Origin of the sequence: Arcicella lustrica (genome assembly GCF_034930985.1) — a bacterium.
In the GTDB taxonomy this organism is placed as follows: Bacteria; Bacteroidota; Bacteroidia; order Cytophagales; family Spirosomataceae; genus Arcicella; species Arcicella lustrica.
Genome location: NZ_JAYGIM010000001.1, coordinates 461,371 through 519,041 on the forward strand (window position 1 = coordinate 461,371; position 57,671 = coordinate 519,041).

Annotated in this window: 50 protein-coding genes and 1 tRNA gene (2 of these 51 only partly in view); 30 read left to right on the forward strand and 21 right to left on the reverse strand. The window is 35.0% G+C overall.

Annotation, left to right across the window (positions count from 1 at the left end; genetic code table 11):
- On the forward strand, positions 1-615 hold the 3' portion of the coding sequence (locus tag VB798_RS01785) for a polyprenyl synthetase family protein (RefSeq protein WP_323255336.1). 360 nt of this gene lie to the left of the window's left edge; 615 of the gene's 975 nt are visible here — the last part of the coding sequence; its start codon lies off the left edge, out of view; it ends in the stop codon at positions 613-615.
- Between the two features lie 83 nt (positions 616-698).
- Here VB798_RS01785 and VB798_RS01790 read toward each other — a convergent pair whose 3' ends face one another.
- The 5 genes from VB798_RS01790 to VB798_RS01810 all read right to left on the reverse strand — a co-directional run bounded on the left by VB798_RS01790 (position 699) and on the right by VB798_RS01810 (position 7,536).
- The gene (locus tag VB798_RS01790; RefSeq protein WP_323255338.1) at positions 699-1,721 is read right to left on the reverse strand and encodes a PDDEXK nuclease domain-containing protein; all 1,023 of its coding nucleotides are present in this window, start codon (positions 1,719-1,721) and stop codon (positions 699-701) included.
- 519 nt (positions 1,722-2,240) lie between these two features.
- Positions 2,241-2,879 (reverse strand): NAD(P)-dependent oxidoreductase, encoded by a 639-nt coding sequence (locus VB798_RS01795; RefSeq protein ID WP_323255340.1) that lies wholly within the window; start codon positions 2,877-2,879, stop codon positions 2,241-2,243.
- A 255-nt stretch (positions 2,880-3,134) separates the two neighbouring features.
- Positions 3,135-5,537 (reverse strand): TonB-dependent receptor domain-containing protein, encoded by a 2,403-nt coding sequence (locus VB798_RS01800; protein WP_323255342.1) that lies wholly within the window; start codon positions 5,535-5,537, stop codon positions 3,135-3,137.
- Positions 5,538-5,596: 59 nt separating this feature from the next.
- A complete protein-coding gene (locus tag VB798_RS01805; RefSeq protein ID WP_323255344.1) occupies positions 5,597-6,865 on the reverse strand; it encodes a sensor histidine kinase in 1,269 nt (422 codons plus the stop codon).
- Positions 6,862-7,536: a response regulator transcription factor gene (locus VB798_RS01810; protein ID WP_323255346.1), complete on the reverse strand. Its 675-nt coding sequence runs from the start codon at positions 7,534-7,536 to the stop codon at positions 6,862-6,864. The genes VB798_RS01805 and VB798_RS01810 overlap by 4 nt, the downstream gene beginning before the upstream one ends.
- 160 nt (positions 7,537-7,696) lie before the next feature.
- On the opposite strand from VB798_RS01810, the gene VB798_RS01815 reads away from it, so the two are divergent.
- From VB798_RS01815 to miaA, 5 genes are all read left to right on the forward strand, one after another.
- A complete protein-coding gene (locus VB798_RS01815; protein ID WP_323255348.1) occupies positions 7,697-8,113 on the forward strand; it encodes an antitoxin Xre/MbcA/ParS toxin-binding domain-containing protein in 417 nt (138 codons plus the stop codon).
- The gene (locus tag VB798_RS01820; protein WP_323255350.1) at positions 8,113-8,559 is read left to right on the forward strand and encodes an RES family NAD+ phosphorylase; all 447 of its coding nucleotides are present in this window, start codon (positions 8,113-8,115) and stop codon (positions 8,557-8,559) included. The genes VB798_RS01815 and VB798_RS01820 overlap by 1 nt, the downstream gene beginning before the upstream one ends.
- Positions 8,560-8,712: 153 nt before the next feature.
- Complete coding sequence (locus VB798_RS01825) at positions 8,713-9,903, forward strand: trans-sulfuration enzyme family protein (RefSeq protein WP_323255351.1); 1,191 nt, start codon at positions 8,713-8,715, stop codon at positions 9,901-9,903.
- A 112-nt stretch (positions 9,904-10,015) separates the two neighbouring features.
- A complete protein-coding gene (locus VB798_RS01830) occupies positions 10,016-11,104 on the forward strand; it encodes a complex I subunit 1/NuoH family protein (protein ID WP_323255353.1) in 1,089 nt (362 codons plus the stop codon).
- A gap of 187 nt (positions 11,105-11,291) precedes the next feature.
- Positions 11,292-12,215, forward strand: a complete 924-nt coding sequence (gene miaA / locus VB798_RS01835) for a tRNA (adenosine(37)-N6)-dimethylallyltransferase MiaA (protein ID WP_323255355.1) — start codon at positions 11,292-11,294, stop codon at positions 12,213-12,215.
- 197 nt (positions 12,216-12,412) lie between these two features.
- On the opposite strand, the gene VB798_RS01840 is transcribed toward miaA, so the two are convergent.
- Entirely contained in the window at positions 12,413-13,012 is a 600-nt protein-coding gene (locus VB798_RS01840; RefSeq protein WP_323255357.1) for a beta/alpha barrel domain-containing protein, read from the reverse strand.
- Between the two features lie 417 nt (positions 13,013-13,429).
- Here VB798_RS01840 and mnmA point away from each other — a divergent pair, with 417 nt between their 5' ends.
- The 3 genes from mnmA to VB798_RS01855 all read left to right on the forward strand — a co-directional run bounded on the left by mnmA (position 13,430) and on the right by VB798_RS01855 (position 15,986).
- The gene (gene mnmA, locus VB798_RS01845; RefSeq protein ID WP_323255359.1) at positions 13,430-14,566 is read left to right on the forward strand and encodes a tRNA 2-thiouridine(34) synthase MnmA; all 1,137 of its coding nucleotides are present in this window, start codon (positions 13,430-13,432) and stop codon (positions 14,564-14,566) included.
- A gap of 5 nt (positions 14,567-14,571) precedes the next feature.
- Positions 14,572-14,847, forward strand: coding sequence for an ArsR/SmtB family transcription factor (locus VB798_RS01850; protein ID WP_323255361.1), 276 nt, complete (start codon positions 14,572-14,574; stop codon positions 14,845-14,847).
- A 62-nt stretch (positions 14,848-14,909) separates the two neighbouring features.
- Positions 14,910-15,986 (forward strand): alkene reductase, encoded by a 1,077-nt coding sequence (locus VB798_RS01855; RefSeq protein WP_323255363.1) that lies wholly within the window; start codon positions 14,910-14,912, stop codon positions 15,984-15,986.
- Positions 15,987-16,062: 76 nt separating this feature from the next.
- On the opposite strand, the gene VB798_RS01860 is transcribed toward VB798_RS01855, so the two are convergent.
- Entirely contained in the window at positions 16,063-16,548 is a 486-nt protein-coding gene (locus VB798_RS01860) for a peptide deformylase (RefSeq protein ID WP_323255365.1), read from the reverse strand.
- A 38-nt stretch (positions 16,549-16,586) separates the two neighbouring features.
- Between VB798_RS01860 and VB798_RS01865 the strand changes: the two genes are divergently transcribed.
- The 3 genes from VB798_RS01865 to VB798_RS01875 all read left to right on the forward strand — a co-directional run bounded on the left by VB798_RS01865 (position 16,587) and on the right by VB798_RS01875 (position 21,487).
- Positions 16,587-17,183, forward strand: coding sequence for an aminotransferase class IV (locus VB798_RS01865; RefSeq protein WP_323255367.1), 597 nt, complete (start codon positions 16,587-16,589; stop codon positions 17,181-17,183).
- 385 nt (positions 17,184-17,568) lie between these two features.
- On the forward strand, positions 17,569-18,372 hold the full coding sequence (locus VB798_RS01870; RefSeq protein WP_323255369.1) for a hypothetical protein: 804 nt from the start codon (positions 17,569-17,571) through the stop codon (positions 18,370-18,372).
- A 316-nt stretch (positions 18,373-18,688) separates the two neighbouring features.
- On the forward strand, positions 18,689-21,487 hold the full coding sequence (locus VB798_RS01875; protein ID WP_323255371.1) for a tetratricopeptide repeat protein: 2,799 nt from the start codon (positions 18,689-18,691) through the stop codon (positions 21,485-21,487).
- Between the two features lie 65 nt (positions 21,488-21,552).
- On the opposite strand, the gene VB798_RS01880 is transcribed toward VB798_RS01875, so the two are convergent.
- Together VB798_RS01880 and VB798_RS01885 are read right to left on the reverse strand one after the other, a co-directional pair.
- Positions 21,553-22,650, reverse strand: a complete 1,098-nt coding sequence (locus VB798_RS01880) for a DUF4172 domain-containing protein (protein ID WP_323255373.1) — start codon at positions 22,648-22,650, stop codon at positions 21,553-21,555.
- Positions 22,651-23,543: 893 nt separating this feature from the next.
- Complete coding sequence (locus VB798_RS01885; protein WP_323255375.1) at positions 23,544-24,863, reverse strand: hypothetical protein; 1,320 nt, start codon at positions 24,861-24,863, stop codon at positions 23,544-23,546.
- Positions 24,864-25,561: 698 nt separating this feature from the next.
- Between VB798_RS01885 and VB798_RS01890 the strand changes: the two genes are divergently transcribed.
- From VB798_RS01890 to VB798_RS01900, 3 genes are all read left to right on the forward strand, one after another.
- Positions 25,562-26,545: a pyruvate dehydrogenase complex E1 component subunit beta gene (locus VB798_RS01890; RefSeq protein WP_323255376.1), complete on the forward strand. Its 984-nt coding sequence runs from the start codon at positions 25,562-25,564 to the stop codon at positions 26,543-26,545.
- A gap of 100 nt (positions 26,546-26,645) precedes the next feature.
- Positions 26,646-27,434, forward strand: coding sequence for a hypothetical protein (locus tag VB798_RS01895; RefSeq protein WP_323255379.1), 789 nt, complete (start codon positions 26,646-26,648; stop codon positions 27,432-27,434).
- Between the two features lie 299 nt (positions 27,435-27,733).
- Complete coding sequence (locus VB798_RS01900; protein ID WP_323255382.1) at positions 27,734-28,342, forward strand: class I SAM-dependent methyltransferase; 609 nt, start codon at positions 27,734-27,736, stop codon at positions 28,340-28,342.
- A gap of 129 nt (positions 28,343-28,471) precedes the next feature.
- On the opposite strand, the gene VB798_RS01905 is transcribed toward VB798_RS01900, so the two are convergent.
- Together VB798_RS01905 and dinB are read right to left on the reverse strand one after the other, a co-directional pair.
- The gene (locus tag VB798_RS01905) at positions 28,472-28,732 is read right to left on the reverse strand and encodes a hypothetical protein (RefSeq protein WP_323255384.1); all 261 of its coding nucleotides are present in this window, start codon (positions 28,730-28,732) and stop codon (positions 28,472-28,474) included.
- A gap of 247 nt (positions 28,733-28,979) precedes the next feature.
- The gene (gene dinB, locus VB798_RS01910; RefSeq protein ID WP_323255386.1) at positions 28,980-30,059 is read right to left on the reverse strand and encodes a DNA polymerase IV; all 1,080 of its coding nucleotides are present in this window, start codon (positions 30,057-30,059) and stop codon (positions 28,980-28,982) included.
- A 232-nt stretch (positions 30,060-30,291) separates the two neighbouring features.
- Between dinB and arfB the strand changes: the two genes are divergently transcribed.
- From arfB to VB798_RS01930, 4 genes are all read left to right on the forward strand, one after another.
- Positions 30,292-30,708 carry an alternative ribosome rescue aminoacyl-tRNA hydrolase ArfB gene (arfB, locus tag VB798_RS01915; RefSeq protein ID WP_323255389.1) on the forward strand — a complete coding sequence of 139 codons (417 nt, stop codon included), beginning with the start codon at positions 30,292-30,294 and terminating at the stop codon, positions 30,706-30,708.
- A 200-nt stretch (positions 30,709-30,908) separates the two neighbouring features.
- Entirely contained in the window at positions 30,909-31,949 is a 1,041-nt protein-coding gene (locus VB798_RS01920; RefSeq protein WP_323255391.1) for an agmatine deiminase family protein, read from the forward strand.
- Between the two features lie 615 nt (positions 31,950-32,564).
- A complete protein-coding gene (locus tag VB798_RS01925) occupies positions 32,565-33,170 on the forward strand; it encodes a hypothetical protein (protein WP_323255392.1) in 606 nt (201 codons plus the stop codon).
- Positions 33,171-33,222: 52 nt separating this feature from the next.
- Positions 33,223-34,002 carry a sulfite exporter TauE/SafE family protein gene (locus VB798_RS01930; protein WP_323255394.1) on the forward strand — a complete coding sequence of 260 codons (780 nt, stop codon included), beginning with the start codon at positions 33,223-33,225 and terminating at the stop codon, positions 34,000-34,002.
- 43 nt (positions 34,003-34,045) lie between these two features.
- Here VB798_RS01930 and VB798_RS01935 read toward each other — a convergent pair whose 3' ends face one another.
- The 4 genes from VB798_RS01935 to VB798_RS01950 all read right to left on the reverse strand — a co-directional run bounded on the left by VB798_RS01935 (position 34,046) and on the right by VB798_RS01950 (position 38,693).
- Positions 34,046-35,293 carry a hypothetical protein gene (locus VB798_RS01935; RefSeq protein WP_323255396.1) on the reverse strand — a complete coding sequence of 416 codons (1,248 nt, stop codon included), beginning with the start codon at positions 35,291-35,293 and terminating at the stop codon, positions 34,046-34,048.
- A 264-nt stretch (positions 35,294-35,557) separates the two neighbouring features.
- Positions 35,558-35,631 (reverse strand) — tRNA-Arg (locus tag VB798_RS01940).
- 310 nt (positions 35,632-35,941) lie between these two features.
- The gene (locus tag VB798_RS01945) at positions 35,942-37,558 is read right to left on the reverse strand and encodes an ABC-F family ATP-binding cassette domain-containing protein (protein ID WP_323255398.1); all 1,617 of its coding nucleotides are present in this window, start codon (positions 37,556-37,558) and stop codon (positions 35,942-35,944) included.
- Between the two features lie 226 nt (positions 37,559-37,784).
- On the reverse strand, positions 37,785-38,693 hold the full coding sequence (locus VB798_RS01950; protein ID WP_323255400.1) for a LysR family transcriptional regulator: 909 nt from the start codon (positions 38,691-38,693) through the stop codon (positions 37,785-37,787).
- Positions 38,694-38,808: 115 nt separating this feature from the next.
- On the opposite strand from VB798_RS01950, the gene VB798_RS01955 reads away from it, so the two are divergent.
- From VB798_RS01955 to VB798_RS01995, 9 genes are all read left to right on the forward strand, one after another.
- The gene (locus VB798_RS01955; RefSeq protein ID WP_323255402.1) at positions 38,809-39,339 is read left to right on the forward strand and encodes a DUF3237 domain-containing protein; all 531 of its coding nucleotides are present in this window, start codon (positions 38,809-38,811) and stop codon (positions 39,337-39,339) included.
- A gap of 120 nt (positions 39,340-39,459) precedes the next feature.
- On the forward strand, positions 39,460-40,236 hold the full coding sequence (locus VB798_RS01960) for a crotonase/enoyl-CoA hydratase family protein (protein ID WP_323255404.1): 777 nt from the start codon (positions 39,460-39,462) through the stop codon (positions 40,234-40,236).
- Positions 40,237-40,395: 159 nt separating this feature from the next.
- A complete protein-coding gene (locus VB798_RS01965; RefSeq protein WP_323255406.1) occupies positions 40,396-42,183 on the forward strand; it encodes a feruloyl-CoA synthase in 1,788 nt (595 codons plus the stop codon).
- Positions 42,184-42,327: 144 nt separating this feature from the next.
- Positions 42,328-43,095: a 3-hydroxyacyl-CoA dehydrogenase gene (locus VB798_RS01970; RefSeq protein WP_323255407.1), complete on the forward strand. Its 768-nt coding sequence runs from the start codon at positions 42,328-42,330 to the stop codon at positions 43,093-43,095.
- Between the two features lie 215 nt (positions 43,096-43,310).
- Positions 43,311-44,426: an alpha/beta hydrolase family protein gene (locus VB798_RS01975; protein WP_323255410.1), complete on the forward strand. Its 1,116-nt coding sequence runs from the start codon at positions 43,311-43,313 to the stop codon at positions 44,424-44,426.
- A gap of 106 nt (positions 44,427-44,532) precedes the next feature.
- The gene (locus tag VB798_RS01980) at positions 44,533-45,594 is read left to right on the forward strand and encodes an aromatic ring-hydroxylating dioxygenase subunit alpha (protein WP_323255412.1); all 1,062 of its coding nucleotides are present in this window, start codon (positions 44,533-44,535) and stop codon (positions 45,592-45,594) included.
- A 5-nt stretch (positions 45,595-45,599) separates the two neighbouring features.
- Positions 45,600-46,583 carry a PDR/VanB family oxidoreductase gene (locus VB798_RS01985; protein WP_323255414.1) on the forward strand — a complete coding sequence of 328 codons (984 nt, stop codon included), beginning with the start codon at positions 45,600-45,602 and terminating at the stop codon, positions 46,581-46,583.
- Between the two features lie 41 nt (positions 46,584-46,624).
- Positions 46,625-47,491 carry an amidohydrolase family protein gene (locus VB798_RS01990; RefSeq protein WP_323255416.1) on the forward strand — a complete coding sequence of 289 codons (867 nt, stop codon included), beginning with the start codon at positions 46,625-46,627 and terminating at the stop codon, positions 47,489-47,491.
- A 254-nt stretch (positions 47,492-47,745) separates the two neighbouring features.
- Positions 47,746-49,005, forward strand: coding sequence for an MFS transporter (locus tag VB798_RS01995; protein ID WP_323255417.1), 1,260 nt, complete (start codon positions 47,746-47,748; stop codon positions 49,003-49,005).
- A 274-nt stretch (positions 49,006-49,279) separates the two neighbouring features.
- On the opposite strand, the gene VB798_RS02000 is transcribed toward VB798_RS01995, so the two are convergent.
- From VB798_RS02000 to VB798_RS02010, 3 genes are all read right to left on the reverse strand, one after another.
- Positions 49,280-50,032, reverse strand: a complete 753-nt coding sequence (locus VB798_RS02000; protein WP_323255419.1) for a hypothetical protein — start codon at positions 50,030-50,032, stop codon at positions 49,280-49,282.
- A 497-nt stretch (positions 50,033-50,529) separates the two neighbouring features.
- Positions 50,530-51,573 (reverse strand): UDP-glucose--hexose-1-phosphate uridylyltransferase, encoded by a 1,044-nt coding sequence (locus VB798_RS02005; RefSeq protein WP_323255421.1) that lies wholly within the window; start codon positions 51,571-51,573, stop codon positions 50,530-50,532.
- A gap of 74 nt (positions 51,574-51,647) precedes the next feature.
- Positions 51,648-52,799 carry a galactokinase gene (locus VB798_RS02010; RefSeq protein WP_323255423.1) on the reverse strand — a complete coding sequence of 384 codons (1,152 nt, stop codon included), beginning with the start codon at positions 52,797-52,799 and terminating at the stop codon, positions 51,648-51,650.
- A gap of 196 nt (positions 52,800-52,995) precedes the next feature.
- Between VB798_RS02010 and VB798_RS02015 the strand changes: the two genes are divergently transcribed.
- Positions 52,996-54,006 (forward strand): LacI family DNA-binding transcriptional regulator, encoded by a 1,011-nt coding sequence (locus VB798_RS02015; protein ID WP_323255425.1) that lies wholly within the window; start codon positions 52,996-52,998, stop codon positions 54,004-54,006.
- Between the two features lie 141 nt (positions 54,007-54,147).
- Here the strand turns inward: VB798_RS02015 and VB798_RS02020 are convergent, their stop codons facing one another.
- Positions 54,148-54,786 carry an AlbA family DNA-binding domain-containing protein gene (locus tag VB798_RS02020; protein WP_323255427.1) on the reverse strand — a complete coding sequence of 213 codons (639 nt, stop codon included), beginning with the start codon at positions 54,784-54,786 and terminating at the stop codon, positions 54,148-54,150.
- A gap of 139 nt (positions 54,787-54,925) precedes the next feature.
- On the opposite strand from VB798_RS02020, the gene VB798_RS02025 reads away from it, so the two are divergent.
- A complete protein-coding gene (locus VB798_RS02025) occupies positions 54,926-55,795 on the forward strand; it encodes a DMT family transporter (RefSeq protein ID WP_323255429.1) in 870 nt (289 codons plus the stop codon).
- Here the strand turns inward: VB798_RS02025 and VB798_RS02030 are convergent.
- Together VB798_RS02030 and VB798_RS02035 are read right to left on the reverse strand one after the other, a co-directional pair.
- Positions 55,771-56,157, reverse strand: a complete 387-nt coding sequence (locus tag VB798_RS02030) for a glyoxalase (protein ID WP_323255431.1) — start codon at positions 56,155-56,157, stop codon at positions 55,771-55,773. The two genes, VB798_RS02025 and VB798_RS02030, sit on opposite strands and share 25 nt — an antisense overlap.
- Before the next feature lie 20 nt (positions 56,158-56,177).
- Positions 56,178-57,671, reverse strand: the 3' portion of a protein-coding gene (locus VB798_RS02035) for a DUF5916 domain-containing protein (protein WP_323255433.1). The gene runs 765 nt beyond the window's last position; the window shows 1,494 of its 2,259 coding nt (coding positions 766-2,259); its start codon lies beyond the right edge, outside the window; the stop codon is at positions 56,178-56,180.

Consider the following 57,671-nt stretch of genomic DNA (forward strand, 5'->3'; position numbering starts at 1 on the left):
GGACTTTTACTCTCTGTTCAACACAATGATTTTGAAAACCTGAAAATCATTTCTACCGCTTTTCAAGAGATAACCGAAGGAGAATTATTACAGATAGAAAAGGCTCGTCGCTTAGACATTACTGAAGATGTTTACTTTGAAATTATCCGCCAAAAAACGGCTACCTTGATTGCCGCTTGCTGTGCGGCTGGTGCGAGTTCTGTGGGTGCAGATGAAGAAACGGTTGCCAAAGCACATTCTTTCGGTGAAAAAGTAGGCATTGCTTTTCAAATTAAAGACGATCTTTTTGATTATGGAGATGCCGAAATTGGAAAACCATTAGGTATTGATATTAAAGAAAAGAAAATGACACTTCCATTGATTTACGCCTTGAACCAAGCTAGTTGGAGTACCAAGCGTAACATCATCAATATCATCAAAAACGAATCGGATAATCCTAAAAAAGTAGCAGAAGTAATATCATTTGTAAAACAATCTGGCGGATTGGAGTATGCTACCAAAGTAATGAAAAACATCGTTGAAGAAGCACAAAACATTCTTTCAACTTTCCCAGATTCTATCTATAAAAAATCTTTAGCAGGACTTGTCCAATTTACAATTGAACGTACGAAGTAAACTTTATTAGGTTTGGCAAATTTTAAATTTGCCAAACCTAATAATTACAATCCCGAAGGGAGTACTACAAAACTATTTTAATTTTATAATCTCTCATCCCTTTCTTGAATCATTCGTTTTTCACGAACTATTTCAGCGATTAGTTCCTCTTCTGTAGGTAAATATGGCATATACTTGGTGGCAAATAGTTGCTTGTGTTCATTCAAAATACTATATTTTACTACTGTTTCATCTTTTTCAGTACAGAGTATTATACCAATGGTTGGGTTGTCGTTATCTTGTTTTTTAAGGTCATCAAACATACGGATATACATATCCATTTGTCCAGTATCTTGATGGCTTAGTTTGGTCGTTTTCAGGTCAAACAATACAAAACATTTTAGCAAGTAATTATAAAAAACTAGGTCAATAAAAAAATGACTTGTTTCAGTCGAGATTCTAAATTGTCGCCCTACAAATGAAAACCCTTTTCCCAATTCTAGTAGAAAAGCCTGTAAATTCTCAATCAAGGCACTTTCAATGTTTTTTTCTGATGAGGTAATTGGCTCTGGTATATTCAAAAACTCGAAAACGTAAGGGTCTTTAATAAAATCGTTTAGGTATGTTTTTTCGGTTGTTTGTTGAATTTGTTTTTGCTGTGAAGACCGTAAACGTTGGTAGTAAAATGTATTAATGTTTCGTTCTAAAGTACGAGTACTCCAATTTTGGTTGGAGCATTCTTGTAAATAATAGTTTCTTGCATCAGGGTTTTCTACACGCATGATTAAGCGATTATGGCTCCATGTTAATTTGCTACACACTGCGTAGCAAATCTCAGCATCAGGAAAAGTAAGATAAAATTGTCTGAAATTTCTAAGATTGGCATAAGAAAACCCCTTTCCTAATTCTGCTGTTAGTGCCACAGACAGATTTTTAAGTAAAGCCTCTCCATAAGTAGCCTTTTGTTCTCCTTTCTGTTCTTCTTCTACAATTCTTTTGCCCATTAACCAATAGGCTTGAACCATAGCCGTATTTACGGCTGTATATGCTTTTTGTCTGGCTGTTTGTAAAATAACCAATACATCAGTTAATAAAGGGGTACTTTGTGTGGCAGGTTTATGCTCCATTTTTGTATAAAGTATAGATTCTCTTGTGCTAATATATTTCAATTTCGTTAAAAATTACCAAAAATATAATTCCTCTTCCCAAGCTGTTTCACCCTTTCAGGGTTCTATAACAACATTTCAAACCTTGCTATAATCCTAACATCCATTCGGGATTTGGAAAAGCATCTCGAAGAGTTTTGATAACTTTTTGAAAGTTGTCAAAACTTGATTTTAGAATATTATTTGGCTTTAGATTCATTTTTGAATGAAAAGCCAAACGAATCCTATCTCGGGAGTGTTCATCTTTTTGATAGGTTGTCCTGTCTCTGAAATAGGTTTTTCTATCTTTTTGATAGGTTGTTCTATCTCTGAGATAGATTTTTCCATCTTTTTGATAGCTTGTTCTGTCTCCTAGATGGATGGTCTTATCTCTGAGATAGCTTTTTCTATCATTTTAATAAGTCGTCTTATCTTTGAGATAGATTTTATTAGGACAAATATATCTGTCCTAATAAAATCAAATAAGGGAAATATTGCTAGTTAAACCTCAAAAATAAAAGGGGCTTTTCGGATAAAAGTAATGTCTGATAATTGCTTGATGAGGAAATCTGCTAAATCTGTAGCACTGATTTTATCGCCAATACAATCTTCTAAACTGGTGTTTACTTGTCTTCTTTCCGTCGTTTGTTCAATTAAAGGAAGCCTAACCAAAGTCCAATCTATCTTACTTTTTACCAACATTTCATATTCTAGTTGTTTGTCTAAAGTAGTTTTAGGATAATTTTCTTTCATCCAATCCGTCCCAAATTTTGTCTTGGGACTTTTCTTGTCGAATGGGGTGTCAACATTTAAACCTGTTAAAAGGATATATCTGTTAATCCCTAACTGTTCCATAGCCTGCAAAACATTTCTACTGGCATCTCCAAAGATAGAACTTTCGCCTATTGGTTGTCCGATAGTACTGATAACCGCTTGGCAATCTTTTAAAAGATTAAAGACAGCTTCTGGGTTTCTGGCATCGCCTTGAACAATTTCAATTTGTGGACTTGTAATGTGAAAATTATCAGGATTCCGAAGAAGCATTTTGAATTGAAAACCTTGATTAAGTAACTGTTGAACAAGGTATTTACCTGATTTGCCTGTGCCACCAATAATGGCAAGCTTTATGATTTGATTCATGATATTCTTTATAAAATATGAAAATACAAAAACAGCTCAGTTTCTGAAGAAACTAAACAATTGGCTTTTTTGATAAAGCCAAGATTGATAAACAATATTTTATAAAGAGAGTCTAATGATTCAAAAGTAAGGAAAAGAAATGGAAAATAGGAGAGATTAGGCTAAAAGAAAATTTGCTGAAATTAAAACTCCTACTTCTCGAAATTGGAGACTTCAAGAAGTAGGAGTTTGTATCCTATTAGTGATAACACAATGCTAAAACTCTTTAGAAAACTTATTATCTAATAGTTTTTCTTTGAAAGCAGCTTTGAAAGTATAAGCTAAAGTAAGCATGACTGCCCTTGTATCAGCTTTTTGGCTACGTGAACTTGTAAATTCGTTGGTGAAATTTTTAGAACCACTTTTTAAGGTATTAAAAACATCAACTACCACTAAACCCAATCGGGTATTTCCTTTGCCGAGTTTTTGTTGAAAACCTAAATCTACATTATATAAGGCTATTAATCTACCTTGCGGAGTAGTCGCTGCTGAATTATAATTGGCTATTACTTGTAATTTTCCACCTTTACTAAGCGCAAAATTATTGATTAACTTTCCGTACCAGTTAAAAGAGCTTTGGATAGCATCACTTGATACATTACTTCCATTTAATTTTTGTTGAAATAATGAAATACTGGCGTTTAAATCATAAAAATCTGTTGGTTTAGCGGTAAAAATATTTTCTAAACCATAGCTGTCGGCAGTTCCGATGTTATTGGGTAAATTAAGTACTGAGCCATCATTTTGAGCGATGAAAAAGTTTCTAATCGTATTATTGGCATGTCTGTAAAACACATTTGATGAAAGTGAAACTTTATCCCATTCTTTATTATAACTGATTTCTACCGCATGAATAATTTCAGGCTTTAAATTCGGATTTCCACTATGCGGATTCAATGCGTCTGTTATATCCACAAAAGGATTTAACTGCCCCAAACCCGGACGGTTAATTCTTTTACCATAACTAAGCTTCCAAAATTCATCTGCATTGATAAAGTAACTGATATTAGCCGTTGGAAAAAGCTTCAAATAATTGTTTGTGAAATGCGTACTGTTATTTTGCGTTTCGCCATTGTTGTTTACTTGTTCTGCTCTGAGCCCAAATTCATACTTTACTTTAGGTTGTTCAGCCGTTCCGAAATATGAATGATAAAGCGCATAAACCGCATGAACTTGTTCGTTAAAGTTAAAAATATTGCTAGAAGCAGGATTGATAACGTAGCTATTTTCAAGTTTATCAGCCATTTCAAAATCAGTTTTAATGCTACGGAAAATCCCTTTGTAACCTGTTTCTAAGATTCCTTTTTCAGAAATAGGCAAAGTATAATCTAGTTTGGCATTTGAAATAACACCATTTTCATAATTGTGTGTTCTTTGCCAGAAAATCGCTCCGATATTATTCGCATTTTCGTCGATATTTTGTGTTGAAATATCAGTGTTTTCCTTCCCGTTTTCAATAGAAGAAGTAATACTTGCAGATAAAGATTTTTGTGGATTATCGTATTTATGATTGTAATTCAACGCAAATTCAGCCACTTTTGAACGCTTATATTCCCATGAATGGCGATTATTACCCGTATTAAAACTATTATTTTGTTTCTGAATGATACTGTTCAGTAATTCATCATTGTCTTGTCCTTCAAGGTTTCCGATGGCTTCAAAAGCGAAAGCGTTTTTTTCATTTGGTGCAAAATCTAAGTTTAATTTTAGGTTTTGCAAGCGCTCTACTCTTTCATCATTTCTATCTTGATTGATATAATATTTATCGGGTAAATTGAAATTTGTTCGATTACTGGTGATACGTTTCGTTCTACCAGCAAAGCGATTATCATAACCTAAACCAATATTCCATTTGTCAGTTTTATGGTTAATCAACAAAGCACTATTCGCTCTTTCTCTTGACCCAAATCCCCCGCCAATAGCGATGGCTCCATTCGTGCCATTTTGCGTATTTTTTTTGAGTTTGATATTGATTATCCCACTTTCAGCATTGGCATCATATTTTGCCGAAGCACTGTTAATGATTTCGATACTTTCAATACTACTTGCAGGAATTTGGTCGGTATTGGTAAGATTTGAATTTCTACCATTGATTAAAATCAAAGGTGTTTTTCCTCTTAAAGTAATAGCTCCTTCAGCATCAACCGATACGGTAGGTGTATTTTTTAAAAGGTCTGTCGCTGTTCCGCCCAATTGCGTAATATTAGCATTAGCATTGACGATAAAACCTTCGGTAGTTTTTTCAATGAGTTTTTTCTGAGAAGTTACCACTACTTCATTCAAGAGTTTATCATCTGTTGAAAGCCTAAAGTCTTTTAAAAAATAAGGACTATTTTGTTCTGATAAATTAATGTTCTGAATGGATGTTTTGTAGCCAATCAAACTTACTTTCATCAAATAGTTTCCTAGATTGATGTTTTCAAAAGAAAAATGCCCCAAAGAATCCGAACTTGTAAAGTAAACGATTTTGGTAGAATCTGGAAGTTTAGATAAAGTAATCGTCGCAAATTCTATAGGTTCTTGATTTGCGGTTAAATTCCCGACAATACTTCCTGATTTTTGAGCAAATGCAACGGAATTTAATATGCTAAAGCAAAATAATATAAGGATTTTCTTCATTGTTTTTAATATTAATTTGAAGCAAAGCTATAGTTCAAATTAGAAGAAATTTTGAGTTTTCAGAAAACTATAGAAAAAGTATGCAGATTATTTTGAAAGGTATAAGTAACATTCCACTGATTGAGTTCTGCAATGGTTTTAATAATGGCTAAACCTAAGCCATTGCCTTGAGAAGATGGATTTGCTTTTGAAAAACGAGTAAATAATTTGTCATTATTCAAAGGTTCAGGAATACCAGTATTCGCAAAAACTAAAGTATGATTACTGAGCGAAATGTGAATACTACCTTTATTGACATTGTGACGAATAGCATTTAAGAACAAATTACTCACTAAAATTTCTGTAAGGATAAGATTCGCCTTCACCATTACAGTATCATCCATCTCTAACTTGATTTTAATATTTTTGGCAATAGCTTGTTCCGTAAAGAAATCTAAAGGTTTTTTAATCAATTCTGCCAAATTAAAATGAATCGTTTCATTGTATTGAGGAGTATTGATTTTGGAAAGTAACAAAAGGTTTTTATTCAAACGATTTAACTTAGAAACGGTATCGTTCATCGAACTCAGTATCACAAATTGTTTCTGAGTAACATCCGAAAGCTGCAAAAGCGTATCAATTTTACCTTGAAAAACTGCCAAAGGCGTTTGTAATTCATGCGCAGCATTTTCAATAAATTCCTTTTGTGATTGATAAGATTGAATGTTTGCCGTGATGAGTTTCTTTAGGCTTTTATTCAATTGTTCAAATTCTTTGATATTAGATTGTTGAAAAGTAGGAGCATCATGTTTTTCGAGATTGAATCGCTCTATTTTTTGTAAAGTATCATAAAAACTTTTCCACAAATACTTAGAAGTAAATTTGGCAAACAATAAAATAACTGCCAGCAAAATGAATAAAATACATAAATAAAAACGCCCAAGCGTAGCGATTAAATCTTCTGACTCAACCAAATTAAGTTGAATCATTAGTACGGCCGCTTGATTTTGAATCTTAATTTTAGTGTATAAAATTCGATATGGTTCCCATTCCGAAACTAAAGCGTCATAATTTTTTTGCTCGATAATATGATTGAAATCTTTGCTCGCAACAGTATCAGGCAAGATTTTAATATCTCTATTAAAACGATTCCATTGTTGAATATCTTCAATTTTTAGACTTGGTAAATTGTAGGCAATAAATTCATCTTTTCTTTGAAAAATCGCTTCGTCAACATCTTCTTTATAAAGATTATCCATTGCCCAATAAACAAAAGGGTAGCTCGACAACAGAATAATTGTTGTGAAAATGCTATAAAAAAGTAAGGTTTTATGGAGTAATCCTTTCATGCTTCCCATTTATATCCTAAGCCATAAACAGATTTTATATAATCCTGACAGCCAGCTTCGTTTAATTTCTTCTTCAAATTTTTAATATGAGCATACACAAAATTGTGGTTGTCGAGCATATCAGCCATGTCGCCAGAAAGATGTTCTGCTAAAGCACTTTTAGAAAGTACTTTTTTATGATTACCGATTAAATAAAGTAATAAATCAATTTCTTTCTTGGTGAAATCAATCTTTATATCATTTACGGATACTGTTTTAGCAAAAAAATCAATTTCAATTTCGTTGAATTTAATGAGGTTATTGCCATTAAAGTTTTTTCGTCTGATCAAAGAATGTATCCTTACCAGCAATTCAGATAAATGAAAAGGTTTGGTCAGGAAATCATCTGCGCCTAAATTAAAACCTTCTAAACGAGTATCTAAAGATTCGATGGCAGAAATGATAATGATACCATCAGATTTATTTAATCTTTTCAATGTTTTCAAAACTTCAAAACCATTGCCATCGGGCAACATTAAATCAAGCAGGATACAGTCATATTCATAACTAGCAATTTTCTCTAAAGCATCTTGAACTTTGTGCGTTACTTCACAGATAATATCGTTCGATTTAAGATAGCTTTTAATGCTGTTAGAAATCTCTTTTTCGTCTTCAATGAGTAATATTTTCATGAGATAAAGGTCATATTTAATTTTGAAGAAATGTTGAATTTTATCGTTTCTGTTTTTTTACTTGTTAAATATGTTCGAATAGGAATAACAATTACAAGGATACTTCATTATATTTACTAGTGTTTATTTTAAAGTGTCAAATTATAATCCCCTTAATACTATGGAATTAGAGCAATTAGATAGTTTAGAGAATGGAGAAACTAAAGAAGCTAACTTAAATAAGGGCACTCCTAGGAATACAAGGCATAATGTAAAAAGAATAGGAAATATCTCTAATATAAATAGTTATTTATCTCCAAGATTTAAAACGAATAAAAGTAACATATCGGTTATTCCAGCTCACAAGTTGCGTGTTACTACGAACAATCGTTTATCACCAAGAAATACAATAGAACAATCGGCTTTATATGAACATGGATTGTCTGTTTTTGGTGATGCTAGGAAATTTGAAAATTGGTTGAGAAAACCTAATGGTGCTCTTGATGAAAAGATTCCCTTTAATTTATTAAACACGGTAGAGGGTATAAAAAAAGTGGATGACATTTTAGGTAGAATAGAACATGGAATTTTTTCATAATGAGAGTATTTAGGCTAACAAAATCAAAGTTCGCATCTGATTTATCTGGAGAAGGTTCAAAATTATATGGAGGTAGATGGAATCATAAAGGCATACCTTGTCTATATCTTGGTTCTTCAAGAGCAATGTGTGTTTTAGAATTTTCTGTACATGTAAAAAAAGAGGAAATTCCTGATGATTTAGTTTTCGTTGAAGTTATTCTCCCTAAATGTGAAATATTTAAACTGACAAAAGAAAACTTGCCCGAGGATTGGTTCAATCAAAGGATTTCAATGGAGATTGGTTCTAACATATTAAAAGAAAATAAATATCTTGTTTTTCAAGTACCTTCTGCAATTATTCCAGACGAATTCAACTATGTATTGAATCCACTTCATTCTGACTTTTCAAAAGTAAAGATTAAAAGTACAGTCGCTTATCATCTTGATGAAAGAATAAAACAGTAAAACTGCTTGTAGTTGAATATAACAAGCCACAGTAATGGGTGTTTTTTGGAACAACGACAGCTTTTTTGTTCTATCTTTGCGGTTCTTATCAAAATCTATTCATTTAGAGGCTGATATTTTATCTTTTTGAAATTCTTTTTACTGCGGAATACGATGAAAAAACAGACTAAAGCCATCAGAATACAAGCAGAACGTTCTCAAAACCGTGAGCATTCTGTTCCATTATATCTTACTTCAAGTTTTACTTTTGAAGATGCAGAACAAGGGCGTGCCATTTTCGCTGATGAAATGGAAGGGAATATTTATTCTCGCTACATGAATCCAAACGTGGATGAATTTGTAGATAAAATGTGTATGCTTGAAAACACAGAAGCTGGTATCGCCTTTGCTACAGGTATGGCTGCCAACTTCGCAGCGATGGCAGCATTGTTAAAATCGGGCGATCATGTTGTTGCTTCAAAGGCGCTTTTTGGTTCTTGTATCCAAATTTTAAGTAAAATTCTTCCTAAATGGGGCATTACAACTACTTTCGTTGATGGTCATGACCTTTCAGCTTGGGAAGCGGCCATTCAAGAAAATACTAAATTTTTATTCTGCGAAAGTCCTTCGAATCCGGGTTTAGATTTAATTGACCTTGAAGCGATTTGTCAGTTAAAAGCAAAACATAATTTGATTTTAGCGGTTGATAACTGTTTTGCAACACCAATTATCCAAACACCAGCCGATTGGGGTGCAGATTTAGTAATTCACTCAGCTACAAAATATATCGACGGACAAGGAAGAGTATTAGGTGGAGTAGTTTGTGGTAGAGAAGAATTGGTGAAAGAAATTCGCTTCTTTTCACGTCATACAGGTCCATCAATGTCTCCATTCAATGCTTGGGTTTTATCAAAAAGTTTAGAGACAATCCATTTACGCATGGAAAAACACTCTGAAAATGCTTTGAAATTAGCGCATGCTTTAGAGAATAATTCAGCATTAAATTTTGTAAAATATCCGTTTTTAGCTTCACATCCACAATTTGAACTAGCTAAAAAGCAAATGAAAATGGGTGGTGCAATTCTTACTTTTGATGTAAAAGGAGGTTTTGAAATGGTAAACGAGATGTCGAAACACATTACAATTGCTTCGATTTCTCCAAATTTAGGTGATACTAGAACAATTATTACGCATCCAGCTTCAACAACGCACTCAAAATTAACAGCAGAGCAAAGAGCTGAAGTGGGTATTACAGATGGTTTAGTAAGAGTAGCCGTTGGTTTAGAAGCTGTAGAAGACTTGATTGAAGACTTCGAACAAGCTTTAGAAAAAGCAACAATTGCCCTTGCTACTTTGGTAGGATAATTATCAATTGATTTGAAGATTTGGAAATTTGAAGATTTGAAAATGGACAGGATGCTGATATTTTCAAATCTTCAAATCTTCAAATCTTCAAATTCCCCAAGAGTTCTCAAAAATGTACATAGCCTTACTTATTTGTCTTAGTTTAGTATTGACCAATGTTGTAGTTGGTGTATATGCAGAACGGAAAGTATCAGCTTTCATGCAAGACCGTTTGGGTCCGATGGAAGTTGGGAAATATGGTTTGCTACAAGTTCTTGCCGATTTAATAAAATTACTTCAAAAAGAAGACATTGTGCCAGCTTTGGCTAACAAGCGTCTTTTCCTGATAGCTCCTTGTATTATTTTCGTAGCCATTTTTGCAGGATTCGCCGTATTGCCTTTAGGACCAAGCGAATATCTTCAAGGTTCACAAGCGGAAGTTGGTTTGTTTTACTTATTGGCTGTGATTTCGATAGATATTATTGGTATTTTAATGGCTGGTTGGGCTTCAAACAATAAGTATTCATTGTTTGGTGCGATGCGTTCTGTGGCACAAATTGTTTCTTATGAAGTACCTTTGGGCTTGACGGTAATTTGTGTGGCAATGATTTCTCAAAGTCTTAACCTGCAAGAAATCAGTTTGCAACAAGGAATTTATACTGAAGAAACCAATTACTTGTTTGGCTTAAAATTTTTAGACATTGATGTTTCTAAAGTAGGAGGGTTCTTAACTTGGAATATTGTTCGAGTTCCCTTTTTCTTCCCAATTTATATTATCTTTTTTATTGCTACTTTGGCTGAATGTAACAGAGCTCCTTTCGATTTACCCGAAGCAGAATCTGAATTAGTGGGAGGTTTCCACACAGAATATTCTGGTATGCGTTGGGCTTTAGTATTTTTGTCGGAATACGGAATGATGCTTTTAGTGAGTATTCTTGGAGCGATTCTTTTCTTAGGAAGTTGGAATACGCCTTTCCCAAATATTGGTTTTCTGAAATTAGCCGATTGGACTTCTGGCGAGCCCAATACTTGGTCTGGAGCAATTTGGGGATTTTTCTGGTTGATTGCAAAATCGTATGCAGGAGTATTCGTACAAATGTGGATTCGTTGGACTTTCCCTCGTTTACGTGTTGACCAATTGATGTATCTTACTTGGAAAGTACTTACACCATTTGCTATTCTTGGAATTTTTCTTTCAGCTATTTGGCGATTGTTAATGTAGCCAAATGGCTTTCGGCTATCGGTCATCAGCTTTCATTTTTAAATAATTGTGAAAATAAGTTAAGATGAGATAAGCTAAGGCTGAAGGCTAAAATAAAATCCGAAATCCGACGACCGAAATCCGATAATCGAAAACTAAAAGCTAAAACAAATCCGAAAGCCGACAACCGAAATCCGAAAGCTAAAAAATGTCTTCACTCATCGTTATTCTTGGTCCAACTGCAAGTGGGAAAACACATTTAGCAGTACAATTGGCTCATCAGATTGATGGAGAAATCATCAGTGCCGATTCCAGACAAGTATATCGTGGAATGGATATTGGTACAGGTAAAGATTTGGATGAATACACGATTGATGGCAAGAAAATTCCTTATCATTTAATTGACATTATAGACGCTGGCGAAAGCTATCACATCTATCAATTTCAACAAGATTTTCAGAAAGCCTACACAGATATTATTCAAAGAGGAAAAAAAGCAATACTTTGCGGAGGTTCAGGCATGTACTTGGATGCCGTTTTGAAAGGTTACGAGTTTACTTCAATTCCGATAGATTTAAAGTTGAGAGAGCAATTACTTGAAAAATCTACCGAAGAATTATTGAAAATTTTTGAAGAAAACCAGAGCGTTTATTCAGAAAAATCGGATACTTCTACCAAGAAAAGATTAATCAGAGCCATTGAAATCAGTCTTTTTTTGAAGAACAATCCTACATTTAAAATTACACCACAAGCTATTCCCAAAGCTACATTTTTTGGTTTAAACCCAGCTACTGAACTTCGTAGAGAAAAAATCACAAAACGATTAACTCATCGTTTAGAAAATGGAATGATAGAAGAAGTACAAACACTTTTATCGAAAGGTATTCCTGCTGAAAAACTTATTTTTTATGGACTAGAGTATAAGTTTATTACGCAATATTTAAAGGAAGAAATTTCTTGCGAAATAATGGTTGAAAAGCTGAATATAGCCATTCATCAATTCGCAAAAAGGCAGATGACTTACTTTAGGAAAATGGAAAATGATGGGCTGAAAATCAATTGGTTAGATTCAAATTTACCGTTTAATAAATTAATGGATACAATTTCTGCGGAAATTGTTGAAAATCAATAGCTTTCAATTATTTTCGGGTGTTAATCTAAATCTAATGAGTACGTTTTAACGTATGTATTTTCAGAAATAAACCTTTATTAACCTTAAAAATCTACAATTATGGCGCTAGCAATTGTATCCATCATGTTATTAGGTATGGGAGTGTACCTATCTTTCAAAGTAAGTAATCACAGAGATGATAAATTTCCAATGAAACCTTAATCATCTGTTTCCAGTACTTCCAAAATATTCATTAATTCATCGAAATCGCCAAAACCCGGTCTGATTTCATCATTTCCTTTTAGGGCAAATCCTTTTAATTGGGTTTGTTCTAAAAGGTCATTTACATTTGATTCTTTCGCTCCAAAACCTAACAAGATTGGATACTGAAACGACCAAGCATCTACTTGACTTAAAGTTGCTTCATCAATTACGCCAAATTCGTCAGAATTTTCCAATAAAAAGTACTCAACCATTCCTTTCGTAGTTTGAAACAAAGCAGGAAGATTTGCCGTCGCAAAATCTACTTTTAGAATAATTGGCAAACCAATTCTTTGAATTTCAGCCAAATTCTCCCAAGCACTTACTTGTAAATAGTCGGGTTGGTAGTTTTCAGTTAATTCAATAATTTTTGATATATCTGTTGAATCTGTTTCTCCAACCACTTGTACGCCAGCTAACCAGCCACGCATTTCTTTGAATTTTTCAAAGTCAAGTTCATCCATCGAAAAACCTAACAAATCAACCCCCATTCCAGCGCAATAACGTGCGTCAGAAAGGTTATTTAACATTGATACTTTTACAGTTGTTTTAAGCATAATTTATATGGCTATCGGATTTCGGCTATCGGATGTCAGATTTTAGTCCTAAGCTTTTATTTATTTTTTCTTTTTACCAGAGATTTATTTGTAAGTCTTTAATCTTCCTTCTTTTGTCTTTTAACTCGCAGATTTTCTGAAATAAAATTCGCTGATTTACACTGATTTTATGTTCTTCAAGTACTTCGTTTTCATTCTTGTTTCTTTTGTCTTGCGTCTTTAAGTCCTAAAGTCCTCCAATCTCAAAATTCTAAAGTCTTCAAATCCTAAAATCTTACAAAACTACCAAGCTTTCTATCCAGAACCAAAAAATCAGAAATGATGTTGAATATTATTGTAAATTTGTAACATAATTGAGTTGATTCAATACTCGCATTTTTTATTTTTAAACGTCAGGCCTTGAACCTGAGCAGTGCAATGAGCAAACACGGAAGAATTTTAGTCGCCATGAGTGGCGGTATCGACAGTTCGGTAGCAGCAGTAATGCTACACGAAGAAGGTTATGAAGTCGTTGGAATGACGATGAAAACTTGGGATTATGCCTCTTCGGGCGGAACAAAAAAAGAAACAGGTTGCTGTTCTTTAGACTCCATCAACGATGCCCGAAACGTTGCTGTTTCTTTGGGCTTTCCACATTATATTTTAGATATTAGAAATGAATTCGGTGATGCCGTAATTGATTACTTCACGGGCGAATACATCGAAGGACGCACGCCAAATCCTTGTGTAATGTGCAATACGCACATCAAATGGGATGCACTTTTGCGTAGAGCGGATAAATTAGATTGCGAATTTATTGCCACGGGGCATTATGCCAATATCCGTGAAGAAAACGGTAGGCATATTATTTCAAAAGGTGCTGATACTTGGAAAGACCAAAGCTATGTACTTTGGGGCGTTTCGCAAGAAAGTTTGGCTCGTACAAAATTGCCTTTAGGACATTTGACAAAAGCCAAAATCAGAGAAATGGCAACAGAAAGAGGTTTTATGGATTTAGTGAATAAATCTGAAAGCTATGAAATCTGTTTTGTACCTGACAACGATTACCGTGGTTTTATCAAAAGAAGAGTAGAAGGCTTGGAAGAAAGAGTAAAAGGCGGAAACTTTTTGGACACGGACGGAAAAATTCTTGGCAAACACGAAGGTTATCCATTTTATACCATCGGACAAAGAAAAGGCTTAGGCATCGCTTTGGGCTATCCAGCTTTTGTGACTGAAATCAGAAAAGAAACCAACGAAGTAGTGTTGGGGCGTGATAAAGATTTAGAAAGAGACGGCATGGTGGTTGGTCAATTGAACCTATCAAAATATGCTTCTATTGATAATCCGATTGAAACCATTACAAAAGTACGTTACAAAGATGCCGGAACACCCGCTACCATTTGGCAAGAAGGCAATAAAATAAAGGCTCATTTCCACGAAGCAGTTTCAGGTATTGCACCGGGACAAGCGGCTGTTTTCTACGATGGTGACGACGTAGTTGGCGGAGGTTGGATTATGAAATCGTTCAAACAAGATGCTACTTCTGGTATTTTCATGGCAGAAGTAAACTAAAAAACATGCAAGAGATTACTCATTTTGTTGAAAAAACCACGAATGCGATAGCTGATAGTTATCGTCTGAAAATTCTATTAACATTATCTCAAAAAGGAGAAATGTATTGTGGAGAAGTTCAACAATTGATAGGTCTTTCACAATCTACTTGTTCGCATCATGTTTCAATACTAATTGAAAGTGAATTAGTAGCATCTAAAAAAGAAGGAAAGTTTCATAAGATTTCTTTGAACAGAGAAAATTTTAAAAAACTTTCCGCTTTCTTTCAGGAACTTTCTTAAACGTTTTTAGATTGTTAACGTATCGAAAAGTTTCGATGTGTTAACAATCTAAAAATATCATTATGAGTTCTAAATTATTCTCTTCTGCCAAACTTGGCAACATTGAATTAGCCAATCATATTGTTGTAGCTCCAATGACACGCTCAAGAGCTATCGGAAATATCCCAACTCCATCAATTGCTACTTATTATGCACAACGTGCATCGGCAGGCTTAATCATTACAGAAGGTACTTCCCCTTCGCCAAATGGTTTAGGTTATGCTCGTATTCCGGGTATTTTTTCTCCAGAACAAATTGCAGGTTGGAAAAACGTAACGGATGCTGTTCATGCAAAAGGCGGAAAAATATTTATTCAATTGATGCACTGTGGACGTGTAGCTCACCCAGCGAATATGCCAGCCGGTGCTTCTATCGTTGCTCCTTCGGCAATAGCTGCCGCAGGACAAATGTGGACAGATACTGAAGGAATGCAAGCACAACCAACACCTTTGGCTTTAACTATTGAAGGAATCAAATTAACTATTGCGGAATATGTACAAGCTGCAAAAAATGCTATTGAAGCAGGTTTTGACGGTGTAGAAATCCACGGAGCAAATGGTTATTTGATTGATCAATTTATCAATACAAAATCAAATATTCGTACAGATGAGTATGGTGGTGATATTACGGGTCGTGCTAAATTTTTGTTAGAAATTGCTTCTCAAACAGTTGAAGCGATTGGAAAAGACAAAGTTGGTGTGCGTCTTTCTCCTTATGGAGTATTTAATGATGTAGGGTTTTTTGATACAATTGATACTGACTATCAATACATTGCTGAAAAATTAAATGAAATTGGCGTTGTTTATACGCATTTGGTAAACCATGAGTCAATGGGTGCGCCAGCAGTTCCTCAGACAGTAATTGATAATGTTCGTAAAGCTTTTAAAGGAACATTAATACTTTCTGGTGGATATGATGTTGCTCGTGCGGAGGCTGATTTAGCTTCTGGAGCAGCAGATTTAATTGCATTTGGTCGTTCATTTATTTCAAATCCAGATTTAGTAGAACGTTTGAAACAAGGAGCTGAATTAGCTGTTCCAAATGGAGATACTTTCTATACTCCTGGTGACGAAGGGTTTATTGATTATCCAACACTTTAGGAATTGAGAGTTTTGAGTGCGGAGTGCTGAATGTTTTACACTCCTCGCTCCGCATTCAAAACTAGTCACTCATCAGCTACATCCTATACTTAAACGCTTTATCATCAACCGCTCGCATGGTGCAAAGTACTCCATTTAGATGGTCGTACTCGTGTTGCAGAAGTTCAGCAAGGTCATCTTCCATTTGCCAAGATTGTTCTAGCCAATGTTCATTTAAATAATGTATCGTTAGCGATTTATGACGTTTTACTTTTACCAAAAGGTTGGGGAAACTCATACAATCGTCCCACATTTCAAACATTTCTTCGCTAATATTATCAAAAACAGGATTGATAAAAACCACAGGTTTATCAATATTCATGTAAATTACTCTTTTCATAATGCCCAGTTGTGGGGCGGCGATGGCTCTGCCAAAATTGTACTTTGCCCTGATTTCTTCCATCACATTATGCAAATCTGCTACCCATTCTTTTACCAAAGGCAATTCTTCTTTGTTAACAGGTTCACAAACTTCATACAAACGTGGGTCGCCGAGTAACAATAAATCATTCAGATGTTTCATATCTTTGGGTTTGATTGACGAACAGATGTTTACAAGCTATGCAATTATTAGAAACCATACAAATCAAAGACGGAAAATTTCAGCATATCGAATACCACAACCAGCGATTTAATGCTTCCAGAAAAGCTTTATTTCAAGTAGAAGAGGCTGTGAACTTGGAAGGAATCATCCAAATTCCTGCGGATTTTTGTGAAGGAATTGTGCGTTGTAGAGTACTTTACGAAAGCGAAATACAAGAAATTACTTTTGCTCCCTATACTTTTAAAAATATTACAAAACTAAAAGTAGTAGCTGTTCCCAGTATTGATTACTCGTATAAATATGCTGACAGACAAGTGTTTGGAGACTTACTTCAACAAAACCCCGAAGCCGATGAAGTAATTATGCTACAAAATGGATTGATAACAGATTGTACCATTGCCTGTTTGGCTTTTTATGACGGAAGCCAATGGTTTGTGCCGTCAACACCACTACTGAAAGGTACTCGCCGACAACAATTATTAGATAAAGGATTAGTAAAAGAAAGAATCATCCAAGCAAGCGACCTCGCTACTTTTCAGAAAGTATGTTTAATCAATACTTTTAGAGATTTGGATATTGCCGTGGCGGTGGATTGTGAGGGGATTTTGTTTTGAGTGAATGGAGTCAAACATTAATTATATCACTAAATGAAATTGGCATATATAAAGATTTAATCGTCATATCACTAAATGAAATTGACATATATAAAGATTTAAACGTCATATCACTAAATGAAATTAGCATATATAAAGATTTAAACGTCATATTACTAAATATAATTGACATATATAAAGACTTTAAAGCCATGTTGCTAAATGAAATTAGCATATATAAAGACTTAAACGTAATGTCACTAAATGTAATTGACATACATAAAGATTTAAGTGTCGTGTCATAAAATATTCTTGAGCGATGTGGCACCAAAAAGAAAGTCAATATTAAACAATTAAGAACAAGTGTTTTTTATTATTTTTAGTAATTAATTTATCTCAAATTGCTATGCCCCATCCTTCTCAATCATCACCCAAATTTTATATTATTATACTTATTGGTCTAGTTTCTATTATAGGAGCAATTTATCTTGTTTATTTTCAGCCATTAAAAAACAGTTCCCAGTGGATTATGACCATTGTTCTATTCATCTTTGGTATAGCTTGTTTAACAGAACTATGGAGGGGAAAAATAAGCTTTGAAAATAATTTTATCAAATCAACAGGAATGTTTGCCGTTTTAGTGATTTTATGTGCTTTTATATTCAATAAAATTTCCCCTCCAACAGAGGAATCTAGTTTGAAAATACAAGTAAAAGATTGGCAAGGCACCTCTGTTTTAGCCAATGAAAAGCAAGTGATAAAGGTTAGCTCTGGAAAATTCAGTAAAATCTATGGCTTAAATTCTGAGAGTGAGGTATTACTTACTTTTATGCGAGATGCCGATAGTGTAGAGATTGAAGTGTTAAATTACAATTGGCAAATAGACAAACATGGTAAAAGTGCTATTTATTCTATCCCTAAAAATGAAATCCTTAATCTAGTTTTAGCACCTGCCAAAGAAAGATGTTGCCTCTATGGAAGAGTAATTTTTGATGACAATAAAACCCACAATTTAGCCAACATTATAGTACAAGCAGAAGGAGTAAGTACTACAACTCAAGCTGATGGAAATTATTTGCTAGAACTACCGATTGAAAAACAGTTGCAACAATACATTAATATTACTGCAACTGTAGCTAATTATGAAGGAAGTTGTATTGGCAACACAGCAAACCCTTGTAAAACAATAAGCTTAGTATTGAAAAAGTAATACTCCTATGAAAAGCATCTCAATTTTTGTTTACATTTTCTTTGTATGTATTCTGCATAGTTTAGCACAAGAACAGCTAACTATAAGAACAGTACTAAATACTTCTGAAGGGAAGGCTTTAGGTGGAATAGCTGTAACCATCAACGGAATAGGAAATACTATAACGAACGGAACTGGATTTGCTACCTTTCCCAATCTTAAAAACTCTCATGGGAAAACCTCGGGTGATGCCATTAATCTTTATGTAGAAAATACTAATTATGCTTTGGTAAATCATTATGACCTTAGAAATTATATTTTACCCAAAGACAGAAGTATGCCTATTGAAATTATTTTAGCTAAAAATGAAGAAAAAGATAGATACATCAAACAACATCTAGCTTATATTGGTAAAATTTCTTTGGAGAAAGATTTTGATAAAAAAGAAGGTGAATTAACTAAACAAATTGAAAAACATAGAAATGCTTTTGAAAAATTAGCTTTTGATAGCCAAAAGGAGCGTAAAAGTCTGATGTTTAGAATAGATTCACTTTACAAACAGTTAGATTTTATACAAAAACAGCGAGTAGAAAAAACGAATATCTCTGAACAAATTGCAAGCGTTTTAGCTCAAAGTTCTCAGCCTGATTCTTTTTTGTTAAATGCCTATGCCTATTTTAGGAAGGGTAATTTTGAGCTTGCTCAAAAAGTATTGAACCCCAGCCAAATAGACCAAGAGCGATTGGATTATGAAAATGAAGAAAGATTAGCCAATGCTCATACAACTTTAGCAAAACAAAACAAAAAAAACTATATCGCTAAATGTTTATTAAAAGCCCAATTATACAACTTAATACCTCAAATAGACTCCAGTGAAATTTGGTTTGAAAAAGCCTACCAAGCAGATACCAATAATACTAATACGCTTTTTGAGTATGCTTATTTCCTCCAAAAACAAAATAGACCCAAACGCCCAGCAGAATTATACGAGCGAGCTTTGCAAATTTATGAAACCTTAGCCAAAGCAAATCCCGAGCAGTATTTGACTAATGTAGCTACAACTTTAAACAATTTGGGTGAGTATTATAGGGTTAATAACTTAAAATCTTTAGCCCAACAAAGTTATAATCGAGCCTTGCAGATACAAGAAAGCTTAGTAAAGAACAATCCCGAACAGAATTTGCCTTATATGGCAATGATTCTAAATAATTTAGGGATATTTTATAAAGACAATAACTTAACAGAGCAAGCTCAAATAGCTTACAAAAGAGCTTTGCTGATAAGAGAAGACTTAGCTAAGAAGAATCCAGTAGTTTACTTGCCTGATGTAGCGACAACCTTAAACAATTTAGGAAATTTTTATAGAGCTAATAATTTAAGAGAACAAGCTCAGCAAGCCTACCAAAGAGCATTAGAGTCTTATGAAGACTTAGTCAAGAAGAATCCATCAACTTATTTGGCTGATATGGCTATGACTTTAAACAATTTAGGGGTCTTTTACAGTGATAATAATTTAAGTGAACAAGCTCAAAAATCCTATGAAAGATCTTTAATGATTTATGAAGACTTAGCCAAGAAGAACCCAGAACAGTACTTGACTTATCTGGCGATGACTTTAAGCAACTTAGGAGTATTGTATCAGGATAATAATTTAAGTGAACAAGCCCAGCAAGCCTATCAAAGAGCTTTGAAGATTTATGAAGACTTAGCCAAGAAGAATCCACAACAGTACTTAGCGTATGTGGCTAAGACCTTAAATAATTTGGCAGTATTTTACAACGATAGTAATTTAAAAAAGCAAGCTCAAGAAGTTAATGAAAGAGCTTTGCAGATTTATGAAGATTTAGCAAAGGTTAATCCTGAACAGTACTTGTTTGATGTGGCAACAACTTTAAATAATTTAGGATTTTGTTTAAGCGACAATAATTTAAAAGAGCAAGCTCAGCAAGCCTATGAACGAGCTTTGATGATTTTTCAAAACTTATCCAAGAATAATTCAGCCCAGTACTTAACTTATGTCGCTGGCACCTTAAACAATTTAGGTTTATTTTATAAGGACAATAATTTGAAAGGGCAAGCCGAGCAAGCCTATGAGCAAGCCTTGCATATAAAGGAAGACTTAGCAAAAGAAAATCCCGATCAGTACTTGCCTGACGTAGCGATGATATTAAACAATTTAGGGATACTATATAAGGAGAATGACTTAAAAAAGCAGGCATTGAAAGTCTACGAGCAATCTTTGCAGGTTCATGAGGATTTAGTCAAAATTAATCCTAAGAAGTACTTACCTGATATGGCTGGAGTCTTAAACGATTTGGGGAATTTTTACAGCGACAATAATTTTAAAGAGAAAGCCTATGTGCGAGCCTTACAGATTTTTGAATCCTTAGCCAAAACAAATCCTAATCAGTACTTACCTAACGTGGCGATGACCTTAAATAATTTGGGGATATTCTATAAGGACAATAATCTAAAAGTGCAAGCCCAGAAAGCCTACGAGCGAGCCTTGAAAATTTATGAAAACTTCGCCAAAGCAAATCCTGAATTATACTTATCTGATGTGGCGATAACACAAATTAACTATGCGTTATTTTGGGCAAATGAAAATGAGATAGAAAAAACTATGAGCTTTATGATAAAAGGGCTAAAAAGTTATCAAACCGTGGCTGTTTTATTAAATGATGATATCTTTTGGCAAAAAGCAAAAAGTGTAAAAGATGTTTTATCAAAATATATATCCATTGATTCTCTTTATCAGCATAAATTAAGCTTCGAGCAAGCGATAATAGAATTTAATTCCCAATATCCTTTAGCCACCAAAGAAGAGAAAGCATCCGCCTTAGGTAGTGCCTCATGTTATGCTTTGTTTTGTAAAGAGTACAAATTGGCAGAGGATTTTGCTCGCAAAGGTTTAGCCGTCGCTCCTCAGAAAAATTGGATTTATACTAATTTAGCTTTGGCACTTTTATTACAAAATCGTTGGGTAGAGGCAAAAAAAATCTATCAAGAAAAGCAAAATTTAATAGGTAATAATGAAAAACCATTGAAAGAAAGCTTTTTAAATGATTTAGTAGATTTAGAAAAGGCAAATATCACTCATCCAGATTTTGATAAAGTTCGGGCTTTATTGAAGTGAAGATAATAGCTCTCATACATTGTCCGCTACGACCAATCTGAAACAAACGTCAAATTGGGGAATCCTCACTCCAAACAAACATAATAACTCGTACTCCGTCCGCCGCCTGTTTGAAACAAGATGTTTTTTTGTACTAAATCTGCTAAATCTCGGGTAGCAGTTGCCTTTGAGGTTTTGGTGATGGATTGATATTTTCTGGCATTCATACCGCCCTCAAATGTTTCATCTTGAAGCATTTTATAAATTACTTTTTGTTGTTTGGCATCTACAAGGTGTTTAATGTTGTCTAAAAATCTGGTTTTCTTTATCGTAAAATGTACGGTGTTAAAGAAATCTTTTTGTGCATCCAATACAACTTTACCAAAATAGATAAGCCAATTGTTTACCTCTTTTCCTCGTTGAGCATTTTTTAATTGCTCGTAATAACTTGCCTTATCAATTGAAATTGTGGTTGAAAGACTCAGCAAAACAGGACTTTGTAGGTGTTGCGATAAGGCTTTTTCTGCAATGATTCTTCCGACACGTCCATTCCCATCTTCAAAAGGATGAATACTTTCAAAATACAAATGTGCTAAACCTGCACGTACAATAGCGTTATTGATGGGTGTTTCTCCTTTGGGGTTGGTATCGTTAAACCATTGTATAAAACGTTTCATTTCTTTGGGAACATCCTTAGAAGGCGGTGCTTCAAAATGTACTATTTCTTTCCCAATTGCCCCCGAAATAATTTGCATGGGTTCTTCGTGGCTGCGCCATATACCTGCATTGACGCTGGTATTACCCAACATAATAGCCTGATGCCATTCAAATAGCATTGTTTCATCTAAAAGTTTTTCGAAATGTTCTCTGGAAGTAACAATGGCATGGGCTATGCCTATCGACCGTTTATCTTTAACCGATTGGATATTGGTATTATAGCCTAAATTAATTTTGATAGAAGACATCACATCCTCTCGACTGATTAATTCACCCTCAATGGCAGAGGTTTTGATGGCTTCTTTGACCAATAAAGTAAGTATTGAAGCCTCCTTTTCATCTTGGGCTAATAGCTGAACGACACCTCCATTTTGTCCTGCAAGTGAATGAAATTGTTTATCAACTTCATCGAAAAGACGAATGTCGTATTCAAACTGAGTCCAGTTATCAAATTGCCAATTATACATGATGAGCCGATTAAAATATGTATTCGGCTCAAATATAGTAAAAATATGAGCCGAATAATGGGATTAATCGGCTCACGGACAAAATAAAATATCTCAAAGGTGGGACAACCTATCAAAAAGACGGAAGAAGCTATCTCTGAGATAGGCGACCTATTAAAATGACGGAAGAAACTATCTCTAAGATAGGACAACCTATCAAAAAGATGGAAGAAGCTATCTCTGAGATAGGATAGCTTATCAAAAAGATGGAAAATCCTATCTCAGAGATAGGATTCGTTTGGTTTGTTGCTAAAATAGGAGTATCAAACAGAATAAAATTCTGAATTGAGTTGTTTGTGAGAAAGAATGGATAGAAAGAAATTGGAAAGTGTTTTAGTGAAGCTTTTCTTCACTTGATTTAGTTTGTGAAAAGGCATAAGTACTAGACTAATTACATCAGAGGTGAAAATTATTCTATTCTCCAAACCAATAATTATTATCAATGTTTTGAAGACTTGTTCAGAAGGTAAGTTTGAGGCTACATTTTATTAAAGCTATTAATATGGTAAAATAACACTTGGAATGAGCCGTAAGCATGAAACTAAATATAAAATACTAATTATACTGATAACAATATAATGTAGCTTGTTCTTAGTTTTATTTGTAATAATTAAAACAAGAACTTGTAATAAATATGAGGGAAAGAAGTACCAATAAGAATCTATAAACTGGTTACTGGCATAGCCTCCTATTAGAAAAATCATTAAAATGGTTAAATATCGAAGTAAGATAAAACAAACTATATTGAGTATTACAAACATTATATTCTTTCCCATCTCTTTGATTTTTAATACACATAAACTATTCATTTTTACGAAAAATCCTTAGTTGAACCAATTACTTATCAGCTTTTATCATAAACGTTTCGCAAGTTGAGTTACGTTAATAAGTGGTATTTTAGTATTATATCTTTCATTGATTTTTTTAATCGTTTCATTGGCAATTACTGCACTACCAATAGCAGTGGGGTGTATTCCATCTTCCGAAAAGAAATTGCCATTGGGGAATGAGGGGTCAATAAATAAACCATCTTCGGTATGGTATTTACCCGCTAAAATCGTTTTATAAAGGCTATACATATCCACAATGGGTAGGTTATACAGTTTGGCAAAATGCTCGGTTGTATTGGTGTTTAATACATCCTTGATTATAATTCTGAATTGCTTGGCTTCATCCGCAGAAATTACATCTTCATCCAGCAAAATAGTTTTTTGATTACTTGCAAATGCCTTTTTTATACCATCCCTAGGAATTAATAGCGCACTGTTGCTCAATGCTTGCCCAGTTGTATTGTTTTTAAGCATTAATTGATTTGCTTGATATAAATGAAAGTATGGGAAATCAAGAAAATCAGGCATATTATATAACACCATTTTTAGCCCTACTTTTGTGTAGTTTCTAATAAATGTGTGTTTTGGGTAAAAGTATCCTTCATGTAACCTATTCTGAATAGCAAAATTTTGAGTATGGCATGCCCAGCCAATCCATGAATCTAGGTCTTCAAAGTGAAGTAGCAGATGTGTTTTTTTTTGGATTGTGTAGGCAAAATAATTAAATGGAGTTTCGTTTGTTCCTTTGTCAGCATAAAACCGAAATAGATAACTGAAATACGGCTCTTTGCCTTTAGGATAATAAAAATAGCTATTTGATGAATCCGAATTGGTTCCGGGGCCTTCTGGCCAAGATATATTATCTACATGGGTTCCTTTGAAGGGAGTGAATACTAGTGGCGTCTGTGAGATAATAGCGGTTTGGTTGGTTACTTTTTTCCAAGATGGCAGACTAGCTTTTCGGTCATAGATTAGATAACCGCTTCCATTACCTTGTTCTTTTTCAAATAATGGAGAGATAAATGATTGAAGTTGCATCTGATGGGCGATTAGCTGTGGGATAGAGGTCATTTGCCCTTCTCTATACAATCCTCCATTTCGACTACCAGATGGAAATGAACCACCGAGTGCTACCATTCTAATTGCTGAGGTATCTCCCTGTTGTCGAAGCGACTCGATATCTGGTGTGAAAGCTACGGGGGGCAATTGGATATCGTCTTTGACGGGTAAAGAAATCTCCTCTGTGATAATGGAAACAGGTGTTTCTTCTATTATGACTGAATCAGGTTTACATGCAGAAAGAACGGATATGATAAGTAATGAGTATAGCGTACTAGGTTTCATAGAAGTTACATTTTCTGGTCATATTCAGTAAACGAGTATAACCCATTGAGGTTTATTTTATATAATTATTCTTATTGAGACCAGCGTTGAAAAGAGCATGATTACTCGTCAAACAATCTGAATATTCGGTAGAACACATAGAATATTATAGAAATTATAACAAATAACAATATTGTATTCCAACTAAAATTACCTGTTATTATAAAGTCATAAATAACTAATATCAAGAACAATAATAAAATGCTTGAAATTGAATACTTGAGAAATGAAAAGATTTTTTTTATAGATGAATTAAACTTCATGATGTAGCTGTATCAGGTGATTGATTTTATTCCAATTTATATTATTAATCACTCAGTTTGTTCATAGCTTTGAAAGTACTGTGGAATATACTACAATTTTTTGTACAGGCAAACTTATAAAAAGCATAATATTTTTGCAATGTAGTATTGTTGTACACTCTAACGTAAAAAACAAACGCTAAGCCATGGTACTTTGATATGCTCCAAGCCTATCACTTCCAACTAAATTGAGAATCTCTCTTCTTTAGAATCCTTAAAAAAATCATTTCAATCAATTTAAGTGATAATTTACCTATTTCGCCGTTGGCAGTCTGAGGTTTGTTATCTAATTTTACGCAGATTTTGAAGACAGAATCGTTTCGGCGATTCTCAACCTGAACACGATAAAAATAACCAATGAGAGAAATACAATTCAGAGAGGCGCTTCGTGAAGCATTAAACGAAGAAATGCGTAGAGACCAGTCAGTGTTTTTGATGGGCGAAGAAGTAGCCGAATACAATGGTGCTTACAAAGTATCACAAGGTATGTTGGATGAATTTGGTCCAGACCGTGTGATTGACACACCTATCGCAGAATTAGGTTTTGCGGGTATCGCTGTTGGTGCAGCCGCTAATGGTTTGCGTCCAGTAGTTGAGTTTATGACTTTTAACTTCTCGTTGGTAGCCATCGACCAAGTAATCAACTCGGCTGCCAAAATGATGTCTATGTCTGGTGGACAATACTCTTGTCCAATCGTTTTCCGTGGACCAACTGGAAACGCAGGTCAATTATCATCACAACACTCATCTAACTTTGAAAACTGGTTTGCTAATACTCCTGGTTTGAAAGTTGTAGTTCCTTCAAATCCTGCTGATGCAAAAGGTTTATTAAAATCTTCAATCCGTGATAACGACCCAGTTATTTTCATGGAATCTGAATTGATGTATGGCGATAAAGGTCTTGTGCCAGATGGAGAATACTTAACTCCAATAGGTAAAGCACATATCGTAAAAGAAGGTACAGACGTTACAATCGTTACTTTCGGTAAAATGCTTTCAAGAGTAGTAATGCCAGCAGTAGCTGAATTAACTAAATTAGGCATTAATGCTGAAGTAATTGACTTAAGAACAGTTAGACCAATTGATTACGAAACAATTATTGCTTCTGTAAAGAAAACAAACCGTTGTGTAGTAGTTGAAGAAGCTAACCCAATTGCTGCTTTATCTTCAGAAATCGCTTATAACGTACAACGTTGGGCTTTTGATTTCATGGATGCACCAGTAATTCGTGTGAACTCATTAGATTTACCACTTCCTTACGCACCAACTTTGTTAGAAGCCATTCTTCCAAGCGTTGCTCGTACTATTGAAGCTGTAAAATCGGTTACGTATAAGAAATAATCGTTTCTGAAATTTAATATCAAAAGCCTTTTGAGTACCCTATGGTTATTCAAAAGGCTTTTCTACTATAAAATCATTTTAACCAACAATATCTACCATCATGTTACAACGCTACAAAAACATTACACTATTGCTTCTTGCTATTTTAGTTTTAGGAGGTTGCTCTTCAAAAAAATCAGATGATATTGAACCACAAGCAACAGCCTCGTCGCTCCCCAAAACGGTAAAAATCGAAACTTATGGCAGTAAAAACCCTACTTCCTATGCTTACACTTGGAAAGACAATCTTTTAACTTCCTATACAATTACAAGCCTAAATACTTCTACCAATAGGGATTTTGTAAGAACCTATGAATTTACTAGAAACACAAAAAACCAAATCAAAACTGAAAAATATAGTTATAAAGGTGCTGATTATGCAGATGGAAGTCAATCGTATGAATATGAATACAATACAGATGGCTCAGAAATTATATTAGAAAAATACATGCAGTGGATTTATAATAATAAAGGACAGTTGACAACCCTTAATTATACAAACCCATCTCAATGGACAAAAACATTTGAAAAGTTTGAGTATCAGAGTGATGGACAGTTGACAAAGTATCAATTCAAAAGTAATATTGAAACTATATGTAGTTTGGGAGAATTTACTACGGTAGAAAATCCTTTGTATAAATTCACGGAAAATACACAGTTTTTAAAATTGTCATACAGTGATGGACAGATTGTTGCGCTGTTTGCTTCTAAAATGATTCCTAAGTCGGTGATAAATGGTGACTTCTCTAATAAAATAACTTATACATTGGATAGTCAGCAACGAGTTAGCACCATTGCATTAGTATCTAGCTTTGGTATAACTTTGTTTAAAATTACTATTGGTTACTAATTAATAGTAGGGCTTATTAATGTTTTTTATACTATCTCGTATGAGTAATACGTGATTAACAAATAGCGGTTGCCTGTCAATTCCCATGACTGACCGCCCGATTTGGCAACACAACTAGCCCAGCTTGGCCTAGTGTTTTTCAATATGTCTGTGTGTAAAGGTAACAGCTAAATTGTGTTGATACTCATCTTGTTGGTGCATTGATGTCAAGAAGGACTGAAAATACCAACCCCAAGTTTTTTAATGCTTTATATTATCTTGCATTAGTAATGCTTGGTCAATCATTAAAAAGATGCTGTATGGAAAAAAGGGAAACAAAAAACGTTTACGAGGTCTATAACAAGATAGCTACTTGGTTTTCAGAAAATAGGGATGAGGTATTAATGGAGAAAAAATACCTAGACGATTTAATAGCTCAATTACCCGCTGAAGGCACTGTTTTAGATGTGGGTTGCGGTACCGGAAAACCAATATTAGCCTACTTAGTTAATCAAAACGTACAGGTTACTGGCGTAGATGCCAGTAGTAAGATACTTGATATTGCCAAAGAAAACCTCCCAACAACAACGTTTATTTTACAAGATATGCGTTATTTGGACATAAACAGACAATTCGATGCCATCATTGCATGGCATAGCTTTTTCCATCTTCCGGTCGCCGACCAACCATTGATGTTTACGCTTTTTGAAAAACACTTAAACCCTAATGGTATTTTACTGTTTACTTCTGGTACCGAAAACGGTGAAGCTTGGGGAATGTGTGGTGGAGAAAACCTATTTCATGCGTCTTTAGATACCGACGAATACCATAGCTTGTTAGAAAAACATTATTTTAGGGCATTGAAACATGTGATTAACGACCCAGACTGTGGTTATGCCACCGTATGGATGGCTAAATATTTACCATAAATAGGGTCTTATCATGTTCAAGTGTGATGGAATTTAGAAGAAATTGCGAGATTCTCGAAGAATCTCGCAATTTCTTTAAGTATTACAATTTGTATAATAGTTTTTAATGATTGATATAGAGAAAAAGCTTTAGTCTATATCACGAGGTCTGCTTTTTCGGTCAGAGTATATTTTTTTTATGAGGTATTCGGTATTTACTTCATCCTCCCAACTGCCGAATGAACTAAAGTAAGCCTTTTCTGACTCATCTTGATGATTTTCATTTGGTTTAGGCTTCTTTTCAGAAGTAACAGTAATTGTTAGTTGCTCTTCGTTTTTAAAGAGGTCTTTAATAGTTTTCAATAAACTATCATTAATTTCTGTAGGTTTGATGTTATAAGTTGCGTGCATAATTTTAATACTTTTACCGTTATTTTATGACTATTTTAGATTTATATTAAGTAAGGATTTACGCTAATTTTATAAATGAGGATATTGGATAAAAGTATTTAAATAAGCTATACTATTTTATCACAAATATATAAATTTTGTGAAATTTTCAAACAAAAATTGAAAATTTCTTAGATTGAAATGCGTGTTAAATGTGGAATGGATGTGTTTGGAAGAGGTTTTGTTGATGTAAATGCAATTGAACTTCTTAAAACTCTAAAGTCAATTGTTTTCCTACCATATCATCGGCAGATTCTAAATTGGAGAGTGAAATACCTAAGAGACGTACTCCTTTAGGAATTGGATATAATTGTTCAAGTAAATCAAAAGCGATTTTTTCGAAAAAAGTACTATCAAAAATAGGAGAGAGTGTGGTTCTACTTCTGGTAATGATTTGAAAGTCTTTGAATTTTACTTTTAAATGAACGGTTCTACCATATACTTGCGTGCGGTCGCAGTATTTCCAAACGTCGTCAATAATGGGTTTTAAACCAGCTTCTAATTCTACTCTTGTTTCCAAATCTCGCCAAAAAGTATTTTCAGAACCCACAGATTTACGTATTCTTTCAGTATTTACTGGTCTGAAATCAATGGCTCTGGCAATGTTATAGTAGTACTTCCCAGCTTTTCCGAAGTGTTTTGTTAGGAAGTTTTCATCGTATTGCCGTAAATCTAAACCCGTAAAAATATTCATTTTGTTCATTTTCTCGGCGGTTACTTTTCCGATGCCATGAAAACGATATACTTCTAAATCTTCTACAAACTTTTCTCCTTGATTTGGTTTTATCACAAATAATCCATCAGGTTTTTTATAATCTGATGCCAATTTTGCTAAGAATTTATTGTAAGAAACTCCAGCGGATGCCGTCAGTTGAGTTCTTTCTTTGATTTTCTCTTTAATTTCTTTGGCAATTGCCGTTGCCGAAGCGATGCCTTTCAGGTTTTCTGTAACATCCAAATAGGCTTCGTCTAAAGAAAGTGGTTCAATCAAATGAGTATATTCTGCAAAAATCTCTCGGATTTGCTTTGAAGCGACTTTATAGCTTTCAAAGCGAGGCTTTACAAAAATTAAATTTGGACATTTACGAGCAGCCACCATTGAGGACATCGCCGAACGAACGCCAAACTTACGAGCTTCATAACTGGCTGCTGCCACCACGCCACGCTCACGAGAACCACCCACAGCTACGGGTTTTCCTCGCAAAGCAGGATTGTCTCTTTGCTCCACAGAAGCATAGAAAGCGTCCATATCGATATGAATTATTTTTCGTATGTTTGTTTCGGGCATTTTTAGCTATGAGCTTCGAGCCTTGAGCTGTCAGCTTTCGGTAATCAGTTTTCAGCAATCAGATGTCGGGAATCAATTTTGTTAAAAAAGATGTTTACTTATCTCATGACTAGAAGTGAATATAAATGAAATAAAAGATTAAATAAAATACACTCAATCTTGCTTCTTTTGTCCTTTAGTCTTAAAGTCTCTAAATCACTAATTCACAATTCACTCAATCACAATTAAAAATATGTCTTTAGCCGAATTATTAAAACAAGATTTTAGTCCTGAATTCCAATTCCAAGCCTCAAGAAGTGGCGGAGCGGGCGGACAAAATGTCAATAAAGTTGCTACTAAAGTAGAACTCCGATTCAATGTAATCAATTCCGTTTTATTAGACGAAATTCAGAAAAATACACTACAAGAAAAACTAAAAAATCAGATTAATTCTGAAGGAGAATTAATCATTGTGTCGCAAGAAGAGCGAACACAATTACGCAACAAATCCGTTGTGATAAAGAAATTCTATGATTTGCTCAAGAAAGCACTTTTTGTTCCTAAAAAGCGAAAAGCCAGTGAACCCACTTTTGCATCCAAGATGGATAGACTAAAAAGCAAAAAAATCGCTTCGATTAAGAAAGTGAATAGAAGAGGGATTATTTTTTAATTTGAAAATTTGAGGATTTGAAGATTTGAAAATGATACATACTCTTAGTCAATTTGATGAGTTGCTAATTTGGAAATGAGGAATACACCATAGTTAGTTTTTAAATTAAATACCCATTTTCAAATCTTCAAATTTCCAAATCTTCAAATCAAAATATCCTTCTTCAAATTAAGTATATTTGCACCTTAAACAAATTAAAAATGCTTACTCCAAAATCTCAAGGATATTTTTTCCCTGCCGAATGGCATCCACACGTAGCAACTTGGCTTACTTTTCCACATAACGACCACTCTTGGCAAGATGATAAATTAGCCAAAATGTACCCTCAATATTTTAATTTCATCAAGGCAATTTCTAAAGGAGAAAAGGTTTGTTTGAATGTAAATGATGAAAAACTAAAATCATTTATTTTGAATGAATTGCCCAAATATGGTATTGATGAAACGCAAATTGAAATATTAATCAACCCAACAAATGATGCTTGGTGTAGAGACCACGGTCCAGCATTTTTGATTAATCCTGAAACCAAACAACGTATGATTGTAAATTGGGGTTATAATGCTTGGGGTGGGAAGTATCCTCCTTTTGATGATGATAATAATTTGCCTACGAAAATTGCAGCATATCGTGGTTTGAATGCCGTTACTCCCGGAATTATTATGGAAGGTGGTTCGGTAGAATTTAACGGAGAGGGAAGTGTACTCACTAGCCGCTCGTGTTTGTTGAATCAGAATAGAAATCCACATTTGAATCAAGCTCAAATAGAACAATACTTGTGTGATTATTACGGACAAGAACAAGTGCTTTGGGTAAATGATGGCATTGTTGGTGATGATACCGACGGTCATGTGGACGATACCGTTCGTTTTGTAAATGCCGATACAGTAGTGGCAGCAGTAGAGTATGATAAAAATGATGATAACTACGAAGTTTTGAATGATAATTTACAGTTGCTCAAACAAATGCGTTTGGTAAATGGCAAGCAATTGAATGTAGTAGAGTTGCCAATGCCTTCGGCGGTGGTGATTGATGAATTCAGAACACCGGGTTCTTATGCTAATTTCTTGATTACCAATGCTGGTGTGATTGTTCCTACTTATCAATGTAAGAATGATGATATTGCTTTAGATATACTTTCTGGGCTTTTCAAAGACCGTCCAGTGATAGGTTTGGATGCTACCGATATTATTTGGGGACAAGGAAGTTTCCATTGTTTATCTCAGCAAGAGCCTGCGGTTTAGTTTTTTGACTTTAAGATTTTAGGAAGCAAGACCTAAGATGAAAGACTAAAAGATTAGAGGTTTCAGGATGTTAGGGAAGTTCCTTTATATGCACTCTGAGTGCATTAGAGTTCGCTTGGAGTGATCTTACATAGCACTCCGAGTGCATTAGAGTTCACTTAGATTGGTCTTTTATAGCACTCTGAGTGCATTAGAGTTCACTTAGATTGGTCTTTTATAGCACTCCGAGTGCACTAGAGTTCACTCAAATTGGTCTTGTATAGCACTCTGAGTGCATTAGAGTTCACTCAAAGTGGTCTTGTATAGTACTCCGAGTGCATTAGAGTTTACTTTGAGTGGTCTTACAGGTCACTCCGAGTGCATTAGTAAGGGTTTTGGAAAAATTGATGAAAAATTTTAAGGTGAAGTAGAATTGGGAGGAATAGAATGGAGGATTTCTGTTTGCCACAAGCTAAATGCTATTTTTGATATTTAGCTTGTGTGGATAAGGAATTTATTTTTAAATTTATGTATTGGCTAATCTGCTTAAAAGAGTAAAAAGCTTACTTAAAATCAAAATTAATTGTTTTACCAATCTTCAAGATACTTTAATACATACCTTAACATTTTACAAACATGAAAACTACCTACACAAATTTCGAAATCACCGTTGAGAATCTATTCGGAGATAACCTTGTTTCATTTGAAATTACAGCTCATCAAGAGGGTAAATCAGGACGTTTTAGTGTGTTCTTCCATTCGTTTATCCCTTTTTTGAAAAAGCATTACCCTGAGCAAGGAAAATACATCCAACAAATCAGAAAATCTTTGGGTGGGTATGGTCCTAAAGAGGAAGAAGTACTTGCTGTATTACAAGATGAAGACTTTGACTTTGAACAATATTTCATTTTATTTGTTGAAAAAAACTACAATATAGAAGCTGAAATAGCGAGACAAACCAACCTAAGAAATACTCCAGAGACGGAAGAAGAAAAAGCTGATTTTAGAGCGTTCTTTAGTAAATTTGAGGCACTCATTCCTAAAAATCCTATTAATAAGAGTAAGTTTTTAGATACTTTGGAGCAAGTGGTACTTGCACATTTAATTGATAATTATCTTGAATTGACCAATGCTGAACCAGAAGATATTAAAAAACTGAATAGAATACTTGGAGAATATATTCCTAAATTAGGATATGATTTGATAGACCATATTGAAGACATTCGAAATAGAGATGCTTAATATTGATGACAGATTTGTCTGGCAACAATATGAAAAACCAAAACCCTAATAAATGCCCATACACGATATTACACTTCAAACTTTATTATTACTTTCTTGTTTTGCTTTTTTAGCTGGTTTTATAGACGCCATTGTTGGCGGAGGAGGTTTGATCCAATTACCTGCTTTGTTGATTTTTCTTCCACAATATGCTATTCCTACCATTATTGGTACGCATAAATTAGCATCGGTTTCTGGCACTTTGGTAGCGGCTTCACAATATATCCGACAAGTAAAAGTAGATTGGAAGGTAATGGTTCCGTCTATTATTGCCACAGGATTATTTGCTTTGATGGGAGCGAGGTTGGTTACTTCTTTGGATAAAAATGTGTTAAAACCTATTATTCTAGTATTATTAGTCTTGGTGCTAATTTATACCTTTTTGAAAAAAGATTTAGGGACAAACCATACACCCAAATACATCGGTAAAAAGTTTTTAGTTGGTGGATTGTTGACTGGGGCTATTTTAGGTTTTTATGATGGATTTTTTGGACCCGGTATGGGAAGTTTTTTAATCTTTGCCTTTGTATCAATTTTTGGTTTAGATTTTCTTCATGCCTCAGCTTATGCCAAAATATTAAATTGTGCTTCTAATATTCCAGCCATCATTTTCTTTATGTCATCTGGTGATGTACTTTTTGAGGTCGCCATTCCTTTAGGTATTGCTAATATTATCGGTTCAGTAATAGGCACTAAATTGGCTTTATTAAAAGGTAGCTCTTTTGTAAGAATCTTTTTTCTAATTGTTGTAACGGGTGTAATTGCAAGGTTTGCTTATGATATTTGGAAATGAAAAAGCCTTGCTATTGGTATTAACAAGGCTTTTAATTTGATGGTTATTTGCATTGATAAACATAATCAATATTTCGTCGTTTTATACTACTCCCAGTAAAAGTCTCTTCGCTAGATAAAATATAGCCTTTGCTATCAAAAGTATAAACAACTGCGGATTGTGTACTTACTGTTCCTAATGGGTCATAATAAATTAGTTTTGTTCGATGATTTTTATTATTTGCTCCAAAGCTAAGGTTACCATAATTAAATGGATAGACGACCTTTGTCTTGATTGCATTGAATGTCCAAGTTGTGAATTCATTGATTAAATACCTACTTGTACTTTCGTCGGTATAAAAGAGTTTAATGTAATTTCCATTGAGGTACTCTGCTTCATAAATGGTAAAACGGCTCTCAAATTTCTCTCCATTAGTAGCGTCATAAAAAAACTTAGTGGTTTTAATGTTATTTCCATTCGTATCATAAGTCTCATTATCAACCTCACTAGGGAAATTATCCTGTCCAGAATAATAATATTCTCTTTTATTTACTCTTCCATTTTTATCACAATATACTTTAGAATAATGCTGGCTATTTCTAAGAATGGTTACATAAGGCTTTATATCAGAGCCAAGGTTAGCCTTATTTTCCAAATAAGTATATTTTACATTAAATACAGCACTATCTGATAATCGTAAGGTTTTAACATTCAATTCAGCCAGTGTATGTTCATCACTGTAAGTATGAGTATATTCGTTTACAGTAGATTCATTGATATTCGTGTAGGTTTTAAGCAAACAATCTGGCGTTCCGTTTGTACTTAGAATACTCTGTAGAGATTTGTACTGTAGGGTTCGGGAGTATTTTGTGATTTTATCAGTTGTAAGTAATTTATTAAACTCATCAATGATTGTTTTCAAGCCATTTTCATCTTCACTAATTTCTAATATCCCATCTTTTAATGTAACACTTAATTGCATGTATTTTTCAGTATTCTTACTAATTATGAGAGATTTTCCAGATACCATATAAGTAAAATTTACGCCATCCATTGTACCCGTGCCACCTTCTCTAAAAACCCAAGTGCTTATTCTTGTGATATGCTGAGTAGCTCCATTGGCGCTGATTGATAAATCATCGGTTAAATCTATTGTTTTGCCACCAACAGTTGCAGCGCCATTAGCACTTTGAAATTTCCATGTTCCAGCGATATTCTGAGTAGGAGTAATTTCTTCAACAAGCTTTGTGGTACATGAAATTGAAATAAGTAAAACAATGCATAAAGCGATGTGTACAGATTTAGTAAGCATATAGATATTGATTTTAATTTGGGAATCTTTTTTGGAAATGAGGACTTCCAAGCCTAAATAGATTGGAATGCGGTATGTGTATTTTCAACACAGAAAAAACGCTATTTAGTTTTGTGAATAACTTACTGAGAATCTCCACGAAAGCTGGTTTGGTTACTATTATCGTTGGATTTATTTTGAGATGTGAGGGAGTATATGTTCTGTAGAGATTTTAGGAGAAAACAAAAAAAGCCTTTCTGCATATTGCAAAAAGGCTTTTGGGAGTGGTCTCGTAGGGATTCGAACCCCAAACCTCCTGATCCGTAGTCAGGTGCTCTATCCAATTGAGCTACGAAACCGTATTATTTTAATCTTTTTTCCCGTTGTTTGGGACTGCAAAGGTAGTAGGTTATTTTTCTAATCCAAAACAAAAAAGTAGAAAAATTTAAACTTTTTTGTAAGCTTCTGATTTTTAATAGTTTAAAAATAGATTTTTTTTACTGATTTAGAAGGAATAAGAAATTAAGTAAAAAATACCTCACTTACTTCGGTAAGTGAGGTATTCTACATATTACAAAAAGCCTTTTTAGTTGTGGTCTCGTAGGGATTTGAACCCCAAATCTACTGATTTGTAATTGCCGAAATCCGATAACCGAAATCCGACATCAATTAATATATTTTCTCTTTCTGCTCTTTTACTTTTGCATCAGTGATATAGTCATCAAAGTTCATCAACTTGTCTAAATAGCCTTTTGAACCAAGTTCAAGGATACGGTTGGCTACTGTCTGAGTAAGTTGGTGGTCATGACAAGTAAATAAAATAGTTCCTGTAAAATCAACCATCCCGTTGTTCAAAGCGGTAATTGATTCTAAGTCTAAGTGGTTGGTTGGTTCATCAAAAATGGCAACATTAGCGCCCGAAAGCATCATTCTTGAGAACATACAACGTTGTTTTTCACCCCCAGAAATTACTGTACATTTTTTCAAAGCTTCATCGCCTGAGAATAACATTCTTCCCAAGAATCCACGAATAAATGATTCATCTTTTTCTGTAGAATATTGACGTAACCAATCTACTAAATTCAAAGAACTATCTTCAAAATACTTGGCATTGTCGTTAGGTAAATAAGATTGGGTTGTAGTTACTCCCCATTTATATGTCCCTTCATCGGCAGTACGTTCGCCCATTAAAACATCGAACAAAGCACTTACAGCCAAAGAATCACGAGAAAGTACTGCTAATTTATCGCCTTTTGTTAAAGTAAATGATACGTCTTTGAATAAGTAACCGCCTTCAGGATTTTTTACTGATAAGCCTTCAACTGATAATAATTGGTCACCTGCTTCACGTTCTGGCTTAAAGTTGATAAACGGATAACGTCTTGATGATGGCTTAATATCTTCAACTTGTAATTTATCCAACATTTTCTGACGAGAAGTAGCTTGTTTTGACTTCGCTACGTTGGCAGAGAAACGACGAATAAATTCTTCTAATTCTTTACGTTTTTCGTCCGTTTTCTTGTTTTGGTCAGCACGTTGGCGAGCTGCTAATTGTGATGATTCGTACCAGAAAGTATAAGTACCACCATACAATTGAATTTTTCCGAAGTCTAAATCGGCAATATGCGTACAAACGTTGTCAAGGAAGTGACGGTCGTGAGAAACAACAATTACGGTATTTTTGAAGTTCGTCAAGAAGTTTTCTAACCAAAGGATAGACTCAATGTCTAAGTTGTTGGTAGGTTCATCTAATAATAAAATATCTGGTGAACCAAACAAAGCTTGAGCCAAAAGTACTTTCACTTTTTCAGAACCCGAAACGTCTTTTAATAAAGTATAATGCAAATCTTCTTTGATGCCCAAACCACTTAGCAATTGTCCTGCTTCCGATTCTGCTTCCCAACCATTCATTTCAGCAAATTCCGCTTCAAGGTCAGCAGCACGGTTTCCATCTTCTTCTGTAAAATCTTCCTTCAAATAAATGGCATCTTTTTCAACCATAATATCATAAAGACGCTTATTTCCCATGATAACCGCTTGTAAAACAGGTACTTCTTCATATTCAAAATGGTTCTGTTTTAACATTGACATACGTTCTCCGGGATTCATCGTTACTGAACCTGTTTGAGATTCGATTTCTCCAGATAGAATCTTTAAAAAAGTAGATTTCCCAGCACCGTTGGCTCCGATGAGACCATAGCAGTTACCTTCTACAAATTTGATATTTACTTCTTCAAAAAGTACCCGTTTACCAAAACGGAGTGATACATTTGATACGTTTAGCATTATTGTAATTATTATTGCTGGATATAGACATCAACAATCGGAAATTGTTCAGTCATCTTGTTGTAGTTGATTAAAAACTGACGAATCAACTATTTTGTACAAAAAATACATACAAAATTACGACAATGCGCTGAATTGACACGATAAAAAGCTGAGATTAAGAAATTATTATTAAGGTTTTAGGATTGAGAAGAAGAGGTGTAGAAAAAGAAATTGATTTCGGAATTTATAAATCCTTCACCAAAGCAGTCAAAGCTTGAACAGTTGGCGAAACTTTACTAGCTTTATAACACATTGCTTGGGCAATGGCTACTTCTAAAAATGGCGAGCCGTCGGCATTGACCAAGGCTTTACAAACTACGCCTTGTACTCGTGAAGCATCATAAAATGAAGGCACAAAAGCAATGCCTACGCCCAAACTTACCAAACCGCCCAACAATTCAATCGACGATACTTCTTGTACAATAAATGATTCCCGACTAAAACCTGCTTTTCTGCACATTTGCTCAATATCTTCAAAAACCGTGTGTAAAGATTTATTGATTTCAATCCATTTTTCATTTTTCAACTGTGCCAAACGAAGGTTTTCTGCTTGTGCCAATGGATGATTTTCTGAAAGCATTACTTTTAAATAACCCGTTTTAAAAGGCGTCTCTACTAAATTGTTATGCTTCAAAGGCAAAAGCGTAATGCCCAAATCTATACTTTCATTGTTCAAAGCATCTTGAACCGCCAAAAATGTTGGAAGTTCCACCAGTTTTACTTCTATTTCTGGAAAATTGATAGCAAATACTTTCATGATTTCTACCACACGAGTACGAATCATCATTCTGTAAATGCCCAAAGTAATTTCTTTTTGTTGTTTTCCTACTCGTCTGGCAGTTTCAATTGCCTTGTTACTACTTTCTAAAATATTTTTTGCTTCGTTCAGAAAAGCGTTGCCTGCTTCTGTCAAAGCAACTCTTCTAAACTGCGTTCGCTGTACTTTTATGAATAAATCTACGCCAATTTCGTCCTCTAATAATTGTACTTGCTGACTCAAAGCAGGCTGAGAAACATGTAATTTTTCCGATGCTCGTCCAAAATGTAATTCCTCCGCCACTGCTACAAAGTACTTTAATTGTCTTAATTCCATTTCCAATAAGTTTTTCTTATGACAATATTAAAAATAAATATTGGACTAAACGAAGTATATTTTAGATTTTTGATTGATAATTCGCTAAAAAACTATGAATGTCAATTTAAACAAGATGTACAAAGCTATCTTTTCATCACTTCTAATAACTTTTTTGAATCTTAATGCTTTTGCTCAGGACAATCAGCCCGAAGCACCGGGTTTAGCTTTTGTTTGCGAGCTAAAAGTATTATTAAAACCAGCTATCGTTGTTGGTGAAACACCTCATGGTTTACGCAGAATTATCCCGATTGCTGGAGGAACTTTTGAAGGTCCAAGTATCAAGGGTAAAATTTTAGACGGCGGTGCCGACTGGCAAATTGTAAGAAAAGATGGTGTTGCCGAATTGGAAGCACATTACCAAATCCAAACAGAAGATGGCGTAACGATTTATATCAAAAACACAGGTTTACGAGTAGCAACCCCTGAAATTGCTGCAAAAATTGCCAAAGGCGAAAGTGTTTCTCCAAACGATTATTATTTCAGGGCAGTACCAAAATTCGATGCTCCTGCTGGCAAATACGAATGGATGAACAACGCCATTTTTATCTGTAAAGGCATCCGAAACCCTGATAGCGTAAGCATACAGGTTTGGAAGGTACTTTAATTGTGATTGAGTGAATTGTGAATGAGTGAATGATTTTAAAAAAAATAAAAAATCATTAATTCACAATTCACTAATTCACAACTAAATAAATCACTAACTCACTCATTCACTCAATAAAACATGAATATCCCTGAATCGCTGATTGTTGAACAGCAAGATGAAATACTTTTAGTAAAAATCAATCGCCCGAAAAAGCGAAATGCCATTAATGACGAACTCATTTTGGGTTTGGAAACTGTCTTTTCTACCATTCCCAAAGGCGTGAAATGTGCAGTACTTTATGGAGAAGGACAACATTTTAGTGCTGGTTTAGACCTTTCGGAATTGCGTGAAAGAGACATCGTAGAAGGTTTACAGCATTCAAGAATGTGGCATCGTGCTTTAGAAAAAATCCAATTTGGTACTGTGCCAGTGGTAGCGGTCATTCATGGTGCTTGCGTGGGTGGAGGTTTGGAAATTGCTTCGGCTTGTCATATTCGAGTGGCTGAACAAAGTACTTTTTACGCTTTACCCGAAGGACAGCGAGGAATTTTTGTCGGTGGTGGTGCGTCGGTGCGTTTACCCAAATTGATTGGTGCGGCTCGCATGGCTGATATGATGTTTACGGGAAGAGTAATTTCTGCCGAAGAAGGAATTTTGATGGGTTTTTCACAATACTTGGTTTCTGAAAACAAAGGTTTAGAAAAGGGAATTGAATTGGCAAAAAAGATTTCATTGAATGCCGAAATGACCAATTATGCTTTGATGCACGTGTTGCCAAGAATTGTGGATTCTGGTGCTTCGGAGGGTTTGATGATGGAATCTTTGATTTCGACGATTGCCGCTTCTTCGCCAGAAGCCAAAAAACGTTTGGGCGATTTTCTGGAAGGAAGAGCGAAAAAGGTAGGTGAGGATTAGATATGAGATTTGAATTATGAATTATTAGATGTGTTAAGTTTCTCAGATTAGACAAATTTAAAAAGTTGTCTAATCTATCAAATCATCTTTTATTCACAATTCATTCATCAATCTAAAAAAATCTCATAATTATTAATTCAAAATTCATATCTAATCAACATGTTTAAAAACATCCATTTTGGACCAACAGCGACAAAAAAGACTATTCGAGAAGATGGTTCTATTCTGCTGAATTTGGAACAAGCATTAGAGGAATTTCCAGAAAAAATTACTCAAAAATTAGTGCATTGGGCTGAAAATAAACCCGATGAAGTTTTTATCGCAAGAAGAAACGCACAAAATAAGTGGGTAAAACTAACATATTCGGCTACGCTGAACCAAGTAAAATCTATTGCTCAATACTTGTTGAAGCTCAATTTTTCAGCAGATGAAACCATTGTGATTTTATCTGAAAACAGTATTGAACACGCTTTATTGGCTTTGGCTGCCATGCACATTGGCATTCCTTATACGCCAATTTCTCCTGCATACTCTTTGGTTTCAAACGATTTAGGCAAATTACAACATTGCTTAGAATTGATGAACCCCAGATTAGTTTTTGCACAAAATGGAAAAACGTTTGAAAAAGCTTTAGCCTTATCAAAAAACTTATTTCCCAATACTCAGCTTGTTTCGGTAGAAGCAAGTTCTGAAATTGATTTTTCTGTATTACTCAACACTCCTGCAAGCCACGAAGTAGATGTGGCTTTTGATAAAGTCCATAAAGATTCAGTTGCCAAAATATTGTTTACTTCTGGTTCAACGGGTTTACCCAAAGGCGTCATCAACACGCAACAAATGCTTTGTGCGAATTTGCAGCAAATCACACAAGCATTTCCTTTTTTTCAAGAAGAAGCCCCTGTTTTTATCGACTGGCTACCGTGGAATCATACTTTTGGGAGCAATCATAATTTTGGTTTAATCCTCTATAATGGCGGTACGCTTTATATCGACGACGGCAAACCTACGCCTAAAGGCATAGAAATTACGGTACAAAATCTACGAGAAATTTCGCCAACGGCTTACTTCAACGTTCCCAAAGGTTTTGAAATGTTGATTCCTTATTTTGAAAAAGAGCCAACTTTAAGAAGTACTTTCTTTCAAAAATTAAATATTTGTTTTTATGCAGGAGCAAGTTTGGCTCAACCTGTTTGGAACAAAATGGAAGCATTATCTATCGAAACGCTTGGCGAAAAAATACCCATTATTACGGGTTTGGGTTGTACAGAATCGGGGCCTTCTGCTCTTTTCGCTAATTGGGGCGGTAGTTATTCGGGTTTATTGGGTGTTCCGATTGCAGGTTTGGCAGTAAAATTGGTCGCAGACGGCGATAAAATGGAAGTACGTTACAAAGCACCCAACGTAACAAAAGGTTATTGGAGAAATCCAGAAGCGACCCAAAAAGCATTTGACGAAGAAGGGTTTTATAAAACTGGTGACGCTGTAAAATTTGTAGATGAAAATTGTCCAGATAAAGGCTTGATTTTCGATGGCAGAATTGCCGAAGATTTTAAACTTTCAACAGGTACTTGGGTAAATGTGGGCGTTTTGAAATCGAAAATAGTTTCAACGGGCTCGCCTGTGGTGCAAGATGTGGTGATTGCAGGTTTGGATAAAGAGTATATCGGCATTATTTTATTTCTGAATGCAGATGTTTGTAGAAGCTTGATTGGCGAAGAGTTAAGCAACGAAGAAGCTTTTCAACATGAAAAAATAAAAGAATTTGTTGATGAATTGTTAATCAAACTCAACAAAACAGCTACAGGAAGTTCTACTCGAATCGAAAAAGCTGTGGTAGCCATTGAAGCACCGTCGATAGAAATAGGCGAAATTACTGACAAAGGTTCGCTAAACCAAAGAGCGGTTTTGAAACATCGAGCAGAGATTGTTAAGAGGTTATTTGAATAAATTAAAACCTCACCCCCAACCCCCTCTCCTGCTGAGATGGGGCTTTAAATAAAAAGATTTACTCCCCTTCTCAACAGGAGAAGGGGCTGGGGGATGAGGTTTTATTATGATAAAATTTGTTCAACGGTATAGTTTTCTAAAAACATGAACATACAAAATAAAACTTTCATCGTTACAGGCGGAGCTTCTGGCTTGGGCTTGGCTACGGCAAAAATGGTGATTGATAATGGCGGAAATGCCGTTTTGCTCGACATCAATGCCAAAGCTGGTGAAGAGGCTGAAAATACTTTAGGCAAAAATGCTCGTTTCGTTCAAGCAGATGTAGCTGACGAAGCGAGTGTGCAAAATGTTATCGACACCGCTATCAGTACTTTTGGTGCTTTGCATGGTGCTATTTCTTGCGCAGGTATCGGACCGGGCGAAAGAGTAATTGGTAAAAATGGACCACATTCTTTAGCCAATTTCACCAGAACGATTACGATAAATCTCATCGGTACTTTCAATGTCATTCGATTGGCTTCGGCTGTTTTGCAGAATAATCCAACCGAAGAAAGTGGCGAAAGAGGTATCATTATTTCAACAGCTTCGGTTGCGGCTTTTGATGGACAAATCGGTCAGGCTGGATATTCTGCTTCAAAAGGTGGCATTGTTGCCATGACTTTACCGATTGCTCGTGAGTTAGCTCGCTTTGGTATCAGAGTAATGACAATCGCTCCGGGAACTTTTGAAACGCCATTATTGGCTGGTTTGCCCGAAGATATTCGGACTTCTTTGGGGCAACAAGTACCTTTTCCTTCCAGATTAGGCAGACCCGAAGAATTTGCGTCTCTGGCAAAACATATTATTGAAAATCAAATGCTAAACGGTGAAGTTATCCGATTGGATGGTGCAATTCGTATGGCGGCGAAATAGGTTTTTTAGCTATAAGCTTTGAGCCGTGAGCTTTAAAACTGAAGTAAATACTTATGGCTACTAAAACTAAAAAACTTAGGCTCATGGCTTACAGTCAAAAATCTCATTACTGAAAATCTAAAACCAGAAGCTCAAGGCTCATTGCTCACAGCTCATAGCTAAAAATAAATCTCAAAGCTCATTGCTCACAGCTTAAAGCTCACAGCTAAAATAACATGAAAAAAATACTCTTCCTTCTCTTCATTGCTCATTTTGCAATGGCACAAAATATTGCCAAAATTGATTCTGGTGTAGTGAATCAGGCGAAATATAGAATTCTTTTTCCTCAAAATTGGAAAGGAAAATTGGTCATGTATGCTCATGGCTATGAATTTATGAGGACACGACCTTTTCAGAGTCAAAACCCAGAGTTTTTAACCCGAATGCAGCCTTTTTTAGAAAGAGGTTTTGCCATAGCTGCTTCCGACTATCAGTATCAAGGTTTTGCGTTGCCACAAGGAGTTGATGATACAGAAGCTCTTCGTCAGTACTTTGTTTCAAAATATGGTCAACCAGATTCAACTTTTATGGTCGGTCATTCGATGGGTGGAGGCATTACTTTGGCTACCATTGAAAATCTTGGTAAAAATTACAATGGAGCATTGCCACTTTGTCCGCTGTCAAGTCGCCCGTATTTACAGTGCAGAAAAGAATTTGATATGTACGCTACTTTCAATGGTTTATTCCCAAATGTAGTTGCTTCGCTTTCAGAAATATTCGACCTTTCAAAACCCTATCAGGCTCAAGCTCCGAACCGAATGATGGCTAAAGTAATGGGTATCAAAAAGGCAATTATTGCAAAAGACTCGGCTTTAGCGGTGGCTTTCGCTAAACGTTTTGATTTGAAATTAGACGATTTACCTTTCTCTTTATTTTTCAATGAAAATGTGTTGAGAGATGTCGCACAAAAAGCACAAGGGAATCCATTCGATAATACGAATACTTTGTACAGCGGTTTTCCAGATAATTTATTGGTCAATCAAAAAGCAGAACGTTTGCCAGCAACGGCAAATCCTGATGTGATTTTTTCAAAATACGACCGCTCAGGAAATATTAATGTTCCGACGGTTTTGATGCACACCGTTTACGACCAATTGATTCCGGCTACTTATGGCGTTGTGAATTTTGAAAACATGGTTCATCAACAACATAAGGACCAGTACTTTACGGTAAAATACACCAACGGACAAGGACATTGCAACTTTACACCAAAACAAACTGGAAAAGCCTTTGACGAATTGCGTACTTGGGTAAAAACAGGGAATAAGGCGAAAGCTGGGTTTGTAGAGTAGGAGGCATTTGACTATATGCTTTAGGCTGTAAGCTTTTATTTTTTAAGTTTTGTGTACTTGCCTATAGTCTAAAAAAGCATTCATTAACCAATTTAATTTTATCAAAATGCAATCATTCACCATCAATGAATCTTTTCCTATGAATGCGTGGTATGCCGCCGCATGGGATTTTGAAGTAAAAAATATCTTATTGCATCGTAAAGTATGTAATAAGCCTATTTTATTATATAGGAAAAAAGATGGAACTCCCGTTGCTTTAGAAGATGCTTGTTGGCATAGGTTATTACCATTATCAAAAGGAAAACTGAAAAATGATACCGTCATCTGTGGTTATCATGGCTTGGAATACAATAGCGATGGACGTTGTACACACATGCCTTCGCAAGAAACGATTAATCCTTCTGCTTGCGTAAGAGCCTATCCTGTAGTTCAAAAATATAGATACGTTTGGGTATGGATGGGCAATCCTGCACTTGCTGATGTCGCCAAAATTCCTGATTTGCATTGGAACGATGACCCAGATTGGGCGGGCGATGGCAAAATGATTGAAGTAAAATGTAACTATCGTTTGGTGGTTGATAACTTGATGGATTTAACGCACGAAACCTTTGTGCATTCAGAAAGTATTGGTGACGAACATGTAACGGAAGCTCCTTTTGATGTTTTTCACGATGAAAATACGGCTACTGTTTCAAGATGGATGCTTGGTATTGACCCGCCACCATTTTGGAAAAGTCAGCTTAACAAGAAAATCAAAACGGATGAAAAAGTAGATAGATGGCAAATTATCAATTTTCAAGCTCCTTGTACAGTTACGATAGATGTTGGTGTCGCTCTTGCGGGTACGGGTGCTCCGGAAGGTGATCGTTCGCAAGGAGTAAATGGCTATGTGTTGAATACTATTACGCCAATGACCAGCCAAACTTGTATGTATTTTTGGGCTTTTAGCAGAAATTATAATATAAAAGACCAAAGTAATACTACAGAATTAAGAGATGGTGTTTCGAGAATCTTTTTTCAAGATGAACTCATACTCGAAGCACAACAAATTGCCATTAACGAAAACCCCAATCGTGAGTTTTATAATTTGAATATTGATGCTGGGGCGATGTGGTCAAGGAGAATCACCGACAAAATGGTAGAAGCTGAACAACAAAAAAATCAATAAATTCGATGAGGTTTAGAAATAACTGGATAGATGCTAAAGTGTCAGCTATTGAAGATAAAGCGAACAATGTAAGGCAAATTACGTTGAAACCCATTGATGGCGCATTATCATTTACGGTGGGTTCGCACATTGATGTTTCTGTCATAATCAATGATAAACCCGAAATAAGAAGTTATTCACTTATTGGCACGCAGCCGACCGACGGTGTATATATCATTGCCGTAAAAAGATTGGAAGCCAGTAGAGGAGGTTCTAAATATATGTGGACATTGGAAGTGGATAACCAAATTAAAATCTCACAGCCTTCCAATCATTTTGAATTGAGTTATGGAGTAAGCGACTATTTATTAATTGCAGGAGGCATCGGAATTACGCCACTCGTCGGAATGGCAGAAGAAATTAAAAAGAAAGGTCATGCAACGGTGAATATGATTTATGTAGGAGTAAATCCAGCCGAAATGCCTTATATAGACAGATTAAAAGCAGTTTTAGGAAATAATTTGCATCTTCATTTTAGCGATACTGATGGATTGTATGATGTAAATAGAATCTTTGAATTAACTAATAAAAATACTAGCGTTTACTTATGTGGTCCATTGGGTTTTATGAATGCCATTCGGAAAGTATGGGAAAAGAGTCCTTTTGAAAATACTAATTTGAGGTACGAAACCTTTGGTGCGTCAGGGCTTTTTGCTCCTCAAGCATTCAAAGTAAAGTTGCCACGCTTTAACCGTGAAATTGAAGTAACAGAAAATCAAACAATGCTAAAAGCACTCGAAGAAGCTGGTATTGATGTTATGTATGATTGTCAAAAAGGAGAATGCGGTTTATGCCAAGTAAATATTTTAGAATGTACAGGTGCTATTGACCATCGAGATTTCTTTTTTAGCGAAAAACAAAAACAGCAAAACAAAAAAATGTGTGCTTGTGTAAGTAGAGTCGCCAATGGAGACTTAGTGATTGATACTTCTTACAGAGGTAAAGTATAAATGAGAAATTTTTAAGATAAAAATGATAATACTTTGAAAATATGATAGATATAAACAAAGTAATTGCTATAGATGTACACACACATGCAGAAGTATCTTGCTGCCAACCGCACGACGATTATCGTTCGGAGTTTGACGAGGCTTTTGCGAAGTACTTCAAATCTAGCAAACGACCAACAATTCAGGAAACGGCCGATTATTATCGAGAACATAATATGGCTTTGGTCATGTTTACGATAGATGCCGAATTTGAAATTGGGAAGAAACGCATTCCCAATATCGAAGTAGCCGAAGGAGCATTAAAAAACGACGATGTGATGATTGCCTTCGCCAGTATTGACCCACACAAAGGGCGAATGGGAGCAAGAGAAGCACGTGATTTAATAGAAAATTATGGCGTAAAAGGTTTTAAATTTCACCCCACAGTTCAAGGTTTTTATCCGCAAGATAAAATGGCGTATCATTTATACGAAGTAATTGCTGAGTATAAATTACCTATGCTTTTTCATTCGGGTCATTCGGGTTTTGGCAGTGGTGTGCGTGGTGGTGGTGGACTTCGTTTGGAGTACTCAAACCCGATACACTTGGATGATGTGGCGATTGATTTTCCAGATTGTCCTATCATTATTGCACATCCAAGTTGGCCTTGGCAAGATGAAGCTCTTTCGGTAGCCATGCACAAACCTAATGTATATATTGATTTAAGTGGCTGGTCGCCGAAGTATTTTCCGAAACAATTGATACAATATGCCAATACGATGCTGAAAGACAGAATGCTTTTTGGAACGGATTTCCCTTTGATTACGCCCGAAAGATGGATGAAAGATTTCGATGAAGCAGGTTTTAAAGAAGAAGTTAAGCCTTTGATTTTGAAAGAAAATGCGATTAAAATGTTGGGCTTACGCTGAGATACAAGATGCAAGAGACAAGAAGCAAGAATTTTTGAATTTGAGATTTTAGGACTTGAGGACTTTAAGAGAAAAGACACAAGAGACAAGAATTTTTGAATTTGAGATTTTATGACTTTAAGAAAAATGATTCAAGAAGCAAGAAAAAGACTAAATAAGCCTAAAAGCTGAAAGCTCACGGCTCAAAGCTCACAACTTATCACCCTAACTAACTATGAAAAATGACGCTTGAAAATATAATTAATCGAAATTCCATGACGGGGCTGCAATACGCTACCATTGTCATTTGCTTTGTAATGAATATGCTAGATGGCATGGACGTAATGGTGATTTCATACACCGCACCCGCCATCGCCAAAGCTTGGGATACAAGTCCACAAGCATTAGGCATCGTATTTAGTTCTGGTTTAGTCGGAATGACTTTCGGGGCAATACTTTTAGCCCCTTATGCCGACAAAATTGGGAGGAAATCCATGATTTTATTGAGTGCAATTTTAATGGGAAGTACCATTTTTCTTACTTCTTTTGCTACTTCAATTTCCTATTTATTGCTTTGTAGATTCATTAGCGGTTTAGGAATCGGAAGTATGTTGGCAAGTACGGCTTCACTTACAGCAGAATATACGCCCAACAAAACCAAAGATTTTTGGGTAAGTTTTGTCATTTCTGGCTATCCTGTCGGAGCGGTTTTATCGGGTTTAGTAGCGGCTAAAATCATTCCTCAATATGGTTGGACAATTATGTTTCAGGTCGCAGGCTATGCTACTTTGGTAGCTATCCCATTGATTTACTTTTTCTTAGCTGAATCCTTATCGTTTTATTTAAAGGCACAACCTAAATTTGCTCTTGGTAAAATCAATCAGATTTTACTTCAAATGGGTGTTGATACATTGGTCGTTTTACCGGATAAGCCAAGTGAGCAGCATAGCAAATCCATCAAATCATTGATGACGAAAACCTATAAAATTCCAACGATTCAATTATGGGTTGCCTTGTTTTTGGCTTTTGCTACTTTGTACTTTTTAACAAGTTGGATTCCTAAATTAGCCACCAACGCAGGACTTTCGATTGAATTAGCCATTTATTCAGGGACAGTTTTCAATGTTGGTGCATTCATTGGCATCATTACACAAGGATATTTTTCAAGTAAATTTGGTTTGAAAAAAACCATCGGAGTATTCTTAATCCTAACGGCAATCTTGATGGCAGTTTTCCAATTGTTTATTGGATCAGATATTTTACTGTTTATTTTGGGCTTATTAGGTTTTGGGATTCAAGGCGGTTTTGTCGGACTTTATGCCGTTGCAGCAAGAATGTATCCAACAGAATTCAGAACAACGGGTGTGGGTTGGTCAATTGGGATTGGTCGTTTGGGCGGAATCATTGGTCCAGCTTTAGGCGGAATTTTGATTGGCATGGGACTTTCAATGAGTGCCAACTTTTTAATATACGCTATTCCAACAGTTTTTGCAGGAATTATGACTTTATATCTTTCTTCTAAAGAGATTAGTTAATGGCTGTTAGCTATCAGCTTTGAGCTATTAGATTTTTTATGAAAATCAATAGGGATGGTATAAATCCCTTCCCTATTGATAACCGCCTCCATTAGCACTACTTGAATCTTGACTTTTCAAAAAGACGATTTGCCAATACACAGCCAACCGAACCCGTCTCGATAATAATATAATCTGGTTTCATATTGTTGAGTTAGTCAATTAGTTTGATTTAAGACTTTTACAATTGTCATTTATTCCAAATTATTCAAACTTCAAGATTATATATTATGTCTCAAGCACTTCCATTGATATATAGGAGACTATACTTCCCTTTAGTAAGGTTAAGCTTCACACTAAAGTGGCAGTCACAGCCATCTTTAACGGCAGTTATTTGATAGTGGAACCCTTTAGATTCGTCTTTGCAGTTACAGTAAATGATGACTTCAATTTCATTATTAGCGTTAGTAACAGCTACACATTGCTTAGTGTAACTATTTACATTGTGGGTAATTCTGTTATTATTTTCAGAAATACACAACTCTAATAAATTATTTATTGCCAAAACATCATTTTTTTTCAGAGAGTACGGCTTTACTTTTTCGGAAAAGAAATCATAATAGTTCGGATGGTATGAGAAAAGAGCATAACTACTATCAAGGCTATTGATTGCGTACTCATCTTTTATACTTGTTTCAGTAATTTTAAGTTTTAATGGGGCACTTCCTCCAATAAATTCAACGAATCCGTTATTAATAACTGCAATACGGCATGTTAAGAACTGGAAGCCTCTGTCAATAAATTTTATTGTATCTTTTTCAAGCAAATATTTTCCAGAATACTTTTCATTTTTTTTATAGTATGAACTTTTTTGGAATATATTGAAAGTATAGGTACTATCATCATAAAATTTTATGGAAGCATTAACTTCATTATAGGGATAAATGTGTTCTGCTTCCAAAACGTCTTGCTTTTCTTTTTTGGTAGGTTGGCATTTACAAAATGAGAGAAAAATAATTAAGCTTAAAAAAACAGAAATGATTTTCATGAATTGATGAGATTTTGAAATATCAAGAAGCTAGGTAAACTTACAAATACAAATAATACAGTTTTGTTACTTTCCCTTTTTTCATATCTTTCATTTGTTTGATACTGCTATCCAAATTCTCCAAAACTTCAGAGGCTTGAATTTCTTTGACCTTTACGAAATCAAATTTGACAAGTAATTCTTTTGAAATTGTCACTTCACTGTCTTTTACTAGAACGTGTAAATCCGTAATATTATCATTAAGTGATTAATGTGTTAGTTTTGAATTTAAGGAAATAGACTGATTCTGGAAAAATAAATAAACAAATTTTCTGTATTTTTCAGAGAACTATTGATTCCCAAACGAATAAAATTCTGAAATATTAAATTTTAAAAGCCTAATAAATAGAGTACTCTATTGGTGTTTTGATGTTTGTCCATAATTCACGATTTGCAAATCGTGAATTATTAAAACAAAAAAGCTGTTCTAAATTTTCATTCGGAACAGCTTTCTTTGTTTACTTGGTTTTATAATGTACTTCTGATAAGGCTCGCAGTACTGCTGCACTTTTTTCAGCCGTGATGTCTCTTTGTGGATTGGCTAACATTTCATAACCGACCATAAATTTCTTGACAGTCGCCGAACGTAACAATGGCGGATAAAATACAAAATGCCAATGCCATTCGTCATGTGCTTCGCCGTCGGTTGGGGCTTGGTGAACGCCAGCAGAGTAGGGGAAAGAAGTTTCAAAAAGATTGTCATAACGAACCGTCAATCTTTTATAAGCGTTAGCGAAAGCATCTTTTTCGGCATCAGTCATGTCCGAAATTCTTGCCATTTTACGTTTTGGAACAATCATCGTTTCAAATGGCCAAACCGCCCAATAAGGTACTAAAGCCACAAAATGCTCATTTTCAAACAGTACTCTTTCTTGCTTGATTAATTCTTTTTCTACATAATCAGCTAATAAAGAGCGTTGATTTTTTTGCCAATACTTCAATTGAGCAATTTGCTTTTTCATCGGTTCGTCTGGGATTGACGAAGATGCCCAAATTTGTCCATGTGGGTGCGGATTCGAGCAACCCATTACAAAACCTTTATTCTCGAAAATCTGTACGTAATTGATAAAGTCTTTTCCGCCGAGCGTCAAATACTCATCAACCCAAGCATCTACTACTTTTCTGATTGCAACTTCTTCCATTTCTGGAACGGTCAAATCGTGGCGTGGCGAGAAACAAATTACTCTTCCCAAACCTCTTTCTGTTGCTGCTTTGAAAAGTTCGTCTTCTTCAAAACTGTGTGGAGGAGTATCTTCCAACAAAGCCGCAAAATCGTTATTGAAAATATAAACGTCTTGATAATCTGGATTTACTTCGCCATTCATGCGAGTGTTGGTCGGACATAAATAACAAGTTTCGTCATAAGCGGGGCGGTCATCGCCAGCCACTTTTTCTACTTGTCCTTGCCACGGACGTTTCGCACGATGTGGCGAAACTAATACCCAGCTGTCTGTCAGTGGGTTATATCTTTTGTGAGGATGCTCTTCAAAAATTGAGTTCATTGTTTTTGGCTGTAAGCTATGAGCTATGAGCTTTGAGTTTTTCTACTCTAAAAGCTTATAGCTCGTAGCTAAAATTAAACTATTTCTGTTCCGTTTGTTAAGGCTACTGTGTAAGTAACTAAATCTTTTTGATATTTTGCTTGATAGGCTTTTTTGATTCTTAGCAAAAAAGCTTCCGCTTTACTTTTTTCAACGATGTTGATAGAACAACCACCAAAACCACCGCCCATCATTCTTGAACCAACCACTGCATCGTCTTCACGAGTTTCGTCCACCAAAAAGTCTAATTCTTCACATGAAACTGCATAATTATGTTGAAGTCCATCGTGCGTTTCGTACATTTTTTTGCCGAATGTCGCCAAATCGTTTTGCTCAAGTGCTTCGCAAGCTACAATTACTCTGTCGATTTCACCGACCACATACACGCAACGCTTGTAAACATTTTCTGAAAGGCTCGTTTTGGCTTCTTCCACCATCGTCAACGTTAAATCTCTAAAGCTTTTTACATTTGGATAGATTCCTGATAAAATACTTAAGCCTTCTTCACATTCTAATCTACGAGTATTGTATTCAGAATCTCCCAAAGAGTGTTTTACACCAGAATTACAAAGAATTACGGTATGATTTGGCAAAGACAAAGGAAAATGTTGGTACTCTAAACTTCTACAATCCAAGCGAATTACAGCATCTTTTTTACCAAACATAGAAGCAAATTGATCCATAATACCGCAGTTTACACCAACGAAATTATTTTCAGCAGCTTTCCCGATTTTCACCATTTGCATGGTTTCTAAACCCAAATTATAAAGTTGATTTAAAGCAAAAGCCAAGCCTGTTTCTACAGCAGCCGACGACGATACACCAGCGCCCAAAGGAATATCACCACCAAAAACTAAATCAAAACCTTTAATTTTTTGTCCAGCTTTTTGTAATTCATCGACGACTCCGATTAAGTAATTCGCCCAGCTTTTATCAGATTTTTGAATCGTTGAAATGCTGAAAGTATCACTACTTTTCAAATCGTAAGCATAAACATTACAATTTTCATCTTCACGAGGTGAAATGGCAAAGTAAATTGCTTTGTCGATAGCCGCTGGCAATACAAAACCATCGTTATAATCGGTATGTTCGCCGATAAGGTTAATGCGTCCTGGCGCACGAACGACTAAAGAAGCTTCTTTTGAAAATTGTTCTTGAAATTTGGCAATGATATTTTCTGGATACATTTATGAGCGTAAGATTAAATTAGAATTCAAAGGACGATATTTTTTAGAAATATTCATTCAGACATTCTTGTCTTGATGATGGATTTTACTAGAAAATTACTAAAAAATAGGCTTGAACCATGAATACAAACATTTGCGCAAATTTTGCACAAACTTCTAAAATCTCCTTAATTTTACAAATTCAACGGTTTAGATTATGCAGAAAAGTCAGGTAACGATAAAAGATATTGCTCAGGAATTAGGAATCGCTATTTCTACGGTGTCGAGGGCTTTGCAAAATCATCCTCGGATTGGTCTTAAAACCAAAGAACAGGTTTTTGAAGTAGCCAAGAGATTGAATTATGTGCCAAATCCTGCAGCAATTTTATTAAGAAAAAACAAAACTTATACTGTTGGCGTGGTTTTCCCACATCTGCAAGAAGAGTTTTTTTCTCAGGCAATTACTGGTATTGAAGATGTAATTAGTGCTCAAGGTTACAATGTAGTCATCAGTCAGTCGAGAGATAAATTAGAGCGAGAAAACAGAGCGATTAAATCTTTTATCAGCAGTCGAGTGGATGGAGTAATTGCCTCTATTTCTGCCGAAACCACACAATATTACTCTTTTAAAGAATTAGAAAACTATGGGATTCCTTTAGTGTTTTTTGATAGAGTTCCCAAAGATGTAGCTGTCAATAAAGTAAGAGGGAATATTGTAGAAGCAGCTTTTGAGGCGACTTCTTTTCTAGCCAAAAAAGGAATTACAAAAATCGCTATTTTGAATGGACCTTCTAATTTAGAGATTTCTAACGAACGTTTAGAAGGTTATTGGAAAGCTCTAAAATCGTTGAATTTGTCCATTTTTCAACAATATATTAAATCAACAGATTTAACGAATGAAGATACTTTTAAGAAAATGGAGGAGTTGATGGCTTTGCCTGAACAACCGCAAGCGGTACTCTGTTTTAATGATTATGTGGCATTATTTGCCATGCAAAGTTGTAGGCAAAAAGGAGTTATTCCCAATACAGATATTCACTTTGTAAGCTTCGCCAATTTACCAATTACAGCTTATTTGGATAATCCGCCAATTGCTTCAGTAGAACAATTTGCCTATAAAATGGGTGAACAAGCCGCAATTTTATTATTGAAAATCATTGATGCAAAGCAAGATAAAACGCTAATTCCAGAAGAAATTATTATTGATACTGAATTGATAATACATTAGGATTTTGGATTTGTGATTTCGGGTTTCGGTCGTCTGCATTCGGATTTCAGACATCAGCTTTCAGTTTTGTACTATTTTAAAATAAAAATCCGATGTCCGACATCCGAAAGCTGACAGCCGAAACCCGACAGCCACAAACTATCACCATTTCCGAAGTACAAACTGCGTTGGTTTTTGTCTGGACAGCATCAGCAAAATACTTGCATAAGTAAGCGCTTCTAATAATTTGGTGGCTCTGTAAGCAGAAATATTCACCAGTTTGGCATACTCTTTTGCTGTAATTTTGGTATTCTTTTTCAGATAAGTAATTAAATATTTTACATTGGGTTGCTCCAACATTTGCTTGTCTATGTCCTTTTCAGCTTTAATCATCACTTGCGACATCTCTTTGGTTACGGGCGTTGTTTCGTCGTTAGCTCTTACATAAACGCTACGGTTTTGTTGCTCGTCTAAAGTTTCATGAGGTTTGTTTTCTGCTTCTTTAATATTGATAATCAAAATATTGTGTTTGCCTTCAACCTTTACTGAGGAATAAACAATATCAATAGGAGGGACGACTAACTCGTTAGCAGCATGAATAATTTTGGTCATTTCTTCTATTTCAGAACAACCTTTTATTGATTTATCATCGTTTACTCCAACAATTAATTGTCCGCCAGAAGTATTGGCGAAAGCTGCTAACGTGCGTGCAATTTTATAAGGACTATCAATTCTACTTTTATATTCTAGTGTGGTAGATTCTTTCTGTTTAAGGATTTCAAAGAGTTGTTTTTCTGTCATTCGGATTTTATGGAGTGATTATTTTTAGTTTAAAGCTCCTCGGTTTCTATTGTCAATTGATTAAGTATTGCTACTTGTAAGTAAATAATGAACAATTTCGGTAATTTTGGAATATACTTCATAACGTTAACTTAATATTTTGAAAACTCAAGGTTCCGAAATCCCACTTAAAGCTTATCTATATTTACTTTTGGGTGTTTTTTGCATTGCTTGGTCGGCTATTTTTGTGAAGATGGCAGATGCTCCAGCGCTAACTTCTGGTTTCTATCGTTACTTTTTTTGTTTTCTTGGTTTATTACCAATTTGGCTTTTTAAAGGTATTAAAATTCCTGATGGCAAAACGGCATTACTCATTATCATTGCAGGTTTTTTGTTTGTCGCAGATATGAGTCTTTGGAATCTTTCTATTCTTCGTACTTCTGCTTCGGTTTCTACTTTATTAGCGAATAATGCTTCGGTTTTTGTGGGTTTGGGGACATTGATTTTCTTCAAACAAAAATTACCTAAAATTTATTGGATTGGGCTTTCTGTGGCAATGGTCGGTGTTTTTCTGGTAGCAGGGAAAGATATTTTACAAAATTCGAGTGTAGGTTTTGGGCATTTAATGGCGATAAGTGCTGCTATTTTTTATGCAGGTTATATGCTAATTACTCAGCGAATCAGAGGCAAAGTTGATACCGTCAATTTTATGGCTTGGTCTTTATTGGCTTGTTTGTTTTTCTCTTTGCTGACTTGTTGGCAACAAGATTTAGAGATGATTCACTTCAATCAAAAAACGTGGATTGCCTTTGTTGGTTCGGGTATCATTTGTCATTTGGCTGGTTGGCTTTGTATCAATTATGCTTTGGGTTTTATTCCAGCGGCTATTGTTTCGCCAACATTATTAATTCAACCAGTACTTACTGCTATAATTTCCTTTTTTCTGTTGAGTGAAGTACTAAGAACCGAACAGATCATTGGCGGAATGATTGTGCTGTTCGGTATTTACTTAGTTAATAAAAAAAGCTGACTTTGAAGCCTTTGAATCAATAAATGAATCATTCTTTTGGTCAGTTCTTCTTCGTTTTGTAAGAAAAGTTGATACTCTTCAAGGGTAAAATGCCCAGCAATAATTCCTTCTAAATAATGCTTGAATTTCATGTCTTTTCTGATAGATTGATCGATGTAAAATGACTTATCTTTATCAGAAAGCTTGAAAAACAATCCCTTTCGTTGGTGACAATATTGAATAAAAACCTGAATCAATAATTCATTTTGTAATTTCAGAATCGGTCTTAATACTTTATTTTGAAATCGCTCTACTTCGCTTTCAGCCTGTATTTCAAAATCTATTGTAGGTCTAATTTTCTGTAAATTTTCTTCTCTGTTCATATTGCCGAAACCATTAAAAACTAAAATTGTTTCAAATACGAAAGTTTGGCAATTAAATGTAATTCATGCTGACGAGCCAATTGGTTCGTTCTGATTCTAGTTAAACCATCATTAGATAGTTGCGTTTGGAAATCATTAAAACCACGTTGATTAAACACCAAGTACAAAAACGATAAAGGTTGATATTCCCAAGAAAAACGCACATTCCAAACATCAAAATCACTGATAGAATTATGCTGATAAAAACCAATTAATTGTACTCTCGGATTCAGCGCAAATCTTCCTGAAATGGTATATAATTGATTATTACCAGCTACTTTATCGACACCTAAATTGCTATAACTATTATTGGTAAAACGTGCTTCCATTGAAATATGAGGAATAGGAGCAAACCTAAACGTACTTGAAAAAGTAGTTAAAGAACCATTATAATATTTTCCGAAATCAACATTCATCGAAAGCGAAATCTTTTTCGAAGCGTCTGTTTCTCCAACTATCATATAGCGGTCGTACTTAAATTTCCCACCTTGAATTGGCACATTAAAAAACGACAAAGTATCGCTTCCATCAGTATAATCAATCAATTGATAGAAGTGATTTGTCAGTACACCAAAACCGCCTCCATTTTGCAATGTAAACCAAATTGGATTGGTATTCCATTGTTGTTCAATGAGTTTGCCAGTTGTCGTAGAGTAATAATTTAAATAATAACCGCCTGGTTCAAAAGCTCTTACAAACTTCGGGAGCCATTTTCCACGATTCAGCCAATAAAAGCCTGCGGAGTTTTCAATCACATCTGGACGAGACACAAAGCCCATTTCTGGATTAAATGCTTTGTTGTTTACATTTTGTGTCAGCCAGTACATCCAATCAATTCCTCTGTGCGATAACTGATAATGCGCCGCTAAACCCGTTGAATTTTCATTGGTAGATTTAGACGTCATCGCCATCGTATTGATACTTGTACTTTCGTTGATGCGGAAAAATCCATCTGCTGAAGCAGTGATATTGGCATGGTCGCTATCGTTTTTCAAAGTAGCAATTCCTCCAATTCGGTTTTGTTTTCCAATATTTTGAGAGTAACGACCAACTAAGAAATCTGTAGCGCTATTGATGTCATTACCTTTTTGGCGAACATACATAAAACCAGTATTGCTTTTGGTAGAACGATTTACTATTCTTGCTCCCAACACAATTGGCACTGGATTTCCTTCTGCATCTAAGCCAATTCTTCTACTAAAAAATGGCTGAATACGCTGCTGACCACCAAAATATTCTTCAATGGGACTCAATCCTGCGGCAAAAAGAGAGGCATTTTCTAAGAAAAACTGACGACGTTCTGGAAAGAAAACCGATAATCTCGAAAGATTATTTACTTGTCGGTCGGCATCAGCTTGGGCAAAGTCTGTATTATATGTTAAATCAAGAACAGTATTGGGTGTAATAGCCCATTTTATTTCTCCGCCCATTTTTATTTTAGAACCATTCTTTTGGTCGTAAAACTCAGAGCCATC

Excerpts from the sequence above, each read along its gene's own strand:
- VB798_RS01955 (WP_323255402.1), top strand. The coding sequence starts at position 38,809 with ATGTACAAAGCTATCTTTTCATCACTTCTAATAACTTTTTTGAATCTT.
- VB798_RS01885 (WP_323255375.1), bottom strand. The coding sequence starts at position 24,863 with ATGAAACCTAGTACGCTATACTCATTACTTATCATATCCGTTCTTTCT.
- VB798_RS01960 (WP_323255404.1), top strand. The coding sequence starts at position 39,460 with ATGAATATCCCTGAATCGCTGATTGTTGAACAGCAAGATGAAATACTT.
- VB798_RS01805 (WP_323255344.1), bottom strand. The coding sequence starts at position 6,865 with ATGAAAGGATTACTCCATAAAACCTTACTTTTTTATAGCATTTTCACA.
- VB798_RS01920 (WP_323255391.1), top strand. The coding sequence starts at position 30,909 with ATGCTTACTCCAAAATCTCAAGGATATTTTTTCCCTGCCGAATGGCAT.
- VB798_RS01965 (WP_323255406.1), top strand. The coding sequence starts at position 40,396 with ATGTTTAAAAACATCCATTTTGGACCAACAGCGACAAAAAAGACTATT.
- VB798_RS01895 (WP_323255379.1), top strand. The coding sequence starts at position 26,646 with ATGTTACAACGCTACAAAAACATTACACTATTGCTTCTTGCTATTTTA.
- VB798_RS01950 (WP_323255400.1), bottom strand. The coding sequence starts at position 38,693 with ATGGAATTAAGACAATTAAAGTACTTTGTAGCAGTGGCGGAGGAATTA.
- VB798_RS01990 (WP_323255416.1), top strand. The coding sequence starts at position 46,625 with ATGATAGATATAAACAAAGTAATTGCTATAGATGTACACACACATGCA.
- VB798_RS01860 (WP_323255365.1), bottom strand. The coding sequence starts at position 16,548 with ATGAAACATCTGAATGATTTATTGTTACTCGGCGACCCACGTTTGTAT.
- VB798_RS02005 (WP_323255421.1), bottom strand. The coding sequence starts at position 51,573 with ATGAACTCAATTTTTGAAGAGCATCCTCACAAAAGATATAACCCACTG.
- VB798_RS01985 (WP_323255414.1), top strand. The coding sequence starts at position 45,600 with ATGAGGTTTAGAAATAACTGGATAGATGCTAAAGTGTCAGCTATTGAA.
- VB798_RS01830 (WP_323255353.1), top strand. The coding sequence starts at position 10,016 with ATGTACATAGCCTTACTTATTTGTCTTAGTTTAGTATTGACCAATGTT.
- VB798_RS01790 (WP_323255338.1), bottom strand. The coding sequence starts at position 1,721 with ATGGAGCATAAACCTGCCACACAAAGTACCCCTTTATTAACTGATGTA.
- VB798_RS01865 (WP_323255367.1), top strand. The coding sequence starts at position 16,587 with ATGCAATTATTAGAAACCATACAAATCAAAGACGGAAAATTTCAGCAT.
- VB798_RS01880 (WP_323255373.1), bottom strand. The coding sequence starts at position 22,650 with ATGTATAATTGGCAATTTGATAACTGGACTCAGTTTGAATACGACATT.
- VB798_RS01975 (WP_323255410.1), top strand. The coding sequence starts at position 43,311 with ATGAAAAAAATACTCTTCCTTCTCTTCATTGCTCATTTTGCAATGGCA.
- VB798_RS01945 (WP_323255398.1), bottom strand. The coding sequence starts at position 37,558 with ATGCTAAACGTATCAAATGTATCACTCCGTTTTGGTAAACGGGTACTT.
- VB798_RS01800 (WP_323255342.1), bottom strand. The coding sequence starts at position 5,537 with ATGAAGAAAATCCTTATATTATTTTGCTTTAGCATATTAAATTCCGTT.
- VB798_RS01925 (WP_323255392.1), top strand. The coding sequence starts at position 32,565 with ATGAAAACTACCTACACAAATTTCGAAATCACCGTTGAGAATCTATTC.
- VB798_RS01890 (WP_323255376.1), top strand. The coding sequence starts at position 25,562 with ATGAGAGAAATACAATTCAGAGAGGCGCTTCGTGAAGCATTAAACGAA.
- VB798_RS01850 (WP_323255361.1), top strand. The coding sequence starts at position 14,572 with ATGCAAGAGATTACTCATTTTGTTGAAAAAACCACGAATGCGATAGCT.
- VB798_RS01855 (WP_323255363.1), top strand. The coding sequence starts at position 14,910 with ATGAGTTCTAAATTATTCTCTTCTGCCAAACTTGGCAACATTGAATTA.
- VB798_RS02000 (WP_323255419.1), bottom strand. The coding sequence starts at position 50,032 with ATGAAAATCATTTCTGTTTTTTTAAGCTTAATTATTTTTCTCTCATTT.
- VB798_RS01820 (WP_323255350.1), top strand. The coding sequence starts at position 8,113 with ATGAGAGTATTTAGGCTAACAAAATCAAAGTTCGCATCTGATTTATCT.
- VB798_RS02030 (WP_323255431.1), bottom strand. The coding sequence starts at position 56,157 with ATGAACAGAGAAGAAAATTTACAGAAAATTAGACCTACAATAGATTTT.
- VB798_RS01870 (WP_323255369.1), top strand. The coding sequence starts at position 17,569 with ATGCCCCATCCTTCTCAATCATCACCCAAATTTTATATTATTATACTT.
- mnmA (WP_323255359.1), top strand. The coding sequence starts at position 13,430 with ATGAGCAAACACGGAAGAATTTTAGTCGCCATGAGTGGCGGTATCGAC.
- VB798_RS02020 (WP_323255427.1), bottom strand. The coding sequence starts at position 54,786 with ATGACAGAAAAACAACTCTTTGAAATCCTTAAACAGAAAGAATCTACC.
- VB798_RS01795 (WP_323255340.1), bottom strand. The coding sequence starts at position 2,879 with ATGAATCAAATCATAAAGCTTGCCATTATTGGTGGCACAGGCAAATCA.
- dinB (WP_323255386.1), bottom strand. The coding sequence starts at position 30,059 with ATGCCCGAAACAAACATACGAAAAATAATTCATATCGATATGGACGCT.
- VB798_RS01935 (WP_323255396.1), bottom strand. The coding sequence starts at position 35,293 with ATGCTTACTAAATCTGTACACATCGCTTTATGCATTGTTTTACTTATT.
- VB798_RS01980 (WP_323255412.1), top strand. The coding sequence starts at position 44,533 with ATGCAATCATTCACCATCAATGAATCTTTTCCTATGAATGCGTGGTAT.
- VB798_RS01810 (WP_323255346.1), bottom strand. The coding sequence starts at position 7,536 with ATGAAAATATTACTCATTGAAGACGAAAAAGAGATTTCTAACAGCATT.
- VB798_RS01875 (WP_323255371.1), top strand. The coding sequence starts at position 18,689 with ATGCCTATTGAAATTATTTTAGCTAAAAATGAAGAAAAAGATAGATAC.
- VB798_RS01995 (WP_323255417.1), top strand. The coding sequence starts at position 47,746 with ATGACGGGGCTGCAATACGCTACCATTGTCATTTGCTTTGTAATGAAT.
- VB798_RS02010 (WP_323255423.1), bottom strand. The coding sequence starts at position 52,799 with ATGTATCCAGAAAATATCATTGCCAAATTTCAAGAACAATTTTCAAAA.
- VB798_RS02015 (WP_323255425.1), top strand. The coding sequence starts at position 52,996 with ATGCAGAAAAGTCAGGTAACGATAAAAGATATTGCTCAGGAATTAGGA.
- VB798_RS01970 (WP_323255407.1), top strand. The coding sequence starts at position 42,328 with ATGAACATACAAAATAAAACTTTCATCGTTACAGGCGGAGCTTCTGGC.
- VB798_RS01815 (WP_323255348.1), top strand. The coding sequence starts at position 7,697 with ATGGAATTAGAGCAATTAGATAGTTTAGAGAATGGAGAAACTAAAGAA.
- VB798_RS01930 (WP_323255394.1), top strand. The coding sequence starts at position 33,223 with ATGCCCATACACGATATTACACTTCAAACTTTATTATTACTTTCTTGT.
- VB798_RS01840 (WP_323255357.1), bottom strand. The coding sequence starts at position 13,012 with ATGCTTAAAACAACTGTAAAAGTATCAATGTTAAATAACCTTTCTGAC.
- VB798_RS01900 (WP_323255382.1), top strand. The coding sequence starts at position 27,734 with ATGGAAAAAAGGGAAACAAAAAACGTTTACGAGGTCTATAACAAGATA.
- VB798_RS01905 (WP_323255384.1), bottom strand. The coding sequence starts at position 28,732 with ATGCACGCAACTTATAACATCAAACCTACAGAAATTAATGATAGTTTA.
- arfB (WP_323255389.1), top strand. The coding sequence starts at position 30,292 with ATGTCTTTAGCCGAATTATTAAAACAAGATTTTAGTCCTGAATTCCAA.
- VB798_RS01825 (WP_323255351.1), top strand. The coding sequence starts at position 8,713 with ATGAAAAAACAGACTAAAGCCATCAGAATACAAGCAGAACGTTCTCAA.
- miaA (WP_323255355.1), top strand. The coding sequence starts at position 11,292 with ATGTCTTCACTCATCGTTATTCTTGGTCCAACTGCAAGTGGGAAAACA.